The organism is Streptomyces sp. NPDC057136 (genome assembly GCF_042670885.1).
In the GTDB taxonomy this organism is placed as follows: domain Bacteria; phylum Actinomycetota; class Actinomycetes; order Streptomycetales; family Streptomycetaceae; genus Streptomyces.
This window is the reverse complement of record NZ_JBHUUV010000005.1, coordinates 169,599-225,916: the sequence shown is the minus strand read 5'-3', so window position 1 is coordinate 225,916 and position 56,318 is coordinate 169,599. Positions and strand designations below refer to the sequence as shown.

General features: G+C 71.1%; 52 protein-coding genes and 2 pseudogenes (2 of these 54 cut by a window edge). 35 read left to right on the top strand and 19 right to left on the bottom strand.

The window, feature by feature from the left end; translation table 11 throughout:
- The 4 genes in view from tatA to ACFT7S_RS09175 are tightly spaced (at most 49 nt apart) and all read left to right on the top strand, a layout consistent with a single transcriptional unit that may run on beyond the window.
- Positions 1-262: the 3' portion of a Sec-independent protein translocase subunit TatA gene (gene tatA, locus ACFT7S_RS09190; RefSeq protein WP_382729030.1), read on the top strand. The gene continues 32 nt to the left of window position 1, outside the view; 262 of the gene's 294 nt are visible here — the last part of the coding sequence; its start codon lies beyond the left edge, outside the window; the stop codon is at positions 260-262.
- Between the two features lie 49 nt (positions 263-311).
- A complete protein-coding gene (gene tatC / locus ACFT7S_RS09185; protein WP_382729028.1) occupies positions 312-1,259 on the top strand; it encodes a twin-arginine translocase subunit TatC in 948 nt (315 codons plus the stop codon).
- A gap of 18 nt (positions 1,260-1,277) precedes the next feature.
- A complete protein-coding gene (locus ACFT7S_RS09180) occupies positions 1,278-2,171 on the top strand; it encodes a diacylglycerol kinase (RefSeq protein WP_382729026.1) in 894 nt (297 codons plus the stop codon).
- A gap of 44 nt (positions 2,172-2,215) precedes the next feature.
- Positions 2,216-5,050, top strand: a complete 2,835-nt coding sequence (locus ACFT7S_RS09175) for a DEAD/DEAH box helicase (RefSeq protein WP_382729025.1) — start codon at positions 2,216-2,218, stop codon at positions 5,048-5,050.
- Positions 5,051-5,188: 138 nt separating this feature from the next.
- On the opposite strand, the gene ACFT7S_RS09170 is transcribed toward ACFT7S_RS09175, so the two are convergent.
- From ACFT7S_RS09170 to ACFT7S_RS09140, 7 genes and pseudogenes are all read right to left on the bottom strand, one after another.
- Positions 5,189-5,626 (bottom strand): SPW repeat protein, encoded by a 438-nt coding sequence (locus ACFT7S_RS09170; protein WP_382729023.1) that lies wholly within the window; start codon positions 5,624-5,626, stop codon positions 5,189-5,191.
- A gap of 90 nt (positions 5,627-5,716) precedes the next feature.
- Positions 5,717-6,688 (bottom strand): ADP-ribosylglycohydrolase family protein, encoded by a 972-nt coding sequence (locus ACFT7S_RS09165; protein ID WP_382729021.1) that lies wholly within the window; start codon positions 6,686-6,688, stop codon positions 5,717-5,719.
- Between the two features lie 83 nt (positions 6,689-6,771).
- Complete coding sequence (locus ACFT7S_RS09160) at positions 6,772-8,307, bottom strand: molybdopterin-dependent oxidoreductase (protein WP_382729229.1); 1,536 nt, start codon at positions 8,305-8,307, stop codon at positions 6,772-6,774.
- 251 nt (positions 8,308-8,558) lie between these two features.
- A pseudogene (locus tag ACFT7S_RS09155) lies at positions 8,559-8,807 on the bottom strand (anti-sigma factor); the annotation flags it as partial.
- Positions 8,702-9,313, bottom strand: coding sequence for a sigma factor (locus ACFT7S_RS09150; protein WP_382729227.1), 612 nt, complete (start codon positions 9,311-9,313; stop codon positions 8,702-8,704). The pseudogene ACFT7S_RS09155 and the gene ACFT7S_RS09150, both read right to left, overlap by 106 nt.
- Positions 9,314-9,380: 67 nt before the next feature.
- The gene (locus ACFT7S_RS09145) at positions 9,381-9,881 is read right to left on the bottom strand and encodes an ABA4-like family protein (RefSeq protein WP_382729019.1); all 501 of its coding nucleotides are present in this window, start codon (positions 9,879-9,881) and stop codon (positions 9,381-9,383) included.
- On the bottom strand, positions 9,878-10,849 hold the full coding sequence (locus ACFT7S_RS09140; protein WP_382729017.1) for a hypothetical protein: 972 nt from the start codon (positions 10,847-10,849) through the stop codon (positions 9,878-9,880). The genes ACFT7S_RS09145 and ACFT7S_RS09140 overlap by 4 nt, the downstream gene beginning before the upstream one ends.
- Before the next feature lie 118 nt (positions 10,850-10,967).
- Between ACFT7S_RS09140 and ACFT7S_RS09135 the strand changes: the two genes are divergently transcribed.
- Entirely contained in the window at positions 10,968-11,612 is a 645-nt protein-coding gene (locus ACFT7S_RS09135; protein ID WP_382729015.1) for a MerR family transcriptional regulator, read from the top strand.
- 138 nt (positions 11,613-11,750) lie between these two features.
- Here ACFT7S_RS09135 and ACFT7S_RS09130 read toward each other — a convergent pair whose 3' ends face one another.
- Complete coding sequence (locus ACFT7S_RS09130; RefSeq protein ID WP_382729013.1) at positions 11,751-12,593, bottom strand: siderophore-interacting protein; 843 nt, start codon at positions 12,591-12,593, stop codon at positions 11,751-11,753.
- A 47-nt stretch (positions 12,594-12,640) separates the two neighbouring features.
- Entirely contained in the window at positions 12,641-13,549 is a 909-nt protein-coding gene (locus ACFT7S_RS09125; RefSeq protein ID WP_382729224.1) for a 5'-3' exonuclease H3TH domain-containing protein, read from the bottom strand.
- Between the two features lie 290 nt (positions 13,550-13,839).
- On the opposite strand from ACFT7S_RS09125, the gene ACFT7S_RS09120 reads away from it, so the two are divergent.
- The 3 genes from ACFT7S_RS09120 (at position 13,840) to ACFT7S_RS09110 (ending at position 18,280) form a co-directional block, all read left to right on the top strand.
- Positions 13,840-14,931 (top strand): glycine betaine/L-proline ABC transporter ATP-binding protein, encoded by a 1,092-nt coding sequence (locus ACFT7S_RS09120; protein ID WP_382729011.1) that lies wholly within the window; start codon positions 13,840-13,842, stop codon positions 14,929-14,931.
- Entirely contained in the window at positions 14,924-17,557 is a 2,634-nt protein-coding gene (locus tag ACFT7S_RS09115; protein ID WP_382729009.1) for an ABC transporter permease/substrate binding protein, read from the top strand. Before ACFT7S_RS09120 ends, ACFT7S_RS09115 begins: the two co-directional genes overlap by 8 nt.
- A gap of 177 nt (positions 17,558-17,734) precedes the next feature.
- Complete coding sequence (locus ACFT7S_RS09110; protein ID WP_382729007.1) at positions 17,735-18,280, top strand: helix-turn-helix domain-containing protein; 546 nt, start codon at positions 17,735-17,737, stop codon at positions 18,278-18,280.
- 39 nt (positions 18,281-18,319) lie between these two features.
- Here the strand turns inward: ACFT7S_RS09110 and ACFT7S_RS09105 are convergent, their stop codons facing one another.
- Positions 18,320-19,474, bottom strand: coding sequence for a TDT family transporter (locus tag ACFT7S_RS09105; protein ID WP_382729005.1), 1,155 nt, complete (start codon positions 19,472-19,474; stop codon positions 18,320-18,322).
- Positions 19,475-19,544: 70 nt separating this feature from the next.
- Between ACFT7S_RS09105 and ACFT7S_RS09100 the strand changes: the two genes are divergently transcribed.
- Positions 19,545-20,522, top strand: coding sequence for a LysR family transcriptional regulator (locus tag ACFT7S_RS09100; protein ID WP_382729003.1), 978 nt, complete (start codon positions 19,545-19,547; stop codon positions 20,520-20,522).
- 6 nt (positions 20,523-20,528) lie between these two features.
- On the opposite strand, the gene ACFT7S_RS09095 is transcribed toward ACFT7S_RS09100, so the two are convergent.
- Positions 20,529-21,281 carry a gamma-glutamyl-gamma-aminobutyrate hydrolase family protein gene (locus ACFT7S_RS09095; RefSeq protein ID WP_382729001.1) on the bottom strand — a complete coding sequence of 251 codons (753 nt, stop codon included), beginning with the start codon at positions 21,279-21,281 and terminating at the stop codon, positions 20,529-20,531.
- A gap of 103 nt (positions 21,282-21,384) precedes the next feature.
- On the bottom strand, positions 21,385-22,122 hold the full coding sequence (locus ACFT7S_RS09090) for a FadR/GntR family transcriptional regulator (protein WP_382729000.1): 738 nt from the start codon (positions 22,120-22,122) through the stop codon (positions 21,385-21,387).
- 74 nt (positions 22,123-22,196) lie between these two features.
- Here ACFT7S_RS09090 and ACFT7S_RS09085 point away from each other — a divergent pair, with 74 nt between their 5' ends.
- From ACFT7S_RS09085 to ACFT7S_RS09070, 4 genes are all read left to right on the top strand, one after another.
- Complete coding sequence (locus tag ACFT7S_RS09085) at positions 22,197-23,558, top strand: glutamine synthetase family protein (RefSeq protein ID WP_382728998.1); 1,362 nt, start codon at positions 22,197-22,199, stop codon at positions 23,556-23,558.
- A 273-nt stretch (positions 23,559-23,831) separates the two neighbouring features.
- On the top strand, positions 23,832-25,187 hold the full coding sequence (locus tag ACFT7S_RS09080) for an aldehyde dehydrogenase family protein (RefSeq protein WP_382728996.1): 1,356 nt from the start codon (positions 23,832-23,834) through the stop codon (positions 25,185-25,187).
- A 5-nt stretch (positions 25,188-25,192) separates the two neighbouring features.
- Positions 25,193-25,978: a 3-oxoacyl-ACP reductase gene (locus ACFT7S_RS09075; RefSeq protein ID WP_382728994.1), complete on the top strand. Its 786-nt coding sequence runs from the start codon at positions 25,193-25,195 to the stop codon at positions 25,976-25,978.
- Between the two features lie 45 nt (positions 25,979-26,023).
- Entirely contained in the window at positions 26,024-26,953 is a 930-nt protein-coding gene (locus tag ACFT7S_RS09070; protein WP_382728992.1) for a DUF2510 domain-containing protein, read from the top strand.
- A gap of 20 nt (positions 26,954-26,973) precedes the next feature.
- On the opposite strand, the gene ACFT7S_RS09065 is transcribed toward ACFT7S_RS09070, so the two are convergent.
- The gene (locus ACFT7S_RS09065; protein ID WP_382728990.1) at positions 26,974-28,176 is read right to left on the bottom strand and encodes an amino acid deaminase/aldolase; all 1,203 of its coding nucleotides are present in this window, start codon (positions 28,174-28,176) and stop codon (positions 26,974-26,976) included.
- Between the two features lie 468 nt (positions 28,177-28,644).
- Here ACFT7S_RS09065 and ACFT7S_RS09060 point away from each other — a divergent pair, with 468 nt between their 5' ends.
- Complete coding sequence (locus ACFT7S_RS09060) at positions 28,645-29,529, top strand: hypothetical protein (RefSeq protein WP_382728988.1); 885 nt, start codon at positions 28,645-28,647, stop codon at positions 29,527-29,529.
- The gene (mycP, locus tag ACFT7S_RS09055) at positions 29,526-30,725 is read left to right on the top strand and encodes a type VII secretion-associated serine protease mycosin (RefSeq protein ID WP_382728986.1); all 1,200 of its coding nucleotides are present in this window, start codon (positions 29,526-29,528) and stop codon (positions 30,723-30,725) included. Before ACFT7S_RS09060 ends, mycP begins: the two co-directional genes overlap by 4 nt.
- On the opposite strand, the gene ACFT7S_RS09050 is transcribed toward mycP, so the two are convergent.
- Entirely contained in the window at positions 30,709-31,620 is a 912-nt protein-coding gene (locus tag ACFT7S_RS09050; RefSeq protein ID WP_382728984.1) for a serine hydrolase, read from the bottom strand. The genes mycP and ACFT7S_RS09050 overlap by 17 nt on opposite strands.
- Positions 31,621-31,706: 86 nt before the next feature.
- On the opposite strand from ACFT7S_RS09050, the gene ACFT7S_RS09045 reads away from it, so the two are divergent.
- The gene (locus ACFT7S_RS09045; RefSeq protein WP_382728982.1) at positions 31,707-32,435 is read left to right on the top strand and encodes an SseB family protein; all 729 of its coding nucleotides are present in this window, start codon (positions 31,707-31,709) and stop codon (positions 32,433-32,435) included.
- 108 nt (positions 32,436-32,543) lie between these two features.
- Here ACFT7S_RS09045 and ACFT7S_RS09040 read toward each other — a convergent pair whose 3' ends face one another.
- Entirely contained in the window at positions 32,544-32,906 is a 363-nt protein-coding gene (locus ACFT7S_RS09040) for a DUF1844 domain-containing protein (protein ID WP_382728980.1), read from the bottom strand.
- Between the two features lie 369 nt (positions 32,907-33,275).
- Here ACFT7S_RS09040 and infC point away from each other — a divergent pair, with 369 nt between their 5' ends.
- The 9 genes from infC to ACFT7S_RS08995 all read left to right on the top strand — a co-directional run bounded on the left by infC (position 33,276) and on the right by ACFT7S_RS08995 (position 43,534).
- The gene (gene infC / locus ACFT7S_RS09035) at positions 33,276-33,980 is read left to right on the top strand and encodes a translation initiation factor IF-3 (RefSeq protein ID WP_382729222.1); all 705 of its coding nucleotides are present in this window, start codon (positions 33,276-33,278) and stop codon (positions 33,978-33,980) included.
- 124 nt (positions 33,981-34,104) lie between these two features.
- Positions 34,105-34,299, top strand: a complete 195-nt coding sequence (gene rpmI / locus ACFT7S_RS09030; RefSeq protein WP_382728978.1) for a 50S ribosomal protein L35 — start codon at positions 34,105-34,107, stop codon at positions 34,297-34,299.
- 106 nt (positions 34,300-34,405) lie between these two features.
- Entirely contained in the window at positions 34,406-34,789 is a 384-nt protein-coding gene (rplT, locus tag ACFT7S_RS09025; protein WP_185301813.1) for a 50S ribosomal protein L20, read from the top strand.
- A gap of 116 nt (positions 34,790-34,905) precedes the next feature.
- Positions 34,906-35,748, top strand: a complete 843-nt coding sequence (locus ACFT7S_RS09020) for a TrmH family RNA methyltransferase (protein ID WP_382728976.1) — start codon at positions 34,906-34,908, stop codon at positions 35,746-35,748.
- Between the two features lie 400 nt (positions 35,749-36,148).
- Positions 36,149-37,309: an ATP-binding protein gene (locus ACFT7S_RS09015; RefSeq protein WP_382728974.1), complete on the top strand. Its 1,161-nt coding sequence runs from the start codon at positions 36,149-36,151 to the stop codon at positions 37,307-37,309.
- A gap of 200 nt (positions 37,310-37,509) precedes the next feature.
- On the top strand, positions 37,510-38,649 hold the full coding sequence (pheS, locus tag ACFT7S_RS09010; protein WP_382728972.1) for a phenylalanine--tRNA ligase subunit alpha: 1,140 nt from the start codon (positions 37,510-37,512) through the stop codon (positions 38,647-38,649).
- Positions 38,649-41,162, top strand: a complete 2,514-nt coding sequence (gene pheT, locus ACFT7S_RS09005) for a phenylalanine--tRNA ligase subunit beta (RefSeq protein WP_382728970.1) — start codon at positions 38,649-38,651, stop codon at positions 41,160-41,162. Before pheS ends, pheT begins: the two co-directional genes overlap by 1 nt.
- Positions 41,163-41,575: 413 nt before the next feature.
- Complete coding sequence (locus tag ACFT7S_RS09000; RefSeq protein ID WP_382728969.1) at positions 41,576-42,916, top strand: transcriptional regulator; 1,341 nt, start codon at positions 41,576-41,578, stop codon at positions 42,914-42,916.
- An 87-nt stretch (positions 42,917-43,003) separates the two neighbouring features.
- The gene (locus ACFT7S_RS08995) at positions 43,004-43,534 is read left to right on the top strand and encodes an NUDIX hydrolase (RefSeq protein ID WP_382728967.1); all 531 of its coding nucleotides are present in this window, start codon (positions 43,004-43,006) and stop codon (positions 43,532-43,534) included.
- A 91-nt stretch (positions 43,535-43,625) separates the two neighbouring features.
- Here the strand turns inward: ACFT7S_RS08995 and ACFT7S_RS08990 are convergent, their stop codons facing one another.
- The 3 genes from ACFT7S_RS08990 to ACFT7S_RS08980 all read right to left on the bottom strand — a co-directional run bounded on the left by ACFT7S_RS08990 (position 43,626) and on the right by ACFT7S_RS08980 (position 45,960).
- Complete coding sequence (locus ACFT7S_RS08990; protein WP_382728965.1) at positions 43,626-44,486, bottom strand: 3-hydroxybutyryl-CoA dehydrogenase; 861 nt, start codon at positions 44,484-44,486, stop codon at positions 43,626-43,628.
- Between the two features lie 245 nt (positions 44,487-44,731).
- On the bottom strand, positions 44,732-44,935 hold the full coding sequence (locus ACFT7S_RS08985; RefSeq protein ID WP_382728963.1) for a DUF1918 domain-containing protein: 204 nt from the start codon (positions 44,933-44,935) through the stop codon (positions 44,732-44,734).
- Positions 44,936-44,976: 41 nt separating this feature from the next.
- Positions 44,977-45,960 (bottom strand): DMT family transporter, encoded by a 984-nt coding sequence (locus tag ACFT7S_RS08980; RefSeq protein WP_382728961.1) that lies wholly within the window; start codon positions 45,958-45,960, stop codon positions 44,977-44,979.
- Between ACFT7S_RS08980 and ACFT7S_RS08975 the strand changes: the two genes are divergently transcribed.
- The 7 genes and pseudogenes from ACFT7S_RS08975 (at position 45,959) to ACFT7S_RS08945 (ending at position 52,769) form a co-directional block, all read left to right on the top strand.
- Positions 45,959-47,479: a PLP-dependent aminotransferase family protein gene (locus ACFT7S_RS08975; protein ID WP_382728959.1), complete on the top strand. Its 1,521-nt coding sequence runs from the start codon at positions 45,959-45,961 to the stop codon at positions 47,477-47,479. The two genes, ACFT7S_RS08980 and ACFT7S_RS08975, sit on opposite strands and share 2 nt — an antisense overlap.
- 58 nt (positions 47,480-47,537) lie before the next feature.
- Positions 47,538-48,113: a histidine phosphatase family protein gene (locus ACFT7S_RS08970; protein ID WP_382728957.1), complete on the top strand. Its 576-nt coding sequence runs from the start codon at positions 47,538-47,540 to the stop codon at positions 48,111-48,113.
- Positions 48,114-48,219: 106 nt separating this feature from the next.
- Positions 48,220-48,522, top strand: a pseudogene (locus ACFT7S_RS08965) (IS200/IS605 family accessory protein TnpB-related protein); the annotation flags it as partial.
- A 154-nt stretch (positions 48,523-48,676) separates the two neighbouring features.
- Positions 48,677-49,645: an alpha/beta hydrolase gene (locus ACFT7S_RS08960; protein WP_382728956.1), complete on the top strand. Its 969-nt coding sequence runs from the start codon at positions 48,677-48,679 to the stop codon at positions 49,643-49,645.
- Positions 49,638-50,798 (top strand): acyltransferase, encoded by a 1,161-nt coding sequence (locus ACFT7S_RS08955; protein ID WP_382728954.1) that lies wholly within the window; start codon positions 49,638-49,640, stop codon positions 50,796-50,798. The genes ACFT7S_RS08960 and ACFT7S_RS08955 overlap by 8 nt, the downstream gene beginning before the upstream one ends.
- A gap of 1 nt (position 50,799) precedes the next feature.
- Positions 50,800-52,104: a sensor histidine kinase gene (locus tag ACFT7S_RS08950; RefSeq protein WP_382728953.1), complete on the top strand. Its 1,305-nt coding sequence runs from the start codon at positions 50,800-50,802 to the stop codon at positions 52,102-52,104.
- Positions 52,101-52,769, top strand: coding sequence for a response regulator (locus ACFT7S_RS08945; RefSeq protein ID WP_382728951.1), 669 nt, complete (start codon positions 52,101-52,103; stop codon positions 52,767-52,769). Before ACFT7S_RS08950 ends, ACFT7S_RS08945 begins: the two co-directional genes overlap by 4 nt.
- 50 nt (positions 52,770-52,819) lie before the next feature.
- Here the strand turns inward: ACFT7S_RS08945 and ACFT7S_RS08940 are convergent, their stop codons facing one another.
- Positions 52,820-53,905: a DUF5937 family protein gene (locus ACFT7S_RS08940; protein WP_382728949.1), complete on the bottom strand. Its 1,086-nt coding sequence runs from the start codon at positions 53,903-53,905 to the stop codon at positions 52,820-52,822.
- 99 nt (positions 53,906-54,004) lie between these two features.
- Between ACFT7S_RS08940 and ACFT7S_RS08935 the strand changes: the two genes are divergently transcribed.
- The 3 genes in view from ACFT7S_RS08935 to argJ are tightly spaced (at most 47 nt apart) and all read left to right on the top strand, a layout consistent with a single transcriptional unit that may run on beyond the window.
- Positions 54,005-55,225, top strand: coding sequence for an MFS transporter (locus ACFT7S_RS08935; RefSeq protein ID WP_382728947.1), 1,221 nt, complete (start codon positions 54,005-54,007; stop codon positions 55,223-55,225).
- Positions 55,226-55,272: 47 nt separating this feature from the next.
- Positions 55,273-56,301 (top strand): N-acetyl-gamma-glutamyl-phosphate reductase, encoded by a 1,029-nt coding sequence (gene argC, locus ACFT7S_RS08930; protein ID WP_382728945.1) that lies wholly within the window; start codon positions 55,273-55,275, stop codon positions 56,299-56,301.
- Positions 56,298-56,318 carry the 5' portion of a bifunctional glutamate N-acetyltransferase/amino-acid acetyltransferase ArgJ gene (argJ, locus tag ACFT7S_RS08925; protein ID WP_382728944.1) on the top strand. 1,134 nt of this gene lie beyond the right edge of the window, so the window shows 21 of its 1,155 coding nt (coding positions 1-21); the start codon lies at positions 56,298-56,300; its stop codon lies off the right edge, out of view. Before argC ends, argJ begins: the two co-directional genes overlap by 4 nt.

Sequence of the window (56,318 nt, the reverse complement as noted above, 5' to 3'; positions counted from 1 at the left end):
TCTGATCATCGCTGTCATCCTGCTTCTCTTCGGTGCCAAGAAGCTTCCTGACATGGCGCGTTCGCTCGGCAAGTCGGCCCGCATCCTCAAGAGCGAGGCCAAGGCGATGAAGAAGGACGACACGGAGCCCCCTGCGCCCACGACGGAGACCGTCACGGACCAGACTCCGCAGGCGACTCCCGCCCGTACGATCCAGGCCGCGCCCGGAGATGTCACCAGCTCCCGCCCGGTCAGCGAGGCCAAGCCCACCACCCAGAGCTGACAGCTGACCGGCTCCACCGACAGCTGCCGCACGAGACGAGGGAAGTGGGTTGCTCAAGTCTGCCCGCAAGCAGGAGAAGGACGAAGAGGGGCGCATGCCCCTCCTCGATCACCTGCGTGAGCTGCGTAACCGGCTGCTGAAGGCCGTACTGGCGATTGTCGTGGTGACGATTGTCGCCGCCTTCTTCCAGAAGGACATCTACGACTTCCTGCTGCGCCCGCTCATCAGCTCGGTGGGCTGTGAAGGCGCGGTGGTCGTCGCGAAGAACGGGAATCCGTGCGCACTGCTGAAGACCGACACCTTGATGGGCCCCTTCACCAACGCACTGAAGGTCGCCCTGATGTCGGGTGTGCTGCTGGCCGCCCCGGTCTGGCTCTACCAGCTGTGGGCTTTCGTGGCCCCAGGACTGCACAAGGGTGAGAAGCGGTATGCCTACGGCTTCGCGGTCATAGGAGCACCGCTGTTCCTCGCCGGTGGATACCTGGCGTACTCGATCCTGCCGCAGACGGCGGAGATCATGCTCGGTTTCACCCCCAGCGACGTTCAGAACCAGATCGGGCTCGACAGTTATCTGGATCTGCTCACGCGCATGGTGATCGTCTTCGGTCTTGCCTTCGAGCTGCCCCTGCTCCTCATGGCGCTGAACATGACGGGCATCGTCTCCGGCAAGCGGATGCTCGGCTGGTGGCGGGGCATGATCGTCGGCCTCACCGGTTTCGCGGCGATCGCCACCCCCGGTGGTGAACCGCTGTCCATGCTGCTTCTCGCGGGGCCGCTGGCCGTTCTCTACTTCGTGGCCACGGGCTTCTCCCTCCTCAACGACAAGCGAAAGCGCCGGAACAACCCCGACGCCGGGCTCGACGACGACGAGGCGTCGGAGCTGGACCTCACTCCGGAAGCGGTGTCCGCCTCGCGCACCCCGTTGCCCGAGCAGGCCACCGGGGAGTCGGACGGTGCACGGTCGCACCGGCTCAACGGTTACGACGACATCACCTGACCTTGTAAGGTCCGGCGGGTGACCAGCGAGATCACCCTTTTCGTCAATCCCACCGCAGGACGCGGCCGGGGCGCGCACGCCGCGCAGCCGGCCGCTTCCGCGTTGCGGGACGCCGGATTCTCCGTACGTACGGTCCTTGGTGAGGACGCCGACGACGCCCTGCGCAGGGCCCGCGAGGCCGTGGACGCCGGGACCGGGGCGCTGATAGCCGTGGGCGGGGACGGCATGGCCTCCCTCGCGCTTCAGGCAGTGGCCGGGACCACGACGCCGCTCGCCGTCGTCGCCGTCGGTACCGGCAACGACTTCGCCCGGGCGCTCGGGCTGCCGATACGTGACCCGGCCGCCGCGGGGAGGCTGGCCGCCCGGGCCCTCAAGGAGGGCCATGTCCGGGACATCGACCTCGGACGGGCCGACGAGCGGTGGTTCGGCTCGGTGCTCGCCTCCGGCTTCGACTCACGGGTGAACGACCGGGGCAACCGGATGCGCTGGGGCGGCCGCTTCAAGTACGACCTGGCGATCCTCGCCGAACTGGCCGCGTTCAAGCCGATCCCGTACCGCATCCGGCTCGGCGGGGGCGCGGTGCAGGAGGTCGAGGCGACGCTGATCGCCGTCGGCAACGGGTCCACGTACGGCGGTGGCATGCGGATCTGTGCGGACGCGGTCATGGACGACGGGCTGTTCGATGTGACCGTGGTCGGGGACTGCAGCCGGGCGACCCTGCTGAAGGTGTTCCCCAAGGTGTACAAGGGAACGCACCTCAGCCACCCCGCGGTCACCGTGCACCGGGTCTCCTCGATCGAGCTGGTGGCGGCGGGTGTCACCGCCTACGCGGACGGTGAACCACTGGGCGCACTGCCGCTCACGGCCACCTGCGTGCCCGGCGCGGTGAGGGTTCTCTGCCCGGTGAATTAAAGATCGCCTGACTGTCAGAGGTGGCGGGTAGGCTCGTATTCAAGATGACAGAGGACCTCTCACCAGCTGAGCGATACCAGGCTTCTCGCGTTCGTGCGGCCGAGCAGGCCACGGCCCTCGGGCCCTTCCGCGAGATGTACGAATTCGGTCTCGACCCGTATCAGGTCGAGGCATGCGAAGCCCTGGAAGCGGGCAAAGGGGTGCTGGTCGCGGCGCCCACCGGTTCGGGCAAGACGATCGTCGGCGAATTCGCTGTGCACCTCGCGCTCCAGCAGGGCCGCAAGTGCTTCTACACCACCCCGATCAAGGCGCTGTCCAACCAGAAGTTCGCCGACCTGGTGCGGCGCTACGGTGCGGACAAGGTCGGCCTGCTGACCGGGGACAACAGCATCAACTCCGAGGCACCGGTGGTCGTCATGACCACCGAGGTCCTGCGGAACATGCTGTACGCGGGCTCGCATTCCCTGACCGGCCTCGGCTATGTCGTGATGGACGAGGTGCACTACCTCTCCGACCGTTTCCGGGGCGCGGTGTGGGAGGAAGTGATCATTCATCTGCCGGAGTCCGTGACTCTGGTGTCCCTGTCGGCGACCGTGTCCAACGCCGAGGAGTTCGGTGACTGGCTGGGCACCGTCCGCGGCGATACCGAGGTGATCGTCTCCGAGCACCGCCCCGTGCCGCTCTGGCAGCACGTGCTGGCCGGGCGCCGGATGTACGACCTCTTCGAGGAGGAGACCGACCACGGCGGCCGGGGAACGGGACGCCGCGAGGTCAACCCGGACCTCGTCCGGCTGGCCCGCATGGAGAACCAGGCGGGATACAACCCACGCGACCGGCGCCGCGGGAAGATGGTGCGCGAGGCGGACCGGGAGCGCGAGCGGCGCCAGCGCAGCCGGATCTGGACCCCGTCGAGGCCCGAGGTCATCGACCGGCTGGACCACGAGGGGCTGCTGCCGGCCATCACCTTCATCTTCAGCCGGGCCGGTTGCCAGGCCGCCGTGCAGCAGTGCCTGCAGGCCGGGCTCCGGCTGAACGACGAGAGCAAGCGCCGGCTGGTCCGGGAGATCGTCGAGGAGCGGACCGCCTCCATTCCGGGTGAGGACCTTCACGTCCTCGGCTACTACGAATGGCTCGAAGGGCTGGAGCGGGGCATCGCTGCGCACCACGCGGGCATGCTGCCGACGTTCAAGGAAGTCGTCGAGGAGCTGTTCGTACGCGGGCTCGTCAAGGCGGTCTTCGCGACGGAGACGCTGGCGCTGGGGATCAACATGCCGGCGCGTTCGGTGGTCCTGGAAAAGCTGGTCAAGTGGAACGGCGAGCAGCACGCCGACATCACGCCCGGCGAGTACACGCAGCTCACCGGCCGGGCCGGGCGCCGGGGCATCGACGTCGAGGGCCATGCGGTGGTGCTGTGGCAGCGCGGTATGGACCCGGGCGGCCTGGCCGGCCTCGCGGGTACGCGTACGTATCCGCTCCGGTCCAGCTTCCGGCCCTCGTACAACATGGCCGTGAACCTTGTGCACCAGTTCGGGCGGCACCGGTCGCGTGAGCTGCTGGAGACCTCGTTCGCGCAGTTCCAGGCCGACCGGTCGGTCGTCGGGATCTCCCGGCAGGTCCAGCGGAACGAGGAGGGGCTGGAGGGTTACCGCGAGGGCATGACGTGCCACCTCGGTGACTTCGAGGAGTACGCGCGCATGCGGCGCGACCTCAAGGACCGCGAGACGGAGCTGGCCAAGCAGGGGGCGGCGCAGCGGAGGGTCGCGGCGGCCTCGTCCCTGGAGAAGCTGAAGCCGGGTGACGTCATTCATGTGCCGACCGGCAAGTTCGCCGGACTGGCCCTCGTCCTCGACCCGGGGCTGCCTGCCGGGCGGGCCAACGGGCACCGGGGGCTGGAGTACAACGACGGGCCCCGGCCGCTGGTGCTGACGGCGGAGCGGCAGGTCAAGCGGCTGGCTTCGATGGACTTTCCGGTGCCGGTGGAGACGCTGGACCGGATGCGGGTGCCGAAGTCGTTCAACGCGCGTTCGCCGCAGTCGCGGCGCGATCTGGCGTCCGCCCTGCGGACGAAGGCCGGGCACCTGGTGCCCAACCGGCACCGCAAGGAGAGGGCGGCCGCGGCCGACGACCGCGAGATCGCCCGGCTGCGGACGGCGCTGCGGGCGCACCCCTGCCATGGGTGCGACGAGCGTGAGGACCATGCGCGGTGGGCGGAGCGGTATCACCGGCTGCAGCGTGACACGAAGCAGTTGGAGAACCGGATCGCCGGGCGTACGAACACGATCTCCCGGACCTTCGACCGGATCGTGGCGCTCCTCACCGAGCTGGACTATCTGCGGGGCAACGAGGTCACCTCGAACGGCCGTCGGCTGTCCCGCCTCTACGGCGAGCTCGATCTGCTCGCCAGTGAGTGCCTGCGGGAAGGTGTCTGGGAAGGGCTGAACCCGGCCGAACTCGCGGCGTGCGTCTCGGCGTTGGTGTACGAGGCGCGGCAGGCGGACGATGCGGTGGCGCCGAAGCTGCCGACGGGGCCGGCGAAGACGGCGATGGCCGAGATGGTGCGGATCTGGGGCCGCCTGGACGCCCTGGAGGAAGACTTCAAGATCAATCAGGCGGAGGGGGTCGGGCAGCGTGAACCCGACCTCGGGTTCGCCTGGGCGGTCTTTATGTGGGCCTCCGGGCGGACGCTGGACGAGGTGTTGGGCGAGGCGGGGATGCCTGCGGGGGACTTCGTGCGGTGGTGCAAGCAGGTGATTGATGTGCTGGGGCAGATTGCGGCTGCGGCGCCTCGTGAGGGGGCGGCGGGGTCTGTGGCGAAGAATGCGCACAAGGCGGTTGATGCGGTGTTGCGGGGTGTGGTGGCCTACAGCTCCGTGGGGTGAGGCGGGGCGGGGCCGGGGTGCGGGTGGGCGCCGGCCCGACGGGGTTGGCGGTATGGATTACCCGGGCCTGACAGGGGTGTGGCCCCGGACGGACACCTCCGTGTCCGGTCCGCGGCCACATCCGCCTGCCGACCCTCCTCAGGTCTTGGTGCTCCTCATCGCCGTGGCCACGCAGGCCATGCCGAGCAGGACGGTCAGGCCGCCGACGATGACGTTGTTGAGGATGACCCCGGTGTCCGGGCTGGTGCCCACGATCCACGTCGACACGATGAGCCAGGCGCCGATGGCGCAGATGGCCCAGCTCAGTCCGTACATGCGCTCCGGCATCACAGTGAATCCGAGTGCCAGCACCGCGATCGCGATGCCGAGGACGAGGTTGTGCGTCACCAGAGCGGGCTGGCTCGCCGTGAAGTGGAGCACCCAGGGCGAGACGGCGCAGTACAGCCCGACCAGGAGTACCGGTGCGTCCACGAGGGCTACGTCACGGCCGCCGATAACGCGGTCGTACCGTGCTTGCATTTCGGAGACATCGGGGTGAGCGCGTATGTCACTCCCGGTGTGCGAGACGTTGCTCATGAGGTTTGTCTCCTTCGGTCCTACGGTCCCGACCGCCGGATGCGTGTGAGCGGTGGGCGCCTATCACCCCATTCTGCGCTTACCTTTCCCTTATGTACATTTCTGGCCGACTTGTCGAGCGAATCTCACGGCTGCCTCGTCACCGTTCAACCGCCGGGCCAGCGAGGCCAGCTCTGCCGCCCGCAGTACGCGGCCGTCCGACCCCGGCAACGGGACGTGCAGCGGCCGGGTCCAGCGCTCCGGGATCGCGTCCGCCCCGTACACCGCGCCCGCCAGACCGCCGGTCACCGCCGCCACCGTGTCGGTGTCACCGCCCACGTCGACGGCCGCCGCCAGGGCGCTCTCGTACGTACGTGTCGTGCGCAGCGCCCACAGCGCGGTGCCCAGGCAGGGCCACACCGCACCGTTGAACTCCGTCGCGTCGTCCGGGTGCCAGTCGGGCGCGAGGACGGTGGCCCAGCGGGCGCGGTGGTCGGCGTGCACCTCTGCGAGGGTTTCCGGGACGGCGGCGAGCGGGTCGCCTCCGTCCAGGGCGATCCGTACCAGCTCGTGGAAGACGGCCGTGCCTTCCCAGGCCGCCCGGTCGCCATGCGTCAGCGCCGCGATCCGCCGGGCGGCGTCCATCGTCGCCGTCCGGCCCGCCCGCGCGAAGTGGACGGCGGACGGAGTGGCCCGCATCAGCGAACCGTTCCCCGCCGCCCGGTCGTTGAGCTGGAAGTGGAGCGCCGCCGCGAGATCCCAGGGGTCCCCGTTCGTCAGCACGTCCTCGGTCTGGAGCCCGATGTCCTTCGGCTCGCCCGCCGCCCAGCGCCGGAACCGGTCGAAGATGTCGGGCAGATCCAGCCCCGCACGCTCCAGCAGGGATTCCCCGACGAGGACCGCCATCTGTGTGTCGTCGGTGGCCTCGCCGGGGTCCCAGCCGCCGCCTCCGCACATCGTGCCGACGCCGTCGGGGAAGCGCTCCGTGAAGACGCCCGCCGCGCCGAACTCGAAGGGTGCGCCCAGCGCGTCGCCCACCGCTGAGCCGATGACGGCTCCCACTGCCCGGTCCGTACGGTTCATCCGGCCAGCGTAGAGGCGTCCTTCCGGCGCCGACCAATGACGCCTTCGCCAAGGTCCCGAAGGCGGACATCGGTGACGTCGGTTCAGGGCACGTCGACCACCACCGAATGCCAGCCGGTCGCACCGTCGGGGACGGTGCCGGCCCGTCGGCCGGTCTGCGTGGCGCCGGTGCGGTCCGTCGCGCGGACCTCGAGGGTGTGACTGCCGGTCGTGGCGGGCCACTCCCACACCCACTGGCGCCAGGTGTCCCTGCTGTCCTCGGCGGCCAGCCGGGCGGTCTGCCACGCGCCCCCGTCCACCCGGACCTCCACCCGGGCGATGCCCCGGTGCTGGGCCCAGGCGACCCCGGCGACCGGCACCGTGCCCGCCTCGGGGGAGGCGAAGGGGCGGGGGGTGTCGATGCGTGACTGGGTTTTGACGGGGGCCTGGCGCGACCAACTGCGCTTGACCCAGTACGCGTCGTAGTCGTCGAAGGTCGTCAGCTCGATGTCCTTGATCCATTTGCAGGCGGACACATAGCCGTACAGACCGGGGACGAGCATCCGGACGGGAAAGCCGTGGCTGAAGGGGAGCGGTTCGCCGTTCATTCCGAGCGCGAGCATCGCGTCACGGCCATCCATGACGTCCTCGACCGGTGTGCCGATCGTCATGCCGTCGACGGAACGGGCCACGAGCTGGTCGGCGGCCCCGCCCTTCGACGGGGGCTTCACTCCGGCCTCGCGCAGCAGATCGGCCAGCCGCGCACCGATCCAGCGGGCATTGCCGATGTAGGGGCCGCCGACCTCGTTGGAGACGCAGGCCAGCGTGATGTCACGCTCGATCAGCTCCCGCTGGAGCAGGTCCTGGAAGTCGACCGTGAGGGGTCGCGTCACGCCCTTGCCGTGGATGCGCAGCCGCCACCTGCGGGCGTTGACACGCGGTACGACCAGAGCGGTGTCCACCCGGTAGAAGCTCTTGTTCGGTGTGACGAAGGAGCTCAGTCCCCGGATGCCCAGATCGGCGCCGCGGGGTACGGCGGGCGCCGCCGAATCGGGAACCGGCAGGGTGATCGCACCGCGTGAGGCGGACGCCCCGGCCTGTACCGACGCGGTGACCCGGCGCCCCAGGTATCCGGCACCGGCCGAGGCCGCCGCCGCAGTGGTCGCCGCGATGACGAATCCGCGACGGTCGAAGGTGCCCTGGTCCGCCCGGACCTCCGTTTCCCCGGCGGGAGGCGGAAGGGTCCTCGGGGCAAGCCGTCCGACCAGGAGATACAGCACTCCTGCGGCTACCAGGGCACCCACCACCGAAGGCAGGGCGTCGCCGGGCCGGCCCTCGGGCCGTCCGACCGCCGCCACTGCCCCGACCGCACCGAAGACCAGGACGGCCGCCGCACCGAGCCGCCGGCGCCGCAGCGCCAGCACCCCCACGGCCATGGCGAAGGCCGCCAGGAGCGCGAGGATGCCGAGCTGGAGCACCAGCTTGTCGGCGGTGCCGAAGTTCCGTACGGCGAAGTCCTTCACCGCCGGGGGAGTGCGGTCGATGACCGCACCGCCCACCGCCGTGACCGGACCCGCCTCGGGCCGTACGACAGCCGCGACCAGCTCGGCGACGCCCAGGGCGCAGAACCCCGCGATCAGACCACTGAGCGCGGCGAAGGAGGCGCGTGCCCAACGGGATCGCCGGGACAGGGACGTCCTGTTCGGCTGCGAATCGTTCTGATGTGCTTTCACACCGGTGATTCGTTCCCGTTCGGGCCGCGGATTGGTCACTCACCGGATCGGATGAAGCTTCCGTGTGAACCGGTGACGCTTCCCTGCAGACCGAAGACCCGGTGACGGAGTGCCACCGGGCCTCCCGGGCAAATCGGCTGGTCGGGCCACCCGGTCGCTCAGACCGGGAGGCTCATCAGGGCCAGCGGTGCGGAGGTCGGCTGCTCGGAGCCGCCGGCGGGTTCGACGGTGATGCCCATGCCGGACGCCTGGTCGACCGGTCCGTCCATCAGCACGGCGTAGCTCGCGGCCGAGGAGTCCATCAGCCCCGCGGACCGCATCGTGCCACCGTCGTCGAACCACAGCTGGTACACCGTGCCGGCCGGTGGACGCTCCAGCCCCGACGCCGGGAACACCGCCCGGTTCGCGCTCCGCGAGACGACGACGGTGGCCCGCGCACCGTCCTGTCCTTCAGCGTGCCCGAGCTGGTCTTCGCGTCCGGAGCCGCGAGCACCTGGGCCGGCTGTTCGTTCCGCTGATCGGCACGGTTCGCCTCCTGCCGGGCGTCCTGGGCCACATGGTTCTGCCACACCGCGACTGCGCCGAACGGCGCGGATGAGCCGGCCGTGGGGCGGCGGCTCCTGACGTACGGTCGTGATGTCGCGCAGCACCCGGTCACCCAGTTCATGGCGCTGCCGCGGGCCGGCTGGAAGCTTGGCGCCGTGCGCCACACCTCCACCAGCACTTCCTGTGCCACTTCCTCGGACTGGGCCGGGTCCCGAAGGACACTGCGCACCAGACCGAGTACGGGTCCGCAGACCGCGTCGTACACCTTGGCGAAGGCGTTCTGGTCACCACGGGCGACCATCACCAGGAGCTCCTGGAGATCGGGCCCCGCAGAGAGGGCTCCGCTGATGTGTACGGCTTCCTTCACGCGGGCGTCCTCCAAGTCGGCGCATCGGTCCCTGCTGTGATTCGGAGCCGCCGCCGGCACGGATTGGTCAGTCCCCGGAAATTCTTCCACGCGCCGGGGAGTCGGAGAGGCCGTGGACATCAGGTGATGTCCGGGCGGGGAGCGCCTTCCCGGCGCGGGTCCTGGCCGCTCGCAGGGCCAGGAAGACCAGGAGTCCGAACGGCGAGAACAGAATCGTCAGCACCAGCAGAGGGCCCATCGCCAGGGGTGAGATGCCCAGCCGGCGCCCTTCCAGGAACATCCACTGGCCCAGCAGCAGATCCCAGGCGATGACCTGCGCCCAGATCGCACCCGCCCCGTTCGCCAGGGCCGTCAGATCGCGGAACGTGTCGATGTCGGGGCTGCGCACCGCGGTCCACAGTTCGGGGAAGACCGGCACCGCCATGGTGAGGTAGACGGCCAGTACGGGCAGGACCGTGAGCGGGGAGGCGGCGATGCGCGCGGTGGGCTTCCAGCGCGGCGCGAGGATCATGAGCAGCCAGAAGGGCGCGGCCAGCAGGAACGCGATTTCGAAGAGTGCACCGGTCATGCCATGAGCTCCTTCTCGGCGGGGCTGCGGGGATCGCTTTCGGGGCGTACAGGGGTCGAGCGCAACGCCGCGTACGCCCCGGCGGCGGTGGCGGCCAGGATCAGGGCCGCGGTGGTGAGCGTTGCTGCGTCCGGGTGGATCAGTGGCTGGCCTCGCAAGGCCTGCCAGGTGAGCAGGGCGACGACGCCCGCGTACGCACCGGAGGCGACGAGCACCAGACGCAGCCGGACCCGCGGGTCACCCAGGCGCGGAAGGCGCGTCGCCAGTGCGACCAGCACCAGCAGGAGGAGCGGGAGCAGTTGGAGTGCGTGCATCCCGACGAAGTGCGGGATGCGCAGGTCGCCGCCGGTCGTCGACCAGCCGGTGAGGGGCATCGAGGGGCCGCCGTCCGGTACACCGACCGCGTGGGCACCGACCACGTCGGCCGTGTCGAGTTGGCCCGCGGCCTCCTGCTCGGCCGTCGGCTGGGTCATCAGAAAGCCGAGGCCGGCCCCGGCCAGGGCGAGAGTGACGCCCGCGCGGATCGTCCAGGCCGAGGCGCGGTCCGCGATGCGGGCGCGCATCAGCATGACCGCGATGACGAGGGTGCCGGTCCAGAGGATGACGACGGTGACGGCCATCGCGTTGTACAGGTTCGTGTCGAACGGGGTGGCGTGGTTGAAGTGGCTGCGCTTTCCGCGGACCACCTGCACGGTGATGAGCGCCATCTCCACCAGGCTGGCCAGCGCCACCACGTTCCCGGCCCACCAGCCGATGCGGCGGCCGCGCGTGAGCAGCGTCAGCATCCAGGCGAGTGAGAGCGCGTACGCCGTGAAGGAGACGGCGAATTTGAACGGCTTCGCCCAGATCGCCGAGCCCGCGAGGACCCGGTCGTCGACCAGGAGTCCCACTCCGGCGACGAACGCCATCGCGGTCATCGCCGCGGCGAAGAGGACTAAGGGACGGTGCCAGGAACGCCAGGACGTCATAGGGATACCCCCGTTGAGGATCAAGAGTCATTATGGATAGTGGAACTGCCTGCTATCCGGTAGTGGAACTATCTACTATGGGTTCCGTAGTTGGCAAGGGCGGAAGGGTGAACACGCGGTGCGCATCGGCGAGTTGAGTCGCAGGTCCGGGGTCCCGGTACCGACGATCAAGTTCTATGTGCGGGAAGGGCTGCTGCCCCCCGGGCAGTTGACCAGCCCGAATCAGGCGACGTACGACTCCGGGCACGAGCGCAGACTGAAGCTGATCCGCGCTCTGCTCGACGTCGGCGGGCTCTCGCTCTCCGCGATCGGGGACGTACTCCACTCGATCGACGACCCCGCGCAGCCGGTGCACAAGGTGCTGGGTATCGCGGCGAAACGGATCGCGCTGCTGGAGGGGAGCGAGCCCGGGCCCGAACTGGAGGACGCCCGCGAGGACGTGGCCGAGCTGCTGGCGCGACGCGGCTGGAAGGCCGAGGCGGCGAGCCCCGCCGGCGAGGCCCTGGCCGCGGTGCTGGCCGCGCTGAGGCGGGCCGGGCACGGGGGCTTCGTCGAACTGCTCGACGACTACGCGGCCGCGGCCGAGCCGGTCGCCCGGGCCGATCTGGACTACGTGGGGCGGCGGGTGGCGCGGGAAGAGCTCGTGGAGAGCGTGGTCGTCGGCACGGTGCTGGGCGAGGCGATGTTCAGCGCGCTGCGACGGCTCGCGCATGTGGACGCGTCGGCGCGGGCGTACGGGGAGGGCGGGGGAGGGCCGGCCTGAGGTCGCGCTCCCGGGAACAACTGAACCCCGGTCACCGCCGCCCCGGGAAACGACTGAACCCTGGTCACCGCCGCTCCGGGAAACAACTGAACCCCGGTCACCGTGCAGGACGGTGACCGGGGTTCCTGTGCCTATGCGTTACGCGGCGCTCTCCTGCTCGCGCTCCACCTGCTCGTTCCACTCGCGCTTCACAGCGCGCCAGGCGTCGTCGTTCTGCCCCGCGCGCCAGTAACCGGAGATCGACAGCTGCGAGAGCGGGATCTGCCGCTCCAGGCGCAGATGGCGGCGGATGTCCTTCACGAATCCCGCCTCGCCGTGCACGAACGCCTGAACCTCACCCGCGGGGAAGTCCAGGGCCTTCACCGCCGCCGTCAGGGCCTCGCCGACCGGACGGTCACCGCGGTGCAGCCATGTGATGGCGACGCCGTCGGGTGTGACGACCTTCTGCTCCTCCGTGGCGTCCGGCACTTCGACGAACGCGCGGACCACCGCGCCCGCCGGCATCTGCTCCAGGGTCGCGGCGATCGCCGGCAGGGCGCTCTCGTCGCCGACCAGCAGGTGCCAGTCCGCCGACACGTCCGGCCCGTAGCCCCCGCCGGGGCCCAGGAAGGTCACATGGTCTCCCGGGGCCGCGCGCATCGCCCACGGGCCCGCGAGGCCCTCGTCGCCGTGCACCACGAAATCGACCGTCATCTCGCGGGCGACCGGGTCCCAGGCGCGCACCGTATAGGTGCGGGTGGTCGGCCACAGCTCGCGGGGGAACTCCTCACGGATCGCGGCCATGTCGAAGGGGTGCGCGTAGTCCGCACCCTCGGGCGCGAAGCACAGCTTGATGTAGTGGTCGGTGAACCCGGAGAGCGTGAAGTCGGCGAGACCGTCACCGCCGAGCACCACCCGCACCATGTGGGGAGTGATCTGCTCGGTGCGCAGTACCTGGGCGCCCTGTGCCTTGGGTGCCTGGCGTGCCGGTCGTTCTGCCACGAGGGTCTCCCTGATTCCGAAGGCTTAGGGTTACCTAAGTTAGCATCTCAGCTCCGGAGTGTGGAGAGCAGGCGCATCAGGGCACCGCCCAGACCCCACTGCTCCGCGAGCGCTTCGAGGGCCGCCGGGTCGTGCGGCTCGCGCGGCAGGGCCGGATCGAACGGGGGCATGGGTACGTCGGCGGCGACCCGGACGACCTTCGGCGCGACCGCCACGTAATCCCGCGCCTCGTGCAGGCGCTTGCGCTGCGAGGGGGTCAGCCGGGCGGCGGGATTATCCACCGCGGCCATGATCCCGGCCAGGTCGCCGAAGGCGTCGAGCAGCTTCGCGGCCGTCTTCTCGCCGATACCGGGGACTCCCGGCAGACCGTCGCTCGGGTCGCCCCGCAGCAGGGCCAGATCGACATAGCCGGAGCCGTCGACCCCGTACTTCTCACGCAGCCATGCCTCGTCGGTCACCTGGAGCGAGCCGACGCCCTTCAGCGGGTAGAGCACTCGCACCCCCCGGGCGTCGTCGACGAGCTGATAGAGGTCCCGGTCGCCCGTGACGATGTCCACGGGGCCCGTCGCCAGGCCGGTGAGTGTGCCGATCACGTCGTCCGCCTCGTACGGAGCGACGCCGACCCGGGCGATCCCGAGGGCATCGAGGACGTCCTCGATGATCGGGACCTGCGGGGCCAGGGTGTCGGGAGTGTCCTCCTCGTCGGCCAGGCCCGCGGGCGTCTCCACCGCCACGCGGTGCGCCTTGTAGGTGGGGATCAGCTCGACGCGCCAGTGGGGCCGCCAGTCGGCGTCCATGCAGGCGACGAGGTCGTCCGGCCGGTGGTCCTGCACCAGCCGTCCGATGAAGTCGAGCAGTCCGCGCACGGCGTTGACCGGTGTGCCGTCCGGTGCGCGCACCGAGTCCGGAACGCCGAAATAGGCGCGGTAGTAGAGGGAAGCGGTGTCGAGGAGCATCAGGCGTCGCGTCACACCCCGATGATGCCGCACACCACTGACACGCACGCCGCACACCGCTGACACGCGCGGTCACCGGCCGGTGCTGTGCGGTTCCCGGTTGAACCGGGATTAAAAGTGAACTGGGTCACTCTCGTGTTTGAGTTGCGTAAGTGGGGGCAGGCGCGCCACCGGAGCGGACCACGTCGCATTTTCAACCAGTGCACGTGCAGTGCGGACCGAATCCGCACCGCTCCACGGTCTGCCGACGGGGGTGGCAGACCGTTTTCGGTTCAACGCGTGAGGTGTATGTGTCAAGGCTGCAAGCTGAGCACCTGTACAAGGTGTTCGGCAGACGACCCGATCAAGCCGTGCAGAAACTCGAAAGCGGCACCGACCGCGACGAGCTGCGCGCCGACGGAACGACCGCAGCGGTGATCGACGCATCGTTCACCGTGGAACCGGGCCAGATCTTTGTCGTGATGGGTCTGTCCGGGTCCGGCAAGTCCACGTTGCTGCGGATGCTCAACGGACTGCTCGACCCCACAGCCGGACGTGTGCTGTTCGACGGTCAGGACCTGACCGCCCTGAGCCCCCGCGAGCTGCGCAAGGTCCGCTCCTCCAAGATCAGCATGGTCTTCCAGCACTTCGCGCTGTTCCCGCACAGGAGCGTCCTGGACAACGCCGCGTACGGCCTCGAAGTACAGGGTGTGCCGCGCGCCGAGCGTGAGAAGCGCGCCGCCGATGCGCTGGAGATGACCGGCCTCGCCGGCTGGGAGAAGTCCTGGCCCGACGAGCTGTCCGGCGGTATGCAGCAGCGTGTCGGCCTGGCCCGCGCGCTCGCCACGGACGCGGACCTGCTGCTGATGGACGAGTCCTTCAGCGCGCTGGACCCGCTGATCCGCCGCGACATGCAGAGTCAGCTCCTCGAACTGCAGAAGCGGCTCAAGAAGACCATCGTCTTCATCACCCACGACCTCAACGAGGCCATGCGCCTCGGTGACCGGATCGCCGTGATGCGCGACGGGAAGATCGTCCAGCAGGGCACCGCCGAGGACATCCTCGTCCGCCCGGCCAACGACTACGTCGCCTCGTTCATCCAGGACGTCGACCGCTCGCGTGTGCTCACCGCCGGTTCGATCATGGAGCAGCCCGAGAAGGGCCGCTCCGACGCGGAACTGCTCGCCGAGGCGCCCGCGACGGTGTCCGCCGAGACGCCGATCGCCGAGCTCTTCACCCCCTGCTCCACCAGTGGCGTCGCCGTCGCCGTCACCGACGCGGAGGGCGACGTCATCGGCGTCGTACCCCGCAACCGGCTGCTCGCCGCCCTGGGCGAGGAACCGCAGATCGAGACGGTGCTCCCCGCTCCGCGTGACGTCAAGAAGGTGACCGCCGGTGCCTAGGTTCACCTTCGGCGAATGGGTCGAGAACGCGGTCGACTGGCTCCAGTCGAACCTCACCTGGATCTTCGACGCCATCAAGGCCGTACTCGGCGGCATGTACGACGGCGTCAACGCCGTACTCGGCGGCGGTGAACCGCTGCTCATGGCGGGCATCTTCGCCGTACTGGCCTTCTGGCTGCGCGGTGTGGTCCCGGCCGCGCTCACCTTCGTGGGCTTCGCCCTGATCGACTCCCTCGCCCTCTGGGACGAGGCGATGGCGACGCTGTCGCTGGTCGTCGTGGCAGCGGTCATCACCATTGTGATCGCGGTGCCCATGGGTATCTGGGCCGCGCGCAACAACAAGGTCAGCGCCACGCTGCGACCCGTGCTCGACGTCATGCAGACGATGCCGGCCTTCGTCTATCTGATCCCCGGCGTCATGTTCTTCGGCGTCGGCGTCACCCCCGGTGTCATCGCCACCATCGTGTTCGCGATGCCGCCCGGCGTACGTATGACCGAGCTCGGCATCCGTCAGGTGGACAGCGAACTGGTCGAGGCCGCCGAGGCATTCGGCACCACGCCCAAGGACACCCTGACGCGGGTGCAGTTGCCGCTCGCCCTGCCGACGATCATGGCCGGTATCAACCAGGTCATCATGCTGGCGCTGTCGATGGTCGTCATCGGCGGTATGGCCGGAGCCGGCGGTCTCGGCGAGAAGGTGTACGCCGCGATCACCCAGCTCCAGGTCGGCCTGGCCGCCGAGAGCGGTATCGCCGTCGTCATCCTCGCCATGTACCTGGACCGGATGACCGGAGCGCTCAACGAGCGGGTCTCCCCGCTCGGGCGCCGGGCAGCCGCCAAGGCCGCCGCCGGTGCGCGCCGCCTCAAGTTCACGCACTACAAGCCGGGCACCGCGGTCGCGATGGTCGGTGTGGTCGTCCTGGCGCTCGTCGCCGGCGGTCTGAACCTCGTGGGCTCCTCCGACGACGGCAAGGGCGCGCAGGCGGACGGTACGAACGTCGGCCAGGGCCAGAAGATCAACCTGGGCTACATCCCCTGGGACGAGGGCATCGCCTCCACCTTCCTCTGGAAGGAACTCCTGGAGCAGCGCGGCTACACGACGGGCATCAAGCAGCTCGACGCCGGTCCGCTCTACTCCGGTGTCGCCCGCGGGGACATCGACTTCCAGACGGACTCCTGGCTGCCGACCACGCACAAGGACTACTGGGACAAGTACAGCGACAAGCTGGACGATCTCGGTTCCTGGTACGGGCCGACCTCGCTGGAGCTGACGGTTCCCTCGTACGTCAAGGGCATCGACTCGCTCGACGACCTCAAGGGTCAGGGCAAGAAGTTCAACGGCAAGATCATCGGCATCGAGGCCAGTGCCGGGATGATGGGCACGCTGAACGAGAAGGTCCTGAAGGAGTACGGCCTGGAGGGTGAGTACGAGGTCGTCTCCTCAAGCACCTCCTCGATGCTGGCCGAGCTGAACGCCTCCATCAAGAAGAAGGAGCCCGTCGTGGTGACCCTGTGGTCGCCGCACTGGGCCTACGGCAAGCACGACCTGAAGAAGCTCAAGGACCCGAAGGGTGCCTGGGGCAAGGGCGAGGACGTCCACACCGTCGCGCACAAGGGCTTCGCCAAGAAGGCTCCCGCCGTCGCCGACTGGCTGAAGAAGTTCAAGCTCACCGAGGAGCAGCTCACCGGCCTGGAGAACGAGATCCAGGCAGCCGGCCAGGGCAAGGAGCAGGACGGCGTCCGCGCCTGGCTGAAGAAGAACCCGGGCCTCGTCGACAAGCTCGCCCCGCTGCCCGACGGTGCCGGTGGCGCCGCTCAGGGCAAGGACGCGGGTAAGACCGTCAACCTGGGCTACTTCCCCTGGGACGAGGCCATCGCCAGCACGTACCTCTGGCAGAACATGCTGGAGGACCGCGGCTACAGGACGACGGTCAAGCAGCTCGACCCCGGCCCGCTGTACACCGGTCTCGCGCAGGGGCAGATGGACGTCCAGTTCGACTCCTGGCTGCCGACCACGCACAAGGACTACTGGGACCGGTACAAGGACAACCTCACCGATCTCGGTTCCTGGTACGGGCCGACCTCGCTGGAGCTGAGCGTCCCCTCGTACGTCAAGGGCATCGACTCGCTCGACGACCTCAAGGGTCAGGGCAAGAAGTTCAACGGCAAGATCATCGGCATAGAGTCGAGCGCCGGGATGATGGGCACGCTGAACGAGAAGGTCCTGAAGGAGTACGGCCTGGAGGGTGAGTACGAGGTCGTCTCCTCAAGCACCTCCTCGATGCTGGCCGAGCTCAACCGGTCGATCAAGAAGAAGGAGCCCGTCGTGGTGACCCTGTGGTCGCCGCACTGGGCCTACGGCAAGCACGACCTGAAGAAGCTCAAGGACCCGAAGGGTGCCTGGGGCGAGGGCGAGCAGATCCACACGGTCGCCAAGAAGGACTTCCCCAAGGACTTCCCCGAGCTGACCGGCTGGCTCAAGGAGTTCAAGCTCAGCGAGGCGCAGCTCGCCTCGCTCGAGGTGGAGATCCAGAAGGGCGGTGCGGGCAAGGAGAAGGAATCCGCCCGTCACTGGATGGATGCCAACCCGGACGTGATCGACAAGCTGGCGCCCGTCGGCAGCTGAAACACCGCGCAGTACACCGAAAGGGACGGCCCCGGTATCGCTCCGGGGCCGTCCCTTTCGGTGTACTCCCGGTCACTCCCCGGTAGGTTTCCCTCCATTCGCTTCGGCGCCGTACAGCGAACGACATGCGTAGGGTGCTGGCAGCCGGGAGGATGGCTAGGCGGGAGGGAGCCGGACATGGACGACAAGGACACACCGCGGGTAGGTGCCGCGGTCCGACGACGGCGCAGGAACCTCGGGCTCACGCTGTCCGCGGTCGCCGTGCGCAGTGGGCTGTCCGTGCCCTTTCTCAGCCAGATCGAGAACGAACGGGCCCGGCCGAGCGCCAAGTCCCTGGACCGCGTCGCGGAAGCCCTGGAGACCACGACGGCCCGGCTGCGGGCCGCCGCCGACTCGGCGCGCGCCGTCGACGTCGTACGGGCCGGTGAGGGCGACGGGGTACGCAGAGTGGTGCGCGGCCGCCATCAGCTCAGCGCCCTGGAGTTCACGGGCGAGCAGGATCTCGGGCGCGAGTTCCAGCACCGCAACGACGAGGTGATGTACGTCGTGGAGGGCGCCGCCGAGGTGGAGGCCGAGGGACAGGCGTACCGGCTCGACCGCGGCGACACGCTGTTCCTCTCCGGCGGCGTACGTCACCGCTGGCGCGCGACCGTGCCCGGCACCCGGCTGCTCGTCGTCGCGGTGCCGGAACACATCGACGCCACCTTCGACCCCCGCCGCTGAAGGGGGACTGCCCGCCGTATCCGTCGACGGGGCGTTTCCTCAGGTGGCGCGGGCCGTTACCGGCAGAGGTGCCCGCGGCGCCGCGAGCAGCGCTCCGCCGACCAGCCCCCGCAGCGTCCGCGCCGCGGCCACCGACCAGGCCACCACGAGGAACACGTACAGCGCGACGGCCAGCCAGGTGAAGGCCGTGAGCCCGGTGTGCCTGGCCAGCCCCGCGGCGCCGGTGACACACGTGCCGACCGGGAAGGTGAAGCCCCACCAGGTCATCGTGAACGTCATACCGCCCCGCGCCGCCCGTACGACCATGGCGCCGGCCAGCGCCAGCCACAGCAGCGCGAACCCCATCACGGGCACCCCGTACAGCACGGCGAACGCGGCGAAGGCGGAGGCGTACGGAGCCCCGACCGCCCCCGGCGCCACATCCGCCAGCTGATTCACCGCGGTCGTCGACTGCCCCAGCGGACCGAGCACCAGAAACAGCGTGGGCGTCAGAGCCAGGGGCAGCGGCCCGTGGTGCACCAGCCGGGCGAAAACCAGCGGCAGCACCACCAGCGTCGCCAGCAGGGACAGCCCGAACATCGCGTAACAGGCCAGCAGCAGCGCCTCCTGCCACTGCCCGGCGGGCAGCTCCGGCACCAGCAGCGGACCGAGCGCGGCGGAGACCATGGGCGCCACCAGCGGCAGGAGCCAGACCGGCGAGGCCGTACCGGGAGCCGGCCGGTGGCGTACGACCATCAGATACGGGATCACGACCGCGGTGGCGAGTCCGATCACCGTACCGATGACGAACAGCACCGCGTCCACGGCGACCGCGGCCCCGTGCCCGATCACATCCCTGCCGACCACCATCGTGGCTCCGCCGACCGCGAGCAGCGCCATGGAGAGACAGCCGTAGAAGGGGGCGACGGCCGGGTCCAGGAGGTGGGCCCGCGCCTGGTCGCGGTGGAGCAGCCAGTGGCCGGCGCGGGCCACGAGGACGACGGCGAGCAGCACAGCCGAGAGCGCCCACACGACGGTGCAGGCCACCCGCAGCGCGGCGATGTCCCCGGGCAGGGCCACGCCCGCGCTGGCCACGATCGCGGTGCCCATGACGGTCGCGTACCAGTTGGGGCCGACATACCGCAGGGCCGGAAGCCGGAGGGCGGCCGGGTGGTACGCACCGGCGCGGGACTGGATCTGCGGATAGATGGCCATGACACGATTCTGGCGGCGTGCGGCGTCCTCCACCAGGGAGCCCGGCTCTATGAGGTCATAAGCTGGCTTTATGCCCAGCGACCAGCCCCAGCCCCAGCCCCAGCCCCAGCCCCAGCCCCAGCCCCAGCCCCAGCCCCAGCCTGCACCCCTGTCCCACCGGGTTCCCGACCTGGGCGCGCTGGAGCTGCTGCTCGCCGTCGCCCGGCACGGCAGCCTCGGGCGCGCGGCACGCGACGTCGGCATCACGCAGCCCGCCGCGTCCAGCCGCGTCCGGTCGATGGAGCGACAGCTCGGCGTCGCGCTCCTGGACCGCTCGCCCCGCGGCTCCCGGCTGACCGACGCGGGCGCTCTCGTCACGGACTGGGCCCGCAGGGTCGTCGAAGCGGCCGAGGCGTTCGACGCGGGCGCGCAGGCTCTGCGGGACCGGCGGGACTCCCGGCTGCGTGTCGCGGCCAGCATGACCATCGCCGAGTACCTGCTGCCGGGCTGGCTGATCGCGCTGCGCGCCGAACGGCCCGGTACGGCCGTTTCGCTGCTCGCCGGGAACTCCGCAGTGGTCGCTCAGCGCCTTCTCGGCGGCGAGGCCGATCTGGGATTCGTGGAGGGCCTCTCGATACCGGAAGGTCTCGACGGCACGGTCATCGCGCACGACCGGCTCGTCGTCGTGGTCGCCCCCAGCCACGCCTGGGCCCACCGCCGCACACCCCTGACTCCCGCGGAACTGGCCGCGACGCCGCTGATCCTGCGCGAGTACGGCTCCGGCACCCGCCAGGTCCTGGACGCCGCACTCGCCGTACACGGCGGTCTCGCCCGGCCGCTCCTGGAACTCTCCTCGACCACGGCGGTGAAGGGCGCGGCGGAAAGCGGCGCCGGCCCCTGCGTACTGAGCGAACTCGCGCTCGGCGAGGAACTGTCGGCCCGCCGCCTCGTCAAGATCCCCATCGCGGGCGTACGGCTCCGACGCCAGCTCCGCGCGGTCTGGCCCACCGGCCACCGCCCGACGGGCCCGGCCCGCGACCTGCTCTCGCTGACGGGCCACCAGCCGTAGGCCGTCTCAGCCGAGGGCGCTGCGTGCGTGCGAGGTGGCGTCCTCCGGAGTCGGAGCCGGAGCCGTACGGGCCGAGGACGCGGCCACCAGCGCGCGCATCACCCGCGGATCCGCGCCCATCTCCGGGTGCCACTGCACCCCGAGCACCCACGGGGCGCCCGGAAGTTCGACCGCCTCGACCGTGCCGTCCGCCGCGTACGCGGACACCACGAGGCCCGGAGCGAGCCGGTCCACCGCCTGGTGGTGGTACGTGGGCACCAGGGACTCCTCCGGCACGACCGACGCGTAACGGGTCCCCGGCACGGGCCTCACCGTGTGCTCGCCGAGCACACCCGTCGTCCCGGGCGGGCCGGTGTGTCCGTCGATGTGCTGGGTCAGGGTGCCGCCCAGCACCACGTTCAGCAGCTGCATGCCCCGGCAGATCCCGAGCACCGGGGTACCGGACTCCAGTGCGGCACGCAGCAGGGCCGGCTCCCAGGCGTCGCGTTCGACGGCGGCGGGACCGGTCCTGATGTCGCGCTCCGCGCCGTACAGCCCGGGTTCGACATCCGCGCCGCCCGCGATGACCAGGCCGTCCAGCCGGGCCACGGCGGCCGCGGCCCTCTCGGGTGCGTCCGGCGGGAGCAGGACGGCCAGAGCGCCACAGCGCTGGACCAGCTGCGGATAGCCGAGGGGGAGCAGAGCGGCGGGCAGCTCCCAGACGCCCCAGCGGGCCGCGGGCTCCCGGTAGGTCGTGATGCCGATGAGAGGTTCGGACATGCTGCGGTCCCTCCGGCCCGCCGGCTGCGCAGCGGGCCCAGTTCAATGGTGTTGATGCATACCTTTACGGCGCGAGGGGGCGCTGCGCAAGGTGTCGTCGCGGTCAGGTCAGGAATCCCCGAAGCAGTGCGGCGGTGCCCGCGCAGTGCTCGCGCATCACCGCCCGCGCGGCCTCCTCGTCCCTGTCGCACACGGCCTCGACGAGCGCCGTGTGCTGATGCTGCGCATGCTCGAGGTTGCGGACGAGCAGGGGTATGCAGTCCAGCAGATCGTTCACGGTGGCCCGGACCGCGGCGTACTGCGCGGTGAGCGAGGGGGAGCCGGAAAGTTCGGCAAGCGTCAGGTGGAGCAAGGTGTCGTGCCTGCGGTAGTCGGGCAGAGGTGCTTCGTGTGTCGCCGTCAGAGCCCTGCGCAGCCGCTCGGTGCCGTCGTCGTCGAGCCCGCGCGAGGCACACAGCCCGGCCGCCCCGGACTCCAGTACCTCACGGAAGCGCAGTACGTCCTCGATGTCGACCGCCGCCACCCGGCGGCGCAGCTCGCCCTCGCCCGCCGCGCCGGCGCGGGGCAGCACGAACGTGCCTCCGTACCGCCCGCGCCGGCTCTCCACCAGGCCCTGGTCCTGGAGGACCCTCAGTACCTCGCGCAGGGTCACCCGGCTGATCCCGAGCAGTTCGGCCAGCTCGCGCTCCGCGGGCAGTCGCTCGCCGCCGGGCACCAGGCCGAGCCTGACCACCTGGAGGATCTGCTCCAGCGCCTCCTCGAAGCCGTTGCCCGCGCGGACCGGTCGCAGCACGGGTGTCAGCCGGTCGATGGATTCGATTCCGCCGGTTTCCTCGGCCACGTCCCGATCCCCTTCCCATTAATGGTTCATTCCCATACCTTAAGCCTTCCGGCTGACCCAAGGAGGAGCATCCCGTGGCAGACCGAACACCCCCGCTGGAGATCGAGGAGCTACGCGTCCTCATCAGGAGCGGAGAGATCGACACCATCGTCCTCGCCTTCCCCGACATGCAGGGAAGGCTGCAGGGCAAACGGTTCGCCGCCACGTTCTTCCTGGAAGAGGTCCTGGAGCACGGCACCGAGGGCTGCAACTACCTGCTCGCCGTCGACACCGACATGAACACCGTCGACGGATTCGCCATGGCCTCCTGGGACAACGGGTACGGCGACTTCGCCCTGCACCCCGACCTCACCACGCTGCGCAGGATTCCCTGGAACGAGGGCACGGCCATGGTCATGGCCGACCTCGCCTGGGAGGACGGCTCGCCCGTCGTCGCCGCACCCCGCCAGATTCTCCGCCGTCAGCTGGAGCGGCTTGCCGGGCACGGCCTCACCGCTCACGTCGGTACCGAGCTCGAATTCATCGTCTTCAAGGACACCTACGAGCAGGCCTGGGACCGCAACTACCGCGACCTGACACCGGTCAACCAGTACAACGTCGACTACTCCGTCCTCGGCACCGGCCGCATCGAGCCCCTCCTGCGCCGCATCCGCAACGAGATGGCGGCCGCGGGCCTGATCGTCGAGTCCGCCAAGGGCGAGTGCAACCCCGGGCAGCACGAGATCGTTTTCCGGTACGACGAGGCCCTGGTCACCTGCGACCAGCACGCCGTCTACAAGACCGGCTCCAAGGAGATCGCCGCCCAGGAAGGCGTCGCGCTCACCTTCATGGCCAAGTTCAACGAGCGCGAGGGCAACTCCTGCCACATCCACCTCTCCCTCCAGGACGCCGACGGCCGCAGCGTCATGGCGGGCGAGGACGGGGCCATGTCCCCGCTCATGCGCCACTTCCTCGCCGGGCAGCTCGCCGCCCTGCGCGACTTCTCCCTCCTCTACGCGCCGAACATCAACTCGTACAAACGCTTCCAGCCCGGCTCGTTCGCCCCGACCGCCGTCGCCTGGGGCCACGACAACCGCACCTGCTCCCTGCGCGTCGTCGGACACGGCCGCTCGATGCGGTTCGAGAACCGGCTGCCGGGCGGCGACGTCAACCCGTACCTCGCTGTCGCCGGACTCGTCGCCGCCGGACTCCACGGCATCGAGCAGGAGCTGGAGCTCCCCGACGCCTGCGACGGCAACGCCTACACGGGCGACTACGAGCACGTCCCCACCACCCTCCGCGAAGCCGCCGAGCTCTGGGAGCACAGCGAAGTGGCCCGGACAGCCTTCGGCGACGAGGTCGTCGACCACTACCGCAACATGGCCCGCGTCGAACTGGAAGCCTTCGACGCCGCCGTCACCGACTGGGAACTCCGCAGGTCGTTCGAAAGGCTCTAGGGCCTCTCGTTTGGATCATGCCGGGCTCGCGGGGTCTGGCACGCGCTCCCCCAAGCTCTCGGCTTCTTCCCCAAGCTCTCAACTTCGTTCGAGCAGGGGAGACCCCATTGAGCAGGGAGGGGCCCCCTCCGCCGTTGTCGTCAGTCACCAACTCCCCCGAGGCCTTAAGGGCCAGGGGGGACCCCCTTCGCGTTGCCTCAGTCCTCCGCCTTGCAGCTCCACGCACCAGACCCCGCTCCCCGATCCGGCCTGGTCCAAACGAAAGGCCCTAGCGTGCACCAGATCCTCAACCCGGCGACCGAAGAGGTTATTGCCAACGTCCCCGCGACCAGCTTCGTCCAGGTCGACGCGGCGGTCGTGCGGGCCCGTCGGGCACAGCGCGGATGGGCGGCCGCGGCCCCCGCCGACCGGGCCCGGCTGCTGCGCCGGTTCGCCACGGTCGTCGACGAACACATCGAAGAGCTGGCCCACCTGGAGGTCCGAGAGGCCGGACACACCCTCGGCAACGCCCGCTGGGAGGCGGGCAACGTCCGAGACCTGCTCGACTACGCGGCCGGGGGAGTGGAGCGCCTCACCGGCCGCCAGATCCCGGTCGCGGGTGGCCTCGACATCACCCTCCTCGAACCCCTCGGCGTCATCGGCGTGATCGCCCCCTGGAACTTCCCGATGCCTATCGCCGCATGGGGCACGGCCCCCGCCCTCGCCGCGGGCAACGCCGTCATCCTCAAGCCCGCCGAGACCACCCCGCTCACCGCCCTCCGGCTGGCCGAACTCGCCCTGGAGGCGGGCCTTCCCGAGCACCTCTTCCAGGTGCTCCCCGGCGCCGGTGACATCACGGGAGCCGCCCTGGTCGAGCACCCCGACATCGCCAAGATCGTATTCACCGGCTCCACCCGCGTCGGCAAACAGATCATGGCGAGCTGCGCAGCCCAGGTGAAGCGCGTCACCCTCGAACTCGGCGGCAAGAGCCCCAACATCGTCTTCGCCGACGCCGACCTCGAAGCGGCGGCTGCCGCTGCACCCATGTCCTTCCTCGACAACTCCGGCCAGGACTGCTGCGCCCGCACCCGCATCCTCGTCCAGCGCAGCGCGTACGACCGCTTCCTCGCCCTGCTCACCCCGGCCGTCGAGTCGATCGTGGTCGGCGACCCGGCGGACGAGAAGACCCAGATGGGCCCGCTGATCTCCAAGGTGCAGCTGGATCGCGTACGGTCCTACGCCCCCGACAACGCACCGGCCGTCCGCGGCAGCGCACCCACCGGCCCCGGCTTCTGGTTCCCGCCGACCGTCCTCACAGATGCCGCCCCCGACTCGCCCGCCGCGACCGAGGAGATCTTCGGCCCGGTCGCCGTGGTCCTCCCCTTCGACGACGAGGACCACGCGATCCGTCTCGCCAACGCCACCGAGTACGGCCTGTCCGGCTCGATCTGGACCCGCGACATCGGCCGCGCGCTGCGCGTCTCGCAGGGCGTACGGGCGGGCAACCTCTCCGTCAACTCGCATTCCAGCGTGCGCTACTCGACCCCCTTCGGCGGCTACCGGCAGTCCGGCCTGGGCCGCGAACTCGGCCCCGACGCCCTCGCGGCATTCACCGAAACCAAGAACGTCTTCATCAACACGGAGGCCTGAATCCCATGACCGACACCACCCCCCAGTGCCGCCGTCTGGTCGGCCGCACCGCCGTCATCACCGGCGCGGGCAGCGGCATCGGCCTCGCCACCGCGCGCAGGCTGGCCTCCGAGGGCGCGCACGTCGTCTGCGGAGACATCGACGAAACGGCCGGCAAGGCCGCCGCCGAGGAGGTCGGCGGCCTGTTCGTACGCGTCGACGTCACCGACCCCGAGCAGGTCGAGTCGCTCTTCAAGGCCGCGTACGACACCTACGGCTCCGTGGACATCGCCTTCAACAACGCGGGCATCTCCCCGCCCGAGGACGACTCCATCCTCACCACGGGCCTCGAAGCCTGGAAGCGGGTCCAGGACGTCAACCTCACCTCCGTCTACCTCTGCTGCAAGGCCGCCCTCCCCTACATGCGCCGCCAGGGCCGGGGCTCGATCATCAACACCGCTTCCTTCGTGGCCCGGATGGGGGCGGCGACCAGCCAGATCTCGTACACCGCCTCCAAGGGCGGCGTCCTCGCCATGTCGCGCGAGCTCGGCGTCCAGTTCGCCCGCGAAGGCATCCGGGTCAACGCGCTGTGCCCGGGCCCGGTGAACACCCCTCTGCTCCAGGAGCTGTTCGCGAAGGACCCGGAGCGAGCCGCGCGCCGGCTCGTCCACATCCCCGTCGGCCGGTTCGCCGAGGCGACCGAGATCGCGGCAGCCGTCGCCTTCCTGGCGAGCGACGACTCCTCGTTCATCAACGCCACCGACTTCCTCGTCGACGGCGGAATCTCCGGCGCCTACGTGACACCGGCCTAGAAGGGGGGCCGACCGGCCCCGGAGCCCGGACTCTAGAGTGGGCGGATGAGCAACGCGACACCGCCCGGCTGGTATCCGGACGCAGGGACACCCGGCACCGAGCGCTGGTGGGACGGCGTGGCATGGAGTGCGCACACCCGCCCGCTCGGCGCCGTCGCGCCCGGCCCGCACCAGGCGTACGCCACGCAGGAGTTCGGCGCCCCACAGCGCCCCGGGGGCAGCACCAGGATCATCGTCATGACCCTGGCGGGCCTGGTCGTCGTCGGCGCGGCCGTCACCGGAGCCGTACTGCTCGGCAAGGACGACGGCGCTGCGAAGCCGGAGTCGCCGCCCAGCAGTTCGGCCCCGGCCCCCACGGACAGCGCGCCCTCCGACACCGCATCGCCCAGTGCCGCCCCGTCGGACGACCCGAAGGTGCTCGTCGACCAGCTCAACGGGATCACCCTGCCCGTCCCCGAGAGCTGGGAGAAGCCGGACAGCACCCTCGACGACGCGACGACGATGCGTACGGTCCTCTCCTACCGGTGCCCCGGCGACTCGGGAAACTTCTGCTATCACGGCACGGTCACCAGCCGCACGGCGAGCTCCACCGATCTCACCTCCGTCGAGGCCCTGGCCAAGGAGGACATCAAGACCGCCGCGGACAACGCGTACGAGGAGAACTCCCTCGGCGACCGCATCCACGGAGGCATCACGTCCCACCAGGAGCTCGCGTCCACGTCGGTCACCGTGGCGGGGCGCACCGGCTATCTGGTGCGCTGGCGGGTCACCACGGGCAAGGGACCCGGCGGCTATGTGCAGTCCCTCGCCTTCCCCTCGGCCGTGGGCAGCGAGACGCCGATCATCGTGCGCTTCGCCTTCGACGCGGGCCAGGACGATCTGCCGGTCTCCCTCATGGACACCATCACCAAGGGCATCCGCCCGGTCGGCGACAGTGCGACGGGCGGGGGAGTGGGCAGCTCGATCGCTCCCTGAGCCCTCGGGGTGCGGGCCCGTCAGAGGAAGGTCAGGCCCTCACCGCGGTACGTCGGTACGGTCGCCGTGATCCGGTCGCCCTCGATCAGCTGGAGTTCGTCGAAGCGCTCGCACAGCTCGCCGGCCTTCGCGTGCCGGAACCACACCTTGTCACCGATCAGCAGATCGTCGGCGGGGGAGCCGAGCAGCGGGGTCTGCACCTCGCCCGGACCCTCCTGCGGGTCGTAACGCAGTCCTTCCGGCAGATACGGGACGGGCAGCCGGTCATGGCCTGCGGCCCCGGAGGCGGGATAGCCGCCACCGAGCACCGTCACCACGCCCACTCCGGGCCGGCGGACCACCGGCTGCGCGAACAGTGCCGCCGGACGGCCCGTGAACGACGTGTAGTTGTCGAACAGCCGCGGTACGTAGAGTCCCGACCCGGCCGCGATCTCCGTCACCGCGGACTCGGCGGCCGTGTGCTGCACGCTGCCGGTGCCGCCGCCGTTCACGAACTCCAGGTCCGGCGTGACCGCGCGCACCGCCCGCACCACCTCGGCCCGCCGCGCCGCCAGCTCCTTGCGGGCCACGGCCTGCATCAGCCGCACCGCCCGTGACCGCAGCGGCCGCCCGGCGACGGAGTCACCGACACCGGCGACATGGCCCTCGTACGCCATCAGCCCCACCAGCCGGAAACCGGGCCTGCGGGCCACCGAGCGGGCCAGCTCCGCCAGTTGGGCGGGCGAGCGCAGGGGCGAACGCAGCGCCCCGATCCTGACCCGGCCGCCGAGCAGCCGCAGCGAGGTGTCCAGCTCCAGACAGACCCGGATCTCCTCCCGCCCACCGGCCCTCGCGGCGTCGATCAGCTCCAGCTGGGACGGGTCGTCGACCATGACGGTCACCGCCCCGGCGAGCTTCGGATCACCGGCCAGCTCGGCGAACGCGGCACGGTCGGCCGACGGATAGGCCAGCAGTACGTCCTCGAAACCGGCCCGGGCCAGCCACAGCGACTCCGCCAGGGTGAACGACATGATCCCCGCGAACCCGGGCCGCGCGAGCACCCGCTCCAGGAGGGCCCGGCAGCGCACCGACTTGGTCGCCACCCGGATCGGTTTGCCGGCGGCCCGGCTCACCAGGTCGTCCGTATTGGCGTCGAACGCCTCCAGATCGACCACGGCGAGCGGGGCGTCGAGATGGGCGGTGGCCCGGTTGTAACGGGTCCGGTCAGCGGCGCGGGCAGTCATGGCCGCAGCTTGCCAGACGGCCGTACCGCTGGGGTAGGGGGACGATCGGGGCAGATCCCCCCGAGCCGCGGCGTCAGTTCCCAACGGTCAGCCGCCAACCCGTAGAGTGACGGTCACGCGCTGACCAACGGGCCCGCCCGTGAGGGCGGTCCGCGGGCGGTACGAGGACGCGAACCAGGGGGCCGGATGAGTACCGAAGCGCAACGCGCTCCCGTGCCACCGCGCCCGACCACTCCGCCCCCTCCGGCGACGGCCCGTCACGACGCACCGCAGCAGCCCTCCGCTCCCGCACTGCACCAGCCCCCACCCGTTCAGCCCCCACTCGTTCAGCCCCCGCCTGCCGAAACGACCGCACGCCTGCGGCGGGTGCCGTCGGCCGGCCCGGGAGCCGGCCCGGGAGCCGGGCCGCGGCCCGGGCCGCCCGTCGGGCCGCCGCCTCCCGTCACGCGGCGTAGGCCCGTCGGTGCCGTGGATCTCTCCGCGACGCCCGGGTCCGCCCCGGCGCCCTACCCGTACCCGAACTCCTACGCGCCGCCCCGGTACACCTTCGCCGAGACGCCCGTCGAGACCACCACCCGGCTGCGTCCCGTCCGCCCGCGTCACCCCGCGCGGACCGTGGGCGCCGCCGCCTGTGTCGTGTTCGGGCTCGGGCTGATCGGGGGCGCGGTCACCGGGACCTGGCTGACCGGTGACTCCTCGGCCGACGCCGGCACCCGTACCGCGTACAGCGAGGGCCGCACCGCCTGGCACAGCGTCCCCGTCGGCACCCTCTTCCCGGCCACCCTCAAGGGCGACGGCGCGGGACCCGGGGCCACGGACCGGGTCTGGACCCGGGTCGCCGTCGCCCCGGACGGCACCTGCGCCAAGGGCCTCGACCCGCTGCTCCTGAAGACGCTGCGCGCCGTCGGCTGCGCACGCATGCTGCGGGCCACCTACACCGACGCGACCAACAGCAGTGTCGTCACCGTCGGGATGGTCTTCACCGAGGCCGACACCGAGGGGATGCGCGCCCTCAGTACCCGGTTCACCGGCCAGCGCCTCGACGGGCGCGCCGACCTGATGCCGCGTACCTACGCCCCCGCGGGCACCGTCGCCGCCGGGTTCGGTGACCGGCAGCGTGCCAGCTGGACCGTCCACGTCCTGACCGAGGTGCCCGTCGTCGTCTTCGCCGTCTCGGGCTTCGCCGACGGCCGCGAGGTCGCCGCACCCCAGCCCGCCGCCGAGGCCATGGCCGCGGGCGCGACGACGGCCGTCGCGCAGGCCGGGCTCGGCCACGAGGCGAAGGGCGTCGCGGACCGGGTGGAGCGCGGCCTGCGCATGACGGTCACCGAACTCACGGAGCAGCCCGAATGAGCCGACGCCCGCCCGGACGCCGCCGCCGGGCCCTCGCTGCGGTCTGCGCCGCGACCGCGTTCACCCTGGTCCCCGCCGCGCCCGCCCACGCCGACGGCATCCGCGACCAGCAGTGGGGCCTGGCGGCCCTCCACACCGACCGGGCCTGGCAGACCACCAAGGGCGAGGGCATCACGGTCGCCGTCCTGGACACGGGTGTCGACGCCTCCCATCCGGACCTCGCGGGCCAGGTCCTGCCCGGCAAGGACCTGATCGGCTTCGGAGCCGAGCGCGGTGACCGGGCCTGGGCCCTGCACGGCACCGCGATGGCCGGGATCATCGCGGGCCGGGGGAGCGGTCCCGGCCGGGGCAACGGCGTCCTCGGTATCGCCCCGGAGGTCAAGATCCTGCCCGGCCGGGTGATCCTGGAGTCCAACGACCCGTCCCGCGGGAAGGCCCGCGAATCACGCGGCACCGCCCTCGCGGAAGGCATCCGCTGGGCCACCGACCAGGGCGCGGACGTCATCAACCTCTCCCTCGGCGACGACAGCAAATCCGCTCACCCCGAGCCCAGCGAGGACGCGGCCGTCCAGTACGCCCTGGCCAAGGGTGTCTCCGTCGTCGCGTCGGCCGGCAACAGCGGCGAGAAGGGCGACCGCATCTCGTACCCGGCCGCCTACCCCGGTGTGATCGCGGTCGCGGCGGTCGACAAGTACGGCACGCACGCCGCGTTCTCCACCCGGCGCTGGTACGCCACCGTCAGCGCACCCGGCGTCGACATCGTCGTCGCCAACCCCGACCGCCACTACTACATCGAGTGGGGCACCTCCGCCGCCTCCGCGTTCGTCTCCGGAGCCGTCGCGCTGGTGCGCGCCGCCCACCCGGAGCTGACCCCCGCCCAGATCAAGAAACTCCTCGCGGACACCGCCCGCAACTCCCCGCCGGACGGCCGCGACGACGCCCGGGGCTACGGTCTCGTCGACCCGGCCGCCGCGATCGAGGCCGGATCACGCATCCGTACCGCCGGGAACCCCGGCTCCACCGCGACCGGCTACGCCAAGCAGTACTTCGGCCCCGGCCCCACCCCCCGACCGGAGGACGACAGCCCGGCGAACTGGCTCGCCCCGACCGCCGGCGGACTCGGCGCCGTGCTGCTGGCGCTGGCCGTTGTCCTGTGGCGGGCCAGGGAAGGCCGGGGCCCTAGCGGGCGTCGCTGACCGCCGCGACGGCCGCGACCGCAGCCTCGGCCACCGACTCGACGAGCGCGATGCCCGCCTCCTTCGTGGCGTGCCCGTCGGAGAGCACGGCGACCAGATACGTACGACCGCCGACGAGGACCCGGCCGATGCTGTTGATGTCCCACAGCCCCGTCGTGGTCCGGGGCATCCAGCCGTTCTTGAGCGACCAGCCGGTGCCCGCCGCGGACACCCCCCACTGCTGGTCCGCCTCGACCTTTCCCATCAGCTCCTGAACGTAGGCACGCGAATCCGCGGACAGTACGGAATCCCCGGCCGGGTCGAAGACCGCCCGGAGCAGACGCACCTGATCCGAGGCCGTCGTCTGCGTCAGCCCCCATGCCTGAGCGGCGGTCGTCGAGGTCAGCCCGAGCCGGGCGTTGGCCGCGTCGAGCCCTTCCGCACCGCCGATCACCTGCCACAGCCTGGTGGCCGAGGCGTTGTCACTGCGCTGGATCATCGCGGCGGCGTACCCGTGCTCGGCCCCGCTCAGCTCGCGCCCCTCGTCCTGGGCCTGGAGCAGCAGGGCGGCCAGCACATCGACCTTGACGATGCTCGCGGTGTCGTACGTCGTCGTGTCCCCGTACGTCGCGATGGCCTCGCCGCCGTCTGCCAGCACGGCGACGGACAGCGCGCCTTCGCCGGTCAGCGGCGCCACCGCCCCGGCCAGCTCCGCGTCGAGATCCACCTCGGCCTCCTCGCTCGTCGCCGCCGCGGCCGGCGGGCTCGACGCGGACGATACGGACGCGAGAGCGACGGGCGCGCGATCCGGCGACCGACCCACCAGGAAGGCGCCCCCGGCGGCCGAACCCGCCAGCAGCACCACGGCCGTCACGGAGGCGGACAGCGCGGAGCGGCGAATTCTGTGGCGGGACATGCTCCGCACGCTAGGAAGGGGAGCTGGCAGCACCCTGTGCCCGACCTGTCGCCGAGATGAGAAAGCCGACCGACTACGCTCGTCACGTGGCGCTCAAGAACATTCCGGACCCCGGTTTCTCCAACGACGACGGCATGGCCGCTCCCGAGCTGACCGCGGCACTCGCCGCATGGTCACAGGACCGGAAGGCCGTCGGCCCGGTCCTCGAAGCTCTCCTCGGCGCCCGGCTGCTCGTCCCCGTCGTCGCCGTGCTCGGCGAGGTGGAGGAGGACGAGAACGGACTGCGCCGCGAGAAGACGAGCGACATGGCCGTCCCCACCCTCCAGGCCGGTGACCGGCGCGCTCTGCCCGCCTTCACCTCGACCGCCTCGCTGGCCCTCTGGGACCCGGAGGCCCGCCCTGTCGCCGTACCCCTGCATCAGGCGCTCCAGGCCGCCGCGCACGAGAAGGCGGACACGGTGGTGCTCGACCTCGCGGGCCCGGTCGCCTTCGAACTGACCGGCTCCGCGCTGCGCGCCCTCGCCGAGAACCGCGCCAGCGCCGACCCGCTCGACGACCCGGCCGTCGTCGCGGCGGTACGGGACGTCGTCGCCGCCGAACCCGCGGTGCTCCGTGCCCACCTCGGCCCCGGCCCCGCCGACGGCATCGTGGCGGTGGTCCTCGTACCGGACGCCGTTCCCGCCGAAGCGGCCCGGCGGCTGGCCCAGGCACTGGCGGCCAGCGAGGACCTGCGGGCCAGGCTGGTGCGGGGTCTCGACCTGGCCCTGCTGCCGGCCGACGCCGTCGCGCCGGGCGGGCCCTTGTTCACGCGCTGATCACCCGGACCCATATGACGCGAGCCCGCCGCCTGTCACAGGCTGCGGGCTCGCGTCGTCGGGAAGATCAGACAAGAAGCGGCTGAGGGAACGGACTGGACTGACGGACTAGCCGTACACCGGCCCCGTGTACTTCTCGCCCGGGCCCTGGCCGGGCTCGTCCGGTACGAGGGACGCCTCGCGGAACGCCAGCTGGAGCGACTTCAGGCCGTCGCGCAGCGGGGACGCGTGGAAGGTGCTGATCTCGGTGGTGCTGGCGTCCAGCAGGCCGGCCAGGGCCTGCACCAGCTTGCGGGCCTCGTCCAGGTCCTTGTGCTCGTCGCCGTCCTCGGTGAGGCCGAGCTTCACGGCGGCTGCGCTCATCAGGTTCACGGCGACCGTCACGATCACCTCGACCGCGGGGACCTCCGCGATATCGCGGGCCATGTCGTCGAAGCCGGGGGATTCACTGCGGGGGGTCGCGTCACTCATGTCCCACACGATAAGGCCATGCTCAGACGTCCCCGACTGCGGGAGACGCTCCGCGCCGGGCCCCGGCCCGCGACGCCTCGCGGGTTCGCAGCACCTCGCCGGAGCTGCTAATCTTGGGTAACGACCGGCCGGACACCTATGTGCTCGGCCCACAAGTGGAGGCTCCGATCTCCCACCTGACCGTCCTCCGGGACGGTGGGTCACCGGTCAGGCGGCGCCCATCGTTCCGTACGGACGATGGAGCTGCCCGATGCGCCCCGCGGTTGACCGCGGCGGTGTTCCGGTATTTCCAGGAGCCCCGCCTGTGTCCCGTCCGGGGCTTTTTTCGTGTCCCGTCACGGTTGGTCTTTCGAAAGAGACGTTACGCGGCTGCCCGCCAGGCGGTCCGCGTGGTGCTACCTAGGAGGATCCATCAGCGCCGAGCCCCGCATCAACGACCGGATTCGCGTTCCCGAGGTGCGACTTGTCGGTCCCAGCGGCGAGCAGGTCGGGATTGTTCCGCTTGCCAAGGCCCTGGAGCTCGCACAGGAATATGACCTCGACCTGGTCGAGGTGGCGGCGACAGCCCGTCCCCCCGTGTGCAAGCTCATGGACTACGGGAAGTTCAAGTACGAGTCGGCCATGAAGGCCCGTGAGGCGCGCAAGAACCAGGCGCACACGGTCATCAAGGAAATGAAGCTCCGGCCGAAGATCGACCCGCACGACTATGACACCAAGAAGGGTCACGTCGTTCGGTTCCTCAAGCAGGGTGACAAGGTCAAGATCACGATCATGTTCCGTGGTCGTGAGCAGTCCCGCCCCGAGCTGGGCTTCCGACTGCTCCAGCGTCTCGCTTCGGATGTCGAGGACCTCGGCTTCATCGAGTCCAACCCGAAGCAGGACGGCCGGAACATGATCATGGTTCTGGGCCCGCACAAGAAGAAGACCGAAGCCATGGCCGAGGCCCGTGAGGCTCAGGCCGCCCGCAAGGCGGAGCGTCAGGGTTACGCCCACGACGCCGAGTCCGAGGGCGACGCAGCCGAGGCTCCGGCCGAAGCAGTCGAGGCCCAGGCCGAGACACCTTCCGAGGCGTGACCTCTGGGGGCTGCCATCCAGGCGCCCCCAGGTCCCCGCGGAATATCCCACCAAAGATCTGACGCCCCTGCAGTTCGGTGCCCGGCACCGAGAGGGGCGCCACTGACGAGGAGAGAACGGCGCGATGCCGAAGAACAAGACGCACAGCGGTGCCAGCAAGCGCTTCAAGATCACCGGCTCCGGCAAGGTGCTCCGTGAGAAGGCCGGCAAGCGCCACCTGCTCGAGCACAAGTCGTCCAAGAAGACCCGCTCGCTTTCCGGCACGGTCGTCGTGGCTCCGGCCGACGTCAAGAAGGTCAAGAAGCTTCTCGGCAAGTGAGTCGCCGCCCCCGCTGATCCGGGGGCGCGATCTCGATCCGACCGGGACCAATTCGTTTCCGGGCCGTGTGAGTTCCAACCACGGCCCCGCTACAAGGAGTTAACAAGTGGCACGCGTCAAGCGGGCAGTCAACGCCCACAAGAAGCGCCGGGCAATCCTCGAGGCGGCCAAGGGCTACCGGGGTCAGCGTTCGCGCCTGTACCGGAAGGCCAAGGAGCAGGTCACCCACTCCCTGGTCTACAACTTCAACGACCGCAAGAAGCGCAAGGGCGACTTCCGTCGGCTGTGGATCCAGCGCATCAACGCCGCTGCCCGCGAGAACGGCATGACGTACAACCGCCTCATCCAGGGTCTGAACGCCGCCAACATCGAGGTGGACCGCAAGATCCTGGCCGAGCTCGCGGTCAACGACCCCAACGCGTTCGCCGCGCTCGTCGAGGTGGCCCAGAAGGCCCTCCCGAGCGACGTCAACGCCCCGAAGGCCGCCTGATACAGGCAGTCCTTCCAGGTTTTTGAGCCGGACCCGCAGGCGCAAGCCGTCTGCGGGTCCGGTGCGTTGCACCCCCGCTGTCGTTTCTCCGTACGCAGAGAGGCTCGCCGCCGACCATGGGCACCCCCGAACTGATCTCCTCGCGATCGCCGCGTGTCGTGGCCGCCCGACGGCTGGCCAAGCGAAACTTCCGCGGCAAGGAGCGCAGGTTCATCGCCGAGGGGCCGCAGGCCGTACGCGAGGCCGCGGGGCACCGGGGCGGCGACGGTGAGCCGACACTGATCGAGCTCTTCGCCACCGTCGAGGCCGCCGAGCGGTACGCCGACATCGTCGACGCCGCCCACGCCGCAGGGGCCCGGGTCCATCTCGCCGACGGCGACGTACTCGCCGATGTGTCCCAGACCGTCACGCCGCAGGGCCTGATCGGCGTCTGCCGCTTTCTCGACTCGCCGTTCGAGGACATCCTCGCCGCGCAGCCGAAGCTGGTCGCCGTGCTCGCCAACGTCCGTGACCCCGGGAACGCCGGTACGGTGCTGCGCTGCGCCGACGCGGCGGGGGCCGACGCCGTCGTGCTGACCGACGCGTCCGTGGACCTCTACAACCCCAAGTCGGTGCGGGCGTCCGTCGGCTCACTGTTCCATCTGCCGGTCGCCGTGGGTGTGCCCGTCGAGCAGGCGGTGCGCGGGCTGCGGGACGCCGGCGTGCGCATCCTCGCCGCGGACGGCGCGGGCGACGACGACCTCGACGACGAGCTGGACGCCGGCACCATGGGCGGTCCGACCGCCTGGATCTTCGGCAACGAGGCGTGGGGGCTCCCCGAGGAGACGCGGGCCCTGGCCGACGCGGTGGTCCGGGTGCCGATCCACGGCAAGGCGGAGAGCCTCAACCTCGCGACGGCGGCGGCCGTATGCCTGTACGCCTCCGCACGCGCCCAGCGCCCCCGGCGTACGGGACCCTAGGGTCTTTCGTTTGGATCAGGCCGGATCAGGGAGCGGGGTCTGGCGCGTGCAGCTGCAAGGCGGAGGATTGAGGCAACGCGAAGGGGGTCCCCCCTGGCCCTTAAGGCCTCGGGGGAGTTGGTGACTGACGACAACGCCGGAGGGGGCCCCTCCCCTCCCTGCTCAATGGGGTCTCCCCTGCTCGAACGAAGTTGAGAGCTTGGGGAAGAAGCCGAGAGCTTGGGGGAGTGCGTGCCAGACCCCGCGAGCCCGGCATGATCCAAACGAGAGGCCCTAGGCGCTGTCGTCCAGGGATCGGCCGCCCTTTCGATCCCGCAGGGTGTCGCTCGTTCACTGACGACTAGTAGGGTGACGAACTCGGGGGCCCACTGCGCCGGTTCGAGAGGTGGGGTACGGGAATATGGCAGTCGGCATGAGCAGGCCGCGAGAGACACACACGGCCGTCGTGCGCGCCGCAACCGCCGAACCCGCACCGCTGGACGAGACCGATACCGTCATCGGGCCTGGTGACCTCGACCCGGATGATCTGCCCGACGGCCTCGTCGTCGCCGACGAGACCGGCAGGGTCATCTGCTTCAACTCCGCCGCGGCCCGGATCACCGCCACTCCGCGCGCCGCCGCACTCGGCCGCTCGCTGGAGCACGCCCTGCCCCTCGAAGACCTCAAGGGCAGACGCTGGTGGACCCTGACCGACCCGTACGGGGGACTGGCCACCCGCGTCGGCCAGCCCGAGCGGAATCTGCTCCTGCCCGGCGGGCGCGAGGTCCTGGTCTCCGCACGGTACGTACGCGAGAGCCCGACCGGGCCCGTGCGCCGTCTGGTGATCTCCCTGCGGGGCACCGAGGCCCGCCGTCGCACCGAGCTCAGCCACGCCGAACTGATCGCCACCGTCGCCCATGAGCTGCGCTCCCCGCTGACCTCGGTCAAGGGCTTCACCGCGACCCTGCTCGCCAAGTGGGAGCGGTTCACCGACGACCAGAAACGGCTGATGCTGGAGACGGTCGACGCCGACGCCAACCGCGTCACCCGGCTCATCGCCGAACTGCTCGACATCTCCCGGATCGACTCCGGCCGCCTGGAGCTGCGCCGCCAGCCCGTGGACATCTCAGCCGCCGTCGAACGCCACGTCCAGGCCCACATCGCGACCGGTCAGGCGCCCGACCGCTTCCTCGTACGCACCCGGCAGCCGCTGCCCGCACTGTGGGCCGACCCCGACAAGGTCGACCAGGTCCTCGGCAACCTCCTCGAAAACGCGGTGCGCCACGGCGAGGGAACCGTCACCATTGAGATCGCCCCCGCACCCGCGCCGGCCAAGAGTGACGAGACAGGAACGGCAGTCACCGTGAGCGACGAAGGTCCCGGCATCCCCGAGGAGTCGATGGGCCGTGTCTTCACCCGCTTCTGGCGGGGAAGCAAGCGCGGCGGTACGGGCCTGGGCCTGTACATCGTGAAGGGCATCGTCGAGGCGCACGGCGGCACGATCACCGTCGACCGGGGACCCGGCGGCGGAGCCGAATTCCGATTTATCCTGCCTGTGAGCGCCCCGGCCTATTTGACGTAAGGGGTTTCGCGCAGCGAATCAGACAGGGTGGCGGCGGGCGACGGGACGGCCTGAGCTGCCCACGGGCTTCTTCGCCTCCCTGCGGCCCTTAGACTCGACCTTTGGCACCTTTGTGTCCTCCAGGCGTCGAGCGGGGCCACGGGGGTCCGGGGGTATCCCCCGGTAAGAGCAATATCAGCCAATCGGAAGCACGGGAAGAGATGTCGGCACCGAACAAGTCGTACGACCCAGTCGAGGTCGAGGCACTGAAACCGGAAGAGATCGAGCGCATGCGGGACGAGGCGTTCGCCGCCTTCGCCGCCGCGGGCGACCTCGACGCGCTCGCCCAGGCGAAGACCGCGCACACCGGTGGTACCTCGCCCCTGTCGCTCGCCAACCGGGAGATCGGCGCGCTGCCGCCGCAGGCCAAGGCCGAGGCGGGCAAGCGCGTGGGCCAGGCCCGCGGCGCCGTCTCCAAGGCCCTCTCCGCCCGTCAGACGGAGCTGGAGGCCGAGCGGGACGCCCGGGTCCTGGTCGAGGAGGCAGTCGACGTCACGCTGCCGTACGACCGCACCCCGGCAGGCGCCCGGCACCCGCTGACCACGATCATGGAGCGCGTCGCCGACGTCTTCGTGGGGATGGGCTACGAGATCGCCGAGGGCCCCGAGGTCGAGGCGGAGTGGTTCAACTTCGACGCCCTGAACTTCGTACCCGACCACCCGGCCCGCCAGATGCAGGACACCTTCTTCGTCCAGGGCACCACGCCCGACGGCAAGGCGACCACGGGCGACGAGTCCGGCATCGTGCTGCGTACGCACACCTCGCCGGTCCAGGCGCGCTCCCTGCTGAGCCGGAAGCCCCCCGTCTACGTGGTCTGCCCCGGCCGGGTCTACCGCACCGACGAGCTCGACGCCACGCACACCCCGGTCTTCCACCAGATCGAGCTGCTGGCCGTCGACGAGGGCCTCACCATGGCCGACCTCAAGGGCACCCTCGACCACATGGTCCAGGCGCTCTTCGGCCCGGACATGAAGACCCGGCTCCGGCCGAACTTCTTCCCGTTCACCGAGCCGTCCGCCGAGATGGACATGGTCTGCTACGTCTGCCGCGGCGCGTCCGTCGGCAACCCGGACCGCCCCTGCCGCACCTGCGGCAGCGAGGGCTGGATCGAGCTGGGCGGCTGCGGCATGGTCAACCCCAAGGTGCTCATCGCCTGCGGTGTCGACCCCAAGAAGTACAGCGGATTCGCCTTCGGGTTCGGCATCGAGCGGATGCTGATGTTCCGCCACAACGTCGAAGACATGCGAGACATGGTCGAGGGTGACGTCCGGTTCACCCGGCCGTTCGGGATGGAGATCTGATGCGCGTCCCGCTTTCCTGGCTGCGGGAGTACGTCGACCTGCCGGCGACGGAGACCGGCCGTGATGTACAGGCCAAGCTCGTCGCCGTGGGGCTGGAGGTCGAGACCGTCGAGCAGATCGGCGCCGGCCTCAAGGGCCCGCTGGTCGTCGGACAGGTCCTGACCATCGAGGAGCTGGAGGGCTTCAAGAAGCCCATCCGTTTCTGCACGGTCGACGTCGGCATGGCCAACGGCACCGGTGAACCGCAGGAGATCGTCTGCGGAGCCCGTAACTTCTCCGTCGGCGACAAGGTCGTCGTGGTCCTCCCGGGCGCAGTGCTGCCCGGTGAGTTCGCCATCGCCGCACGTCAGACGTACGGCAAGACCTCCCACGGGATGATCTGCTCCACCGACGAGCTCGGCATGGGCGACGACGGCACGCACGGCATCATCGTGCTGCCGCCGGAGCACGAGGTCGGCACCGACGCGATCGAGCTCCTGGAGCTCGTCGACGAGGTCCTCGACATCGCCGTCACGCCGGACCGGGGCTACTGCCTCTCCCTGCGCGGCGTCGCCCGCGAGGCGGCCATCGCGTACGGGCTGCCGCTGCGCGACCCGGCCCTCCTCGACGTACCCGCGCCGAACGCGTTCGGCTACGCGGTGAAGGTGTCCGACCCCTTCGGCTGCGACCGCTTCACCGCCCGCACCGTGGTCGGCCTGGAGCCCGAGGCCCGTTCCCCGATCTGGATGCAGCGCCGTCTGCAGAAGGCCGGGATGCGCCCGATCTCGCTCGCCGTCGACATCACCAACTACGTGATGCTCGAACTCGGCCAGCCGCTGCACGCCTACGACCGGACCCTCGTCGACGGGCCGATCGGGGTGCGCCGCGCCCAGCAGGGCGAGAAGCTCACCACGCTCGACGGCACCGTGCGGGTCCTGGACGCCGAGGACCTCGTCATCACCGACAACCGCGGGCCGATCGGCCTCGCGGGCGTCATGGGCGGTGCCAACACCGAGATCGCGGACACCGCGGCCGGTGAGCACACCACCACCTCGGTCGTCATCGAGGCGGCGCACTTCGACGCGCTCTCCATCGCCCGCACCGCGCGCCGTCACAAGCTGTCCTCCGAGGCGTCCAAGCGCTTCGAGCGCGGCGTCGACCCGGCCGCGGCCGCCGCTGCCGCACAGCGCACGGTGGACCTGCTGGTCCTCCTCGCGGGCGGCACCGCCGAGGCGGGCGTCACCGAGATCAGCGCCCCGTCCGCGCCCCGCACCATCGCCATGCCGGCCGACCACCCCGACCGGGTGGCCGGAGTCGCGTACGGCAGGGAGATCGTCGTACGCCGCCTCCAGCAGGTCGGCTGCGACGTCTACGGGCAGGACGAGCTGATCGTCACCGTGCCGTCCTGGCGCCCCGACCTCGCCGAGCCGAACGACCTCGCCGAAGAGGTCATCCGGCTGGAGGGCTACGAGAACCTTCCGTCGACCCTGCCGACGCCGCCGTCCGGCCGAGGGCTCACCGACCGTCAGCGGCTGCACCGCCGCATCGGCCGGGCGCTCGCCGGAGCGGGCTACGTCGAGGCGCTGAGCTACCCGTTCATCGGCGACGCCGTCCTCGACCAGCTCGGTCTGGACAAGGACGACGCGCGCCGCCGTACGGTCACGCTCGTCAACCCGCTCTCCGACGAGGAGCCGGCGCTGCGCACCACGCTGCTGCCGGGCCTCCTCGGCGCACTGCGGCGCAACGACGGTCGCGGCAGCCACGACCTCGCGCTCTTCGAGACCGGCCTGGTCTTCCGGCCGACCGGCACCGAGACGCAGGCCGTCCGGCTGCCCGTCGACCGTCGTCCCACGGACGAGGAGATCGCCGGACTCGACGCCGCGCTGCCGCGCCAGCCGCGCCGTGCCGCCGTCGTCCTCGCGGGCGCCCGCGAGCAGGCCGGCTGGTGGGGCAAGGGCCGCCCGGCCGACTGGGCGGACTCCATCGAGGCGGCCCGCACGATCGCCCACGAGGCGGGCGTCGAGCTGATCATCCGGAGCGACCAGCACGCGCCGTGGCACCCCGGCCGCTGCGCCGCGCTGTACGTCCTGGTGAACGGTGAGGAGACGCTCTTCGGGCACGCCGGTGAGCTTCACCCGCGGGTCGTCAAGGAGCTCCACCTGCCGGAGCGCACCTGTGCCATGGAGGTCGAGCTCGACGTCCTGGAGCAGGCCGTCGACGGCGCCCTCCAGGCGCCGCGGATCTCGACCTTCCCGGTCGCGACCCAGGACGTCGCGCTGATCGTCGCGCAGGACGTCACCGCCGCCGAGGTGGAAGGGGCGCTGCGCGAAGGCGCGGGCAAGCTCCTCGAATCGGTGCGGCTGTTCGACGTCTTCACCGGCGACCAGATCGGTGAGGGCAAGAAGTCCCTGGCGTACGCGCTGCGGTTCCGTGCCGCAGACCGCACGCTGACCGTCGATCAGGCCTCGCGCGCCCGCGACGCGGCGGTCGCCCTGGCCGCCGAGCGGACCGGCGCGGTGCTGCGCGGCGCGTAGTGCTCTGACGGGATCAGGCAGTGAGGAGGGGCGTATCCGGCCACCGGATACGCCCCTCCTTTGCGCTCGCCGTAAGGCGGGGGACCGCACGCGGGCCCGGCCCGGGCCGGGGGAACCCGGTTGCGGGGCCGACCCGCAGCCACCCTCCGATCCGTGGGCAGTGGGTCGTGCGATCCGGCGCCGTCCGCGCTGCCACGGAGTGTCGGGCAGGTCGGCAGAGCGGACGGCGCGGGTGCGGGTCGTCGAACTGTACGAGGGGGAGCCGACGACCCGTCCGCCTCTTGCGAGGCGACCAAGTCAACCGATTCGCCCCGCGGCGCGACAGAGCGCACAGCAGGACGGCTCGGGCATTCCGTTCACACCCCGTGTGAATCGTGCTGCACTAGGCTCAGTGCGACGCGCAAGGGGGGGCAATGGAGCCCAATATCCTGCTCGAATCCCTGATCGACGAGGCCGGCGTGTCCCGAGCCGGTCTTGCCGGTCACGTCAATCGGGCCGGCCGGGCCCGCGGCCTGGACCTGCGGTACGAGCACACGGCGGTGGCCCGCTGGCTCAAGGGACAGCGTCCGCGCGGGCAGGTGCCCGATCTGATCTGCGACGTCCTCGGGGCGCGCCTGCACCGCGCCCTCACCCTCGACGACATCGGCATGGGAGCCGCAGGCGGGAACACGGTGGTGCACGGCTCCACCCTCACCGGATTCGTCGAGCGGGCCACCGCGCTGTGGCACTCCGACGAACAGCGGCGCCCGCAGGTCGTCGGAGCGCCCGCCGTCACCGGCACGACGGCGGTGATGCCGGTCTGGGAGTGGGAGAACCCTCCCGAGGACACCGATGTCTCCCGGCCGGGCCCGGCCCGTGTGGGCCCGGCGGACATAGTGATGCTCCGCGCGGCCCGTGCCCATTACGAGCAGATGTACCGCAAGGCGGGCGGCATCGCGACCCGCTCGCGCGTCGTCGGCTTCCTCAACGCGGAGACGGCGCCGCTGCTGCGCGGCGGCTACAGCGATGCGATGGGGCGTCAGCTGCACCGGGCGGCCGGCGGTCTTGTGGCCGTCGCCGGTATCTGTGCGTACGACTCCGACGCCCATGGTCTCGCCCAGCGCTACTTCCACCAGGCGCTGCGCCTCGCCAAGGCCAGCGGCGACCGGGGGCTCGGTGGCTATGTGATCGCGCTGCTGGTCAACCAGTCCCTCTTCCTGGCCGAATACCGCCGGTCCGTCGCCTTCGCCGAGGCCGCGCTGCGGGCGGCGGGCACCCACATCACACCGGCGCTCGCGGCCGATCTGTACGCGATGCAGGCCAAGGCGTACGCCCATCTCGGCGACGGCCACAACGCCCGTACGTGCATCCGCCGCGCGGAGGCGGAGGCCGACCGCATCCATCCGGGCCGGGAACCGGACGAGACGGGGTACGTCCAGCCGGGCCTGGTCAATGTGCAGGTGGCCGAGGCGCTTCTCGGCCTCGGGGACCTGACGGGTGCCCGGGAGCACGCGGCCACAGCCGTACGCGCCCCGGCGCACGACCGCGGTCAGGTGCACCGGCTGGCGATGCTCACGCACATCGAGCTGCTTCAGGGGGAGGCGGACCGGGCGGCGCGCACGGCCTCGGACATGGCCGAACGGGCCAGGGGCATGGAGTCCCAGCGGCTGCGCGACCGGCTCCGGGCGGTGCGTGCACAGCTGGCTGCGAGCGGCTGCGCCGAGGCCGAAAAGGCGGCCGGGATCATCGACGGAGCGCTGCGCGTGCCTCTGTGAGCTTCGCCCGACGGCCCGCCCTCCGTTCCCCTGGCGGGCTGTCCCTGCTCCGATATTGCCATCGACTTGTCGGAAGGTGGCAGAACTGTGCAGTGGATGAACTTAAATGAGCACACGGTGTACGAGAACCGTTGGTTCCGGGTCAATCTGGCAGATGTCGTCCTCCCTGACGGGCGGCACCTCGATCACTTCGTCATCCGGCTCCGCCCGGTCGTGGCGGCGACCGTCGTCAACGAGGCCAACGAGGTGCTGCTGCTCTGGCGGCACCGTTTCATCACCGACAGCTGGGGCTGGGAACTCGCGGCGGGCGTGGTCGAGGACGGCGAGGGCCTCGCCTCCGCCGCCGCCCGCGAGATGGAGGAGGAGACCGGCTGGCGCCCGGGTGAGCTGGAGCCGCTGATGACGGTGGAGCCCGCCAACGGGCTCATCGACGCCCGGCACCATCTCTACTGGTCCCGGGAGGCCACGTACACCGGCCATCCCCAGGACGACTTCGAGTCCTCGCGCCGCGAATGGGTACCGCTCAAGCTGGTGCCCGACATGATCGCCCGCGGCGAGATCCCCGCGGCCAACATGGCGGCCGGGCTGCTGATGCTCCATCATCTGCGGCTGGGCTGAGGGGAATCGGCACGCGCGAAGGGCCGGCCGGGAGGTCCCGGCCGGCCCTTTCGTGGACGTGCGGTGATGCACTTCGTGGACGTGCGGTGATTCAGGAGTACGGGTAGAAGCCCGAGCCCGTCTTGCGGCCGAGGCGTCCCGCGTCCACCATGCGCTGGAGCAGCGGGGGAGCGGCGTACAGCGGCTCCTTGTACTCGGCGTACATCGAGTCGGCGACCGAGGCCACGGTGTCCAGGCCGATCAGGTCGGCGAGCTTCAGCGGGCCCATCGGGTGGGCGCAGCCCATCTCCATGCCGTTGTCGATGTCCTCGCGGCTGGCGATGCCCGACTCGAACATCCGGATCGCGGAGAGCAGATACGGAATCAGCAGGGCGTTCACGACGAAGCCGGAACGGTCCTGCGCGCGGATCGGGTGCTTGCCCAGGACGTCCTGGACCAGTGCCTCGGCGCGCTTCACCGTCTCGTCGGACGTGGTCAGCGCGGGGATCAGCTCGACGAGCTTCTGCACTGGTGCCGGGTTGAAGAAGTGGATGCCGATGACCCGGTCCGGGCGCGAGGTCGCGACGGCCAGCTTCACCAGCGGGATGGACGAGGTGTTGGAGGCGAGGATCGCGTCCTGCCGGGTCACCACCTGGTCGAGCACCTGGAAGATCTCGGTCTTGACCTGCTCGTTCTCCACGACGGCCTCGATGACGAGATCGCGGTCGGCGAACTCCCCGAGGTCGGTGGTGAAGCTGAGGCGGCCGAGCGTCTCGTCCCGCTCCTCCTCGGTGATCTTGCCGCGTTCGGCGGCCTTCGAGAGGGAGTTGTGCAGCCGGGTGCGGCCGATCTCCAGCGCCTCGCCGGTGGTCTCGGCCACCATGACCTGAAGGCCGCTGCGGGCGCACACCTCCGCGATGCCCGCGCCCATCTGGCCACAGCCCACCACTCCGACGCGTGCAATGTCGGCCATAGAGTCCGTCACCTCGTGCCTTTCGCTGATCCCTGTGTCGCAGGTTTCCGTCCGGTTCCGGTGCCCGCCTCGACCCCACGACGTTACTCCGTGATCCGGGGCCCGTGACCTGGGGGTCGTACCGTCGACGGTCGGGTGTGATCCCCGTCACTCGGGGCGGCCGGCAGGGAGGTGCGATGCCCCCTGGCCGCAGGGGGCATGAACCGGGGACCCCACTCGGAGGTCCCCGGCGTCCGGTCCCGGCTCTACCGCTGTTTGTCCTGCGGGGCCGTGTGCTGCACGACACAGTCGGGGCCGGGAGACTTGATCGATTCGTGTCCGTCGTCGTAGCGGAGCCGGTACGGCGGAGTGCCCCCGGCACCGAGCACTTCGATGATCTCTGCGACTTTGTCGTGCTGTCCCACGGTTCTGCCGTGAATCAGCAGTCGGTCGCCGGTGTGTGCCTCCATCGGGAGTGGCCTCCTCACGGGTGGCGGTCCTATCGACAAGTCTATGACCGGGGAGCGGCTTTGACTCCTGCGCGCTGGGTGACCGCGATGCAGACGAGCACGGCCACCGCGGCCACCGGAGCGGCCGCCGGGATCTCCTCGCCGAGCAGCAGGGCCGACCACGCCAGGGTCAGTAGCGGCTGCGCCAGCTGGAGCTGGCTGGCCCGCGCCACCCCGATCTCCGCCATGCCCCGGTACCAGACGTACAGGCCGACGAAGGTGGAGCCGACGGCAACCCAGACCAGGCCGATGACGCCGTGTGCTGTCAGCCGCACCGGTTCGAAGGGCAGCGCGATCGCGGCGCCCGCCACCGTGAGCGGCAGGGCGAGGATCAGGGCCCAGCCGATCACCTGCCAGCCCGGCATGACCCGGGCCAGCCTGCCGCCCTCGGTGTATCCGGCGGCGCACACGAGCAGGGCGCCGAACAGGTAGAGGTCACCGGTGGAGAGCGCCCCGCCGCTCTGCTGCACGGTGAACGCGATCACCACGGCGGCGCCCGCCAGGGCCGCGGCCCAGAACGCGCGCGGCGGGCGCGAGCCGGTGCGCAGCGAGGAGAACACCGCGGTGGTCAGCGGCAGCAGGCCCACCACCACGGCCGCGTGCGAGGTCGTCGTGGTCTGGAGGGCCAGTGTGGTCAGCAGCGGGAAGCCCACCACCACACCGCCCGCGACGACGGCGAGGCCGGCCCAGTGCCGGCGCTCGGGCACCGGTACCCGGCCTGCCAGCAGCACACCGCCCGCGATGGCCGCGGCGAGCAGGCTGCGCAGGGCGACCAGCGACCAGGGGCCGAAGCTCTCCAGGCCCCAGGCGGTGGAGGGGAAGGTCAGGGAGAAGGCGACCACGCCGAACAGGGCGAGAAGGGTCCCGCTGCCGCCGACGGGGGCGTGCGCACCGGTTTCGGCCCCGGCTCCGGTACCGGCGGGACTGTCGACCCGGGAAGCAACTGCTATCGCAGAACGGTGAGTAGCGCTATTCTCTGCTGTCATGCATGAGCGTAGCAGTGTGGCCAAACTGGCAGAATCCCTCCGAGGTGAACTCGACCGCTACTCTCCTGGTGGAAAGCTGCCGTCGAGTCGCACCCTGGTGGAGCGCTTCCGGGTGAGTCCGGTGACCGTCTCCCGGGCCATCGCGCAGCTCGCCGCCGAAGGGCTGATCGTCACCCGGCCCGGCGCCGGGGCCTTCAGGGCGCAGCCCCGTACCGCCGCACGCCCGCCCGGCGACACCTCCTGGCAGGAGGTGTCGCTCAGCGCCGACGGCGGCCCCGAGGTGGTGCCGCGCACCGTCGACGCCTCCGGTGTGCTGGTCACGCTCGCCGCCCCGGCGCCCGGCGTCATCGAGTTCAACGGCGGCTACCTCCACCCCTCGCTCCAGCCCGAGCGCGCCATGGCCGCCGCGCTGGCCCGTGCCGGGCGCCGCCCCGGCGCCTGGGGCCGCCCGCCCACGGACGGGCTTCCCGAGCTGCGGGCCTGGTTCGCCCGGGAGATCGGCCCCGCCGTGACCGCCGCCGACGTACTGATCACCGCGGGTGGCCAGAGCGCCCTGGCCACCGCCCTGCGCGCGCTCGCCCCGCCGGGCGCGCCCATCCTCGTCGAATCGCCCACCTACCCGGGCATGCTCGCGGCGGCCCGCGCCACCGGACTGCGCCCCGTGCCGGTACCGGGCGACGCCGACGGCGTACGGCCCGATCTGCTCGCCGCCGCGTTCCGGGCGACGGGCGCCCGGGTGTTCGTCTGCCAGCCGCTGTTCCAGAACCCGACCGGTGCCGTCCTGGCCCCCGACCGCCGGGGGGAAGTCGTCCGGATCGCCCGCGAGGCGGGCGCCTTCGTCGTCGAGGACGACTTCGCCCGCCGTCTCGTCCACGAGGACGCGGGCCCGCTGCCCGCGCCACTCATGGCTCACGACGAGGACGGCGTCGTCGTCCACGTCTGCTCCCTCACCAAGGTCACCTCGCCCAGCCTCCGCGTCGGGGCCCTGGCCGCCCGCGGGCCCGTGCTGGAGCGCCTGCGCGCCATCCAGGTCGTCGACAGTTTCTTCGTCCCCCGGCCGCTCCAGGAGGCCGCGCTCGAACTGGTCGGCTCCCCTTCCTGGAGCCGCCATCTGCGCACCGTCGCGACCGCGTTGAAGGACCGCCGCACCGCGATGACGGCCGCGCTCCGGCTGGAACTGCCCGAACTCGCCCTGCCGCACATCCCGTCGGGCGGCGGCAGCCTCTGGCTGGGGCTTCCCGGCACATGGACCGGCGCCGAGGAGTCCGCCGTGGTCTCCGCGGCGCTGCGCGCGGGCGTCGCCGTCGCGCCCGGCCGCCCGTACTTCTGCGCGGAGGCGCCGGCGGGCCGCATCCGGCTGAGCTTCGCCGCGGTCTCCGGAGCGGCCGAGATCACCGAGGGTGTACGACGGTTGCGTACCGCCTGCGACGAGCTCCGCGACGGCCCCGACGGGGGCGACAGCACCCCGCATGGGCAGCATGTGCGCGCGCCGGTGCGCGAGGGCTTCCCGCCCTCCTGACCCGGCCGCCCGATCCGTCCCCTTGACCGGCGTGGCGTTCGGCTCCACGATCGCGGCCATGAGTGTTCGAGTCTCCCTGGTCGCTGCGGCGCGCAGCTCCGCCCTGCTTGCCGAGCGCTTCGACGACGACCGGCAGCTCGACCACGCCGGCTGGCACGAGATCCAGCTCACCGCGCACAACCTCCTGCCGCTCGGCGCCGCCGAACTGCGCTACTGCTCGCCGACCCCGCGCAGCCGTGCCACCGGTGAAGCGCTCGGCTTCGCGCCGATGGCACAGCCCGCGCTGCGCGACTGCGACATGGGCCGCTGGCGGGGCTGGACCCTCGCCGAGGTCACCGCCCGCGAACCGGCCGCGGTGGACGCCTGGCTCTCCGATCCGCGCTCCGCCCCGCACGGCGGCGAGCCCCTGATGGCCTTCATCTCGCGGATAGGGAGCTGGCTCGACACCCGGCCCGCCTGCGACGGATTCATCGTCGCGGTCGCCGAACCCTCGGTCGTGCGGGCCGCCCTCGTCTACGCGCTCAAGGCCCCGCCCGCCACGTACTGGAACGTGGACGTCCGTCCGCTGTCCACGGTCACGCTCACCGGAGGGCCACGCCGCTGGAGCCTGAGCCTGGAAGCGGCGTCCCGCTGAGCGGAAGTACGCACGCCTCTTCCGGCCGGTCCCAGCAGTCGGTATGTTGCGGCTCACCGAAGCCACCCGGCTGTGCGCGAACCGAGGAGCCCGACGTGCCGCGCGGGTCGGCGCGCACCAGGGTGCGCTCGCTTCCCGCGATCTGAAGGCTCGTTGTGCGGATGGTCTGGAGCGCAGTGCGGAAACCTGGGCGTCGCGCAAGCGGGTGCTGACCGCGCATTCGTCGTCGCGGTTCGCGGGTGCGATCACCAAATCCACGCATGATCAGTGGGCGCTCGCCCGCCGCTGTCAGGCCGCGCACATCCAGCAGCTGGAAGCCGGGATCGAGACGCTGCGGCACCGTCTGTCCCTTCCGATCGGGGAACGCGGAACGAAGCGGGCTGCGGGCGGCTACCGGTCGAAGAGCGAGTTGGGACGCGAACCCGGCGGGCCCACCCCCTACCCGTAGTACCTGAGAGCTACCCGGCAGGTCCACCCTCCAGCGGGACGCCGACTACAAGGGCTGATCCATACCTTCCGTACCGGAAGCACACACCGCATCCGGTACGGAAGGACCACCCTCCATGGCGACCCGCCCGCGCACCAGCCGTCTGCGCCGCACCCTCCTCGCCGCCCTCGTCGCCGCCTCGGTGGCGGTGCCGGTGTCGGGTGCGGCCGGGCCCGCGGCCGTCCCCGCGCCCGCCCCGGCCGACCTCGGCCCGCTCGGGTCCGCGACCCCGGCCGCCCTCGACGAGCGGTACGCCGCCGGCCGTGCGGGTATCCGGGCGGCCGAGCGGACGGCCGCAGGCCACGGCGACCGGCGACGGGCGGCGGTCCTGCGCACCATGGCTGCCCCCGACCGCCGGTTCCTCTCCTTCGACGGCCGCGACGGCGGCCGAACCACCGAGGTCTTCGGCGACCTCGCACACGCCGGACGCATCGCCGTGCTCGTGCCCGGTTCGGACACCAGCCTCGACTCGTACGGACGCCTCGGCACCGGCGCCAAGGCGCTGCGGCGCGAACTGGGCGAGGGGGCGGCGGTCATCGCCTGGCTCGGCTACAAGACCCCGGGCACGGTGAGCCGCCAGCTCCTGACGGACGGGAGCGCGGCCGCGGCGGCCCCACGACTAGCCGACTTCGTACGGGAGTTAAGTGCGTCCACAGCCGGCTCCCGGATCACGCTGCTCTGCCACTCCTACGGTTCGGTCGTCTGCGCCCGGGCCGCCGCGGACCTCCCCGTCGCGGACATCGTGCTGTACGGAAGCCCCGGAACCGGCGCCGAGAACGTGGAGAGCCTGCACACCACGGCCACCGTCTGGGCGGGCCGCAGCGCCGACGACTGGATCGCCGAAGTCCCGCACGGGCGGCTCCAGCTCGGCTTCGCGACCCTCGGCTTCGGCGCCGACCCCGTGTCGCCCGCCTTCGGAGCCCGGGTGTTCGACGCGGGCCCCGACGGCCACAGCGATTACCTCCGCCCCGGCTCCGTACCGCTGCGGAACATGGCCCGGATCGTGAACGGGCACGCCGTGAGCGCGGAGCGCCGCCATGCGTGACCTCGTGCGGACCATCGAAGCCGCCACCCCGCCCGGCCGCGACCGCGCCGTCGACGCCCTTCGGGCCCTCGCCATCCTCGGAGTGATCATGGGGCACTGGCTGGTGACCGCCCTGGTCGCCGACAGTGGCACGGTGCGCGCCGCGAGCCCCCTCCTGTACATGCCCCAACTGGCGCCTGTCTCCTGGGCGTTCCAGACCCTTGCCGTGTTCTTCCTGGTCGGCGGACGCATGGGCGCGCAAGGGTACGCATCCGCCCGCGACCGGGGTACGTCCTACCGGCGCTGGCTCGGCGCCCGGCTGGCCCGGCTGTTCCGGCCGGTCGCCGCTCTGCTGGCCGTCTGGGCGGTGGCGGTGGGCGTGATGGCGGCGGCGGGCGTCGGCCACGGAACCCTGTACACGCTCTGCAAGCTGGTCCTCTCGCCGCTCTGGTTCCTGCTGGTCTTCGCGGTGCTCACCGCCGCCACCCCGCTGGTGGCGCGGGTCCACCCGCTGTGGCCGCTCGTGGTCGTGCTCCACGTCGACCTGCTGAGATTCGGTACGGACGCGCCTGCCGCGCTCGGCTGGATCAATGTGGCGGCCGGCTGGCTGGTCCCGTACTGCCTGGGCGCCGCCTGGGCCCGGGGCGGCCTGCGGGGCCGAACGACCGGATGGGTCCTGCTGACCGGGGGAGCCGCTGCCACCCTGCTCCTCGTCCTGTTCGCCGGCTACCCGGCGTCCATGGTCGGCGTGCCCGGCGCCGCCGTCTCCAACCTCGACCCGCCCACCCTCGCCGTGGTGACCTTCGGGCTCTCCCAGTGCGGCGCGGCCCTGCTGCTGCTCGGCCCGCTGCGGCGGGTGCTCGCGCGGCCCGCCGTGTGGGCGGCGGTGGCCCTGGCCAACCTCTCCGCGATGACCCTCTTCCTCTGGCACCAGACCGCCCTGATGACGGTCACCGCGACCGGCCTGCTCGCGGGCGAGCCGCTGCCGGGACTGCACACCGTCCCGGACGGTGCGGCCTGGGTGCTCGCCAGACTGACCTGGCTGCCGGTGTTCGCGGTGGCCCTGCTGGTGTGCTGGGCGGCATTCCGTACGTACGAACAGGGGCGGCCCGGCCGCTCCACGGTGGTGCGCGAGGCTCGCCCCGACCGGACGGCGAAGGTGCACAGTGCCTAGGGTGGATCACGTGAAGCTGACGGGGGCGGGAAGCGGGAAGCGGCTGGTGACCGCGGTGCGGAAGCTGCCGCGCACCCTGCGCGAGGACATGTGGACGGGTGCCGCCGATCCGCTGCCGCGTATGGGGGAACCGGGCTGGCCGGTCTGGCGGCCGGTGTTCTGGATGGTGCTGGTGGTGTTCACGGTGACGCTCGGCGTGATTCAGGTGGGCACCACGTTCGGCCGGGACGGCCAGGGCATCACCTGGTACGCCCTGCTGCTACCCACACTCCAGGCGGCGGCACTCCTCGCCGCGATGTCCCGACCCATGCCGGCCTGGTGGGCATCGACGACACTCATGGTCGTTGTCGCCCTCGTTTCGGAACCCCTGATCAACCGGGACATGCTGTACCCCTGGAGCATTTCCGGGATCGCCCTGCAGAGCGCGGTGCTGTTCCTGGTGGCGTTGCGGGTCCGCCCCTGGAGCGCGGTGCGGGCACTGGTGATCACCTTGCTTGCCGGGGTGATCTGCACCGCCCTCGCCACCCATGCGCACAACTACGTCGTCGAGCGGGCCGTCCCCTTCTTCCTCGTCGCGACCGTGCTCGGCGCCGCGCTGCGCGGCATCCGGGTGGCCCGCGGCCAGCTCGTCGTACAGGCGGAACTGACCGCCGAGGAACGGTCCCGGCGCACCGTACTGGAGGAGCGCAACCGCATCGCCCGCGAACTGCACGACGTGGTTGCCCATCACATGACCGTGATCTCCATCCAGGCGCAGGTCGCCCCGCACCTGGCCGAGGACCCCTCCGACGCACTGCGGGAGAACCTCGCCTCCATCCGGGAGAACGCCGTCGACGCGCTCACCGAACTGCGCCGGGTACTGGGCGTGCTGCGCACGGAGGACACCCTCTCCGAAGGGGTGCGGCACGCACCGCAGCCCACGCTCGACCGGCTGGACGAACTGGTCGGCACGGTACGGGGCGCCGGCATCACGGTCGTCAGCGAGTCGACGGGGGAGCGGCGGCCGCTCTCCCCGGGCGTCGAACTGTCGGCGTTCCGCATCGTCCAGGAGGCGCTGAGCAACGTGATGCGCCACGCGCCCGGAGCGCGCGTCCGGGTGGAGACCGGCTACCACTCGGCGGCGGTCACCGTCCGCGTCACCAACACTGCGCCCGACCGCGCGGCCGCCCCCTCGCGGGGGGTCGGCCACGGACTGCTCGGCATGCGGGAGCGTACCGTCATGCTGGGCGGTGACTTCGCCAACGGGCCCACCGCCGAGGGCGGTTACGAAGTCGTGGCCACGCTTCCCCTGGAGGACCCCGTATGACCATCCGCGTGCTGATCGCCGACGACCAGATGATGGTCCGCCAGGGCTTCACCGTGCTGCTCGGCGCCGAGCCCGGCATCGAGGTCGTCGGCCAGGCCGTGGACGGCCTCGACGCGGTCGCCAAGGTGGCCGAACTGGCCCCCGATGTCGTCCTGATGGACATCCGGATGCCCGGACTCGGCGGCATCGAGGCGACCCGCCGCGTCACGGCGCCGCCCGACGCCACCGTCAAGGTCCTCGTCCTCACCACCTTCGACCTCGACGAGTACGTGTACGAGGCACTGCGCGCGGGCGCGTCCGGCTTCCTCCTGAAGGACGCCTCGGCCGCCGAACTGGCCCACGCGGTACGGGTCGTGGCGGCCGGGGAGGCACTGCTCGCCCCGAACGTCACCAAGCGGCTGATCGCCGAGTTCTCCCGGCTGGCCGACGTCCCCCGCGCGCCCCTCAAGGACCGCCTCGGGGACCTGACACAGCGCGAGACGGAGGTGCTGTCCCTGATCGCGCACGGACTGTCGAACGCGGAGATCGCGGTACGCCTGGTGGTCGCCGAACAGACGGTGAAGACCCATGTGAGCCGCATCTTCGTCAAACTGTCTCTGCGCGACCGCACCCAGGCCGCCGTCCACGCGTACGAGACCGGACTGGTGCGCCCGACCGGATACTGACGAGCAGCGCGTACAGGGTCAGGGCCACGGCGACGACCCCGTCGATCTACTCAGCGAAGTACGGCCGCCAGCAGGTCGGCGCCCAGCGCCGTCAGATCGGGCAGATTGAGGGTGTAACGGACGTAACGACCGTGCCGCCGGGCCGTAAGCAGGCCCGCGCGGCGCAGGACAGCGAGGTGGCGGGAAACCTCCGGGGGTGAAAGTTCCCAGGCGTGGGCCAGCTCACCGGTGGTGTGCGGGCCGCGGGCCAGGGTGCGCAGCAGCCGCAGCCGTACCGGATGTGAGAGTGCCTCCAGCCGTAGGGTGACCGCTTCCAGCGATACCGGCTCCGATGGACTCGGCTCGGCCACGGGGTACTGCACCACCGGCTGCCACCCGGGCGCGTGGACCACCACCAGGTGCGGGCGGCCGAAGACGCTGGGGATGAAGGTGACCCCGGTGCCGTGGGCGGCGGTCGCCTTGTCCTGCAGCTTGTCGACGATGATGCAGTCGCCGTCCGGTGCCAGGGTGACTGCGCCGGAGACCGACGCGAGTGCCGACCCGATGCCCTGGCGCTTCAGTAGATCGTTCTTCAGGCGCAGGTCGGTGGCGAGTTGCACGGCGACGCCCGCCCAGGCGGCGTCGAAGAAGGCCTCGGCGCACTGTTCGAGGGTCTGGCGCACCCGCGCCCGCACAGCGGCCGGATCCGCGAGCAGCCGTTCCGCGAAGGCCTCTTGCCGCGCGCCGCGGGCCTGGGCCAGGTCCAGGGCCCGCTCGCGCGCAGTCGCGTCGGTGAGCGGCGACGGCGCGGCGAAGTGGATCCGGTTGCTGCCGCACGTGGTGACGAGCGCGGCGGTCACATACGTTTCGTCGTCGATCCGGTCCACGTCGTCCAACTCCTCGGCGAGGGTCGGCCGAGGCCGGGCGGGGAGCAGGAAGTCGGCTTGTGAGGACCGCCAGAGGAACCCCGCCTCCCGCAACCGCTCGGCCAGCTCCGGCCGCAGCCCGGCCCAGACGTCGCCGGCCCAGCCGGCGAGCTGCGGATGATGCCCGGGTTCGGCCAGCACGTGCAGCATCGCGGTCAGCTCGGCCAGCGGGGAGGCGGCGAACCGCAGCCGCTCGGACGGCAGGCCGCTGATGTCGATCCTCAACGTCACCCCCTCATCATCACTGACCGGATGGCCGGCGACGGCGTCGATTGACGGTGTCCGTCAACCGACGTGGCCGGCCCGGCGGCCGAACGCACCGTCTACGCCATGGCAACCATCACCAAATTCCGGCCCCGCGCCCTCGTCCGTGCTTCCGGAGGCCCCCGCTATGCCGTCGCCCTGGTCGTGGACGCGCTCGGCACCGGCCTGCTGCGGCCCTTTCTGCTGCTCTACGGGGTGACGGTGCTGAGGCTGTCCGCGCCGGACACCGGCATCGCCATGACGGTCGGCATCGTCGTGGGTCTGGTGTGCATGCCCGCGGTGGGCCGATGGCTGGACCGGGGCGCACGCAGCACGGTCGTGGCAGCGTCGATGCTGGTGCGGGCGCTGGGCGTGGCGCTCCTGCTGGCCACCCCGGCGGGGCACGTCTGGCTGTTCGCGACGGCGGCGCTCTTCCTCGGCATCGGCAACCAGGCATGGCCGGCCGCCCACGCAGCTCTCGTGGCCACGGTCGCGCACGGCCGGGAACGCGACGTCGCTCTCGCGGCAGGCCGCGCCCTGCGGAACGCCGGCCTGGGCGCGGGCGCGCTCGTCGCCACGGCATGCCTGGCGGGCGGCACCGCCGCATTGCAGGCGCTGGCAGCAGTCACCGGGCTCGCCTATCTCGCTGCGGCGGCCTTGGCATGGTCGGTCCACCTGCGCGCGCATCCGGCCGCTGCCCCGGCCAAGGACAGGGACGAAGGGCCCGCGCCCCGGATGCGCACGCTGCTGGCCGCCAACGTGGTCTATGCCTTCTGCCTCAACGTCCCCGAAATCGCGCTCCCTCTGGTCCTGGTGACCCAGTTGCACGCATCCCCGGTGTGGTCGGCAGCCATCTTCGTGGCCAACACGGTGCTGGTGGTCACCCTGCAGGTTCCGGTCACCGTCCTGATGTCCCGCTTCTCCCGGCGGACCGTGCTGGCTCTCGCCGGCGTGGTACTCACCGCGTCCTACCTCGGCTTCCTCGCGGCCACCTCGCTGGGACACGGCTGGGGTGCCCCGGCCGTCGCCACTGTGTCCGTGGTCTGCACCATCGGCGAGATCATCTATGCCGGCAGCGCCACCGCGCTCGTCACCGCCCTCGCCCCGGCCCATGTCCTGGGACGTGCCCTGTCCCGCTTCGAGCTCTCCACGGGCTTCGGCCTCGCCGTCTCCCCGGCGGTCATCACCACTCTCGCACCCCACGGCCCGTCCGCCCTCTGGGGCGGCCTCGCCGCTGCGACGCTCCTCTCCGCCTCTGCCGTTGCCACCGAGAAGGATCAAGGAACGCGGCCGCATACCTTTGCATAAAAGTGCAGCGCTGCGTATAGTCATGCCATCAATGAGGAGGATTTTCGATGGTGGTACGCGCAGCGGTAGCAGGGGCGAGCGGATATGCCGGTGGGGAGCTGCTCCGTCTCCTGCTGGTCCACCCCCAGGTCGAGATCGGGGCCCTCACCGCGCATTCCAACGCGGGGCAGCAGCTCGGGCCCCTCCAGCCGCATCTGCGGCCGCTCGCCGGCCGGGTGCTCCAGCCGACCACCGCCGAGGTCCTCGCCGGGCACGACGTCGTCTTCCTCGCCCTGCCGCACGGCCAGTCCGCGGCCGTCGCCGAGCAACTGGGGGACGAGGTGCTCGTCGTCGACATGGGCGCCGACTTCCGGCTGAAGGACGGCGCCGACTGGGAGAAGTTCTACGGTTCGCCGCACGCCGGCACCTGGCCCTACGGGCTGCCCGAGCTGCCCGGCGGCCGGGCCGCGCTGGCGGGGTCCAAGCGCATCGCGGTGCCCGGCTGCTACCCGACCGCCGTCTCCCTCGCGCTCTTCCCCGCGTACGCGGCCGGACTTGCCGAGCCCGAGGCCGTGATCGTCGCCGCTTCCGGTACGTCCGGGGCGGGCAAGGCGCTCAAGCCCAACCTCCTCGGGTCCGAGGTGATGGGCAACATGTCGCCGTACGGCGTCGGTGGAGTGCACCGGCACACGCCCGAGATGATCCAGAACCTCAGCGCCGCCGCTGGTGAGCCGGTGACCGTCTCCTTCACGCCGACCCTCGCCCCCATGCCCCGCGGCATCCTCGCCACGTGCAGCGCGAAGGCGAAGCCGGGCGTGACCGCCGAGACGCTGCGTACGGCGTACGAGAAGGCCTTCGCGGACGAGCCGTTCGTCGATCTGCTCCCCGAGGGCCAGTGGCCCGCCACAGCGTCCGTCTACGGTTCCAACGCCGTACAGGTCCAGGTCGCCCACGACGAGGCCGCGGGCCGGATCATCGTGATCAGCGCCATCGACAACCTTGCCAAGGGCACCGCGGGCGGCGCCCTGCAGAGCATGAACATCGCCCTCGGGCTCCCCGAGGACACAGGTCTTTCCACGATCGGAGTCGCACCGTGAGCGTCACGGCAGCACAG

Excerpts from the sequence above, each read along its gene's own strand:
- ACFT7S_RS08985 (WP_382728963.1), bottom strand. The coding sequence starts at position 44,935 with ATGGAGGCACACACCGGCGACCGACTGCTGATTCACGGCAGAACCGTG.
- ACFT7S_RS09015 (WP_382728974.1), top strand. The coding sequence starts at position 36,149 with ATGGCAGTCGGCATGAGCAGGCCGCGAGAGACACACACGGCCGTCGTG.
- ACFT7S_RS09125 (WP_382729224.1), bottom strand. The coding sequence starts at position 13,549 with ATGCTCCTCGACACCGCTTCCCTCTACTACCGCGCCTATTTCGGCGTT.
- ACFT7S_RS09095 (WP_382729001.1), bottom strand. The coding sequence starts at position 21,281 with ATGTCCGAACCTCTCATCGGCATCACGACCTACCGGGAGCCCGCGGCC.
- ACFT7S_RS08980 (WP_382728961.1), bottom strand. The coding sequence starts at position 45,960 with ATGACAGCAGAGAATAGCGCTACTCACCGTTCTGCGATAGCAGTTGCT.
- ACFT7S_RS09140 (WP_382729017.1), bottom strand. The coding sequence starts at position 10,849 with ATGACGTCCTGGCGTTCCTGGCACCGTCCCTTAGTCCTCTTCGCCGCG.
- ACFT7S_RS09175 (WP_382729025.1), top strand. The coding sequence starts at position 2,216 with ATGACAGAGGACCTCTCACCAGCTGAGCGATACCAGGCTTCTCGCGTT.
- ACFT7S_RS09075 (WP_382728994.1), top strand. The coding sequence starts at position 25,193 with ATGACCGACACCACCCCCCAGTGCCGCCGTCTGGTCGGCCGCACCGCC.
- ACFT7S_RS08955 (WP_382728954.1), top strand. The coding sequence starts at position 49,638 with ATGCGTGACCTCGTGCGGACCATCGAAGCCGCCACCCCGCCCGGCCGC.
- ACFT7S_RS09040 (WP_382728980.1), bottom strand. The coding sequence starts at position 32,906 with ATGAGTGACGCGACCCCCCGCAGTGAATCCCCCGGCTTCGACGACATG.
- ACFT7S_RS09105 (WP_382729005.1), bottom strand. The coding sequence starts at position 19,474 with ATGGCCATCTATCCGCAGATCCAGTCCCGCGCCGGTGCGTACCACCCG.
- ACFT7S_RS09170 (WP_382729023.1), bottom strand. The coding sequence starts at position 5,626 with ATGAGCAACGTCTCGCACACCGGGAGTGACATACGCGCTCACCCCGAT.
- ACFT7S_RS09100 (WP_382729003.1), top strand. The coding sequence starts at position 19,545 with ATGCCCAGCGACCAGCCCCAGCCCCAGCCCCAGCCCCAGCCCCAGCCC.
- ACFT7S_RS08990 (WP_382728965.1), bottom strand. The coding sequence starts at position 44,486 with ATGGCCGACATTGCACGCGTCGGAGTGGTGGGCTGTGGCCAGATGGGC.
- mycP (WP_382728986.1), top strand. The coding sequence starts at position 29,526 with ATGAGCCGACGCCCGCCCGGACGCCGCCGCCGGGCCCTCGCTGCGGTC.
- pheS (WP_382728972.1), top strand. The coding sequence starts at position 37,510 with ATGTCGGCACCGAACAAGTCGTACGACCCAGTCGAGGTCGAGGCACTG.
- ACFT7S_RS08975 (WP_382728959.1), top strand. The coding sequence starts at position 45,959 with ATGCATGAGCGTAGCAGTGTGGCCAAACTGGCAGAATCCCTCCGAGGT.
- pheT (WP_382728970.1), top strand. The coding sequence starts at position 38,649 with ATGCGCGTCCCGCTTTCCTGGCTGCGGGAGTACGTCGACCTGCCGGCG.
- ACFT7S_RS09000 (WP_382728969.1), top strand. The coding sequence starts at position 41,576 with ATGGAGCCCAATATCCTGCTCGAATCCCTGATCGACGAGGCCGGCGTG.
- ACFT7S_RS09070 (WP_382728992.1), top strand. The coding sequence starts at position 26,024 with ATGAGCAACGCGACACCGCCCGGCTGGTATCCGGACGCAGGGACACCC.
- ACFT7S_RS09110 (WP_382729007.1), top strand. The coding sequence starts at position 17,735 with ATGGACGACAAGGACACACCGCGGGTAGGTGCCGCGGTCCGACGACGG.
- argC (WP_382728945.1), top strand. The coding sequence starts at position 55,273 with ATGGTGGTACGCGCAGCGGTAGCAGGGGCGAGCGGATATGCCGGTGGG.
- ACFT7S_RS08960 (WP_382728956.1), top strand. The coding sequence starts at position 48,677 with ATGGCGACCCGCCCGCGCACCAGCCGTCTGCGCCGCACCCTCCTCGCC.
- ACFT7S_RS09165 (WP_382729021.1), bottom strand. The coding sequence starts at position 6,688 with ATGAACCGTACGGACCGGGCAGTGGGAGCCGTCATCGGCTCAGCGGTG.
- ACFT7S_RS09145 (WP_382729019.1), bottom strand. The coding sequence starts at position 9,881 with ATGACCGGTGCACTCTTCGAAATCGCGTTCCTGCTGGCCGCGCCCTTC.
- ACFT7S_RS08945 (WP_382728951.1), top strand. The coding sequence starts at position 52,101 with ATGACCATCCGCGTGCTGATCGCCGACGACCAGATGATGGTCCGCCAG.
- ACFT7S_RS09050 (WP_382728984.1), bottom strand. The coding sequence starts at position 31,620 with ATGTCCCGCCACAGAATTCGCCGCTCCGCGCTGTCCGCCTCCGTGACG.
- ACFT7S_RS09065 (WP_382728990.1), bottom strand. The coding sequence starts at position 28,176 with ATGACTGCCCGCGCCGCTGACCGGACCCGTTACAACCGGGCCACCGCC.
- ACFT7S_RS08970 (WP_382728957.1), top strand. The coding sequence starts at position 47,538 with ATGAGTGTTCGAGTCTCCCTGGTCGCTGCGGCGCGCAGCTCCGCCCTG.
- ACFT7S_RS09020 (WP_382728976.1), top strand. The coding sequence starts at position 34,906 with ATGGGCACCCCCGAACTGATCTCCTCGCGATCGCCGCGTGTCGTGGCC.
- ACFT7S_RS08935 (WP_382728947.1), top strand. The coding sequence starts at position 54,005 with ATGGCAACCATCACCAAATTCCGGCCCCGCGCCCTCGTCCGTGCTTCC.
- rpmI (WP_382728978.1), top strand. The coding sequence starts at position 34,105 with ATGCCGAAGAACAAGACGCACAGCGGTGCCAGCAAGCGCTTCAAGATC.